General features: G+C 68.6%; 44 protein-coding genes, 1 tRNA gene and 1 pseudogene. 15 read left to right on the top strand and 31 right to left on the bottom strand.

Going from position 1 to position 46,447, the window contains the following annotated elements; translation table 11 throughout:
* The 3 genes from E4P40_RS07650 to E4P40_RS07660 all read right to left on the bottom strand — a co-directional run.
* Positions 1 to 243 (bottom strand): alcohol dehydrogenase catalytic domain-containing protein (locus E4P40_RS07650; protein ID WP_167762143.1); only part of this gene is annotated, 243 nt, incomplete at its 3' end.
* Positions 244 to 373: 130 nt separating this feature from the next.
* Positions 374 to 1,177 (bottom strand): SDR family oxidoreductase, encoded by an 804-nt coding sequence (locus E4P40_RS07655; RefSeq protein ID WP_135158184.1) that lies wholly within the window; start codon positions 1,175 to 1,177, stop codon positions 374 to 376.
* Positions 1,178 to 1,184: 7 nt separating this feature from the next.
* Positions 1,185 to 2,513, bottom strand: coding sequence for a M20/M25/M40 family metallo-hydrolase (locus E4P40_RS07660; RefSeq protein ID WP_135158185.1), 1,329 nt, complete (start codon positions 2,511 to 2,513; stop codon positions 1,185 to 1,187).
* Between the two features lie 85 nt (positions 2,514 to 2,598).
* Between E4P40_RS07660 and E4P40_RS07665 the strand changes: the two genes are divergently transcribed.
* On the top strand, positions 2,599 to 3,636 hold the full coding sequence (locus E4P40_RS07665) for a GGDEF domain-containing protein (protein ID WP_245160193.1): 1,038 nt from the start codon (positions 2,599 to 2,601) through the stop codon (positions 3,634 to 3,636).
* Positions 3,637 to 3,690: 54 nt separating this feature from the next.
* A tRNA-Leu gene (locus tag E4P40_RS07670) sits at positions 3,691 to 3,775 on the top strand.
* 101 nt (positions 3,776 to 3,876) lie between these two features.
* On the opposite strand, the gene E4P40_RS07675 is transcribed toward E4P40_RS07670, so the two are convergent.
* Positions 3,877 to 5,082 carry a tyrosine-type recombinase/integrase gene (locus E4P40_RS07675; RefSeq protein WP_135158187.1) on the bottom strand — a complete coding sequence of 402 codons (1,206 nt, stop codon included), beginning with the start codon at positions 5,080 to 5,082 and terminating at the stop codon, positions 3,877 to 3,879.
* Positions 5,083 to 5,490: 408 nt separating this feature from the next.
* A complete protein-coding gene (locus tag E4P40_RS07680; protein WP_135158188.1) occupies positions 5,491 to 5,799 on the bottom strand; it encodes a hypothetical protein in 309 nt (102 codons plus the stop codon).
* A 384-nt stretch (positions 5,800 to 6,183) separates the two neighbouring features.
* Here E4P40_RS07680 and E4P40_RS07685 point away from each other — a divergent pair, with 384 nt between their 5' ends.
* Positions 6,184 to 7,008, top strand: a complete 825-nt coding sequence (locus E4P40_RS07685) for a class I SAM-dependent methyltransferase (RefSeq protein WP_135158189.1) — start codon at positions 6,184 to 6,186, stop codon at positions 7,006 to 7,008.
* A gap of 447 nt (positions 7,009 to 7,455) precedes the next feature.
* Here the strand turns inward: E4P40_RS07685 and E4P40_RS27970 are convergent, their stop codons facing one another.
* From E4P40_RS27970 to E4P40_RS28840, 5 genes and pseudogenes are all read right to left on the bottom strand, one after another.
* Positions 7,456 to 7,596 (bottom strand): hypothetical protein, encoded by a 141-nt coding sequence (locus tag E4P40_RS27970; protein ID WP_167762144.1) that lies wholly within the window; start codon positions 7,594 to 7,596, stop codon positions 7,456 to 7,458.
* Between the two features lie 346 nt (positions 7,597 to 7,942).
* A complete protein-coding gene (gene istB / locus E4P40_RS07695; protein ID WP_135158191.1) occupies positions 7,943 to 8,719 on the bottom strand; it encodes an IS21-like element helper ATPase IstB in 777 nt (258 codons plus the stop codon).
* Positions 8,716 to 9,953: pseudogene (gene istA / locus E4P40_RS07700) on the bottom strand (IS21 family transposase). The gene istB and the pseudogene istA overlap by 4 nt, the downstream one beginning before the upstream one ends.
* A gap of 1,668 nt (positions 9,954 to 11,621) precedes the next feature.
* Entirely contained in the window at positions 11,622 to 12,266 is a 645-nt protein-coding gene (locus E4P40_RS07710; protein ID WP_167762145.1) for a TetR/AcrR family transcriptional regulator, read from the bottom strand.
* A gap of 206 nt (positions 12,267 to 12,472) precedes the next feature.
* Positions 12,473 to 12,976 (bottom strand): hypothetical protein, encoded by a 504-nt coding sequence (locus E4P40_RS28840; RefSeq protein WP_245160194.1) that lies wholly within the window; start codon positions 12,974 to 12,976, stop codon positions 12,473 to 12,475.
* A gap of 982 nt (positions 12,977 to 13,958) precedes the next feature.
* Here E4P40_RS28840 and fliG point away from each other — a divergent pair.
* Positions 13,959 to 15,101, top strand: a complete 1,143-nt coding sequence (gene fliG / locus E4P40_RS07720) for a flagellar motor switch protein FliG (RefSeq protein ID WP_245160195.1) — start codon at positions 13,959 to 13,961, stop codon at positions 15,099 to 15,101.
* Between the two features lie 194 nt (positions 15,102 to 15,295).
* Here the strand turns inward: fliG and E4P40_RS07725 are convergent, their stop codons facing one another.
* The 9 genes from E4P40_RS07725 to E4P40_RS07765 all read right to left on the bottom strand — a co-directional run bounded on the left by E4P40_RS07725 (position 15,296) and on the right by E4P40_RS07765 (position 24,675).
* Positions 15,296 to 15,928, bottom strand: coding sequence for a TetR/AcrR family transcriptional regulator (locus tag E4P40_RS07725; RefSeq protein ID WP_167762146.1), 633 nt, complete (start codon positions 15,926 to 15,928; stop codon positions 15,296 to 15,298).
* A gap of 1,490 nt (positions 15,929 to 17,418) precedes the next feature.
* Positions 17,419 to 17,640 (bottom strand): hypothetical protein, encoded by a 222-nt coding sequence (locus tag E4P40_RS07730; protein WP_135158195.1) that lies wholly within the window; start codon positions 17,638 to 17,640, stop codon positions 17,419 to 17,421.
* Between the two features lie 648 nt (positions 17,641 to 18,288).
* Positions 18,289 to 18,960, bottom strand: a complete 672-nt coding sequence (locus tag E4P40_RS07735) for a hypothetical protein (protein WP_135158196.1) — start codon at positions 18,958 to 18,960, stop codon at positions 18,289 to 18,291.
* A gap of 18 nt (positions 18,961 to 18,978) precedes the next feature.
* Positions 18,979 to 19,530 (bottom strand): hypothetical protein, encoded by a 552-nt coding sequence (locus tag E4P40_RS07740; RefSeq protein ID WP_135158197.1) that lies wholly within the window; start codon positions 19,528 to 19,530, stop codon positions 18,979 to 18,981.
* A 26-nt stretch (positions 19,531 to 19,556) separates the two neighbouring features.
* A complete protein-coding gene (locus tag E4P40_RS07745; RefSeq protein WP_135158198.1) occupies positions 19,557 to 22,022 on the bottom strand; it encodes a hypothetical protein in 2,466 nt (821 codons plus the stop codon).
* The gene (locus E4P40_RS07750) at positions 22,019 to 22,438 is read right to left on the bottom strand and encodes a hypothetical protein (protein ID WP_135158199.1); all 420 of its coding nucleotides are present in this window, start codon (positions 22,436 to 22,438) and stop codon (positions 22,019 to 22,021) included. The genes E4P40_RS07745 and E4P40_RS07750 overlap by 4 nt, the downstream gene beginning before the upstream one ends.
* Positions 22,439 to 22,547: 109 nt before the next feature.
* Entirely contained in the window at positions 22,548 to 24,053 is a 1,506-nt protein-coding gene (locus E4P40_RS07755; RefSeq protein ID WP_167762147.1) for a ThiF family adenylyltransferase, read from the bottom strand.
* 23 nt (positions 24,054 to 24,076) lie between these two features.
* Positions 24,077 to 24,427 (bottom strand): hypothetical protein, encoded by a 351-nt coding sequence (locus tag E4P40_RS07760; RefSeq protein WP_135158201.1) that lies wholly within the window; start codon positions 24,425 to 24,427, stop codon positions 24,077 to 24,079.
* Positions 24,424 to 24,675 (bottom strand): multiubiquitin domain-containing protein, encoded by a 252-nt coding sequence (locus E4P40_RS07765; RefSeq protein WP_135158202.1) that lies wholly within the window; start codon positions 24,673 to 24,675, stop codon positions 24,424 to 24,426. Before E4P40_RS07765 ends, E4P40_RS07760 begins: the two co-directional genes overlap by 4 nt.
* A gap of 136 nt (positions 24,676 to 24,811) precedes the next feature.
* Here E4P40_RS07765 and E4P40_RS07770 point away from each other — a divergent pair, with 136 nt between their 5' ends.
* Both E4P40_RS07770 and E4P40_RS07775 read left to right on the top strand, forming a co-directional pair.
* On the top strand, positions 24,812 to 25,474 hold the full coding sequence (locus E4P40_RS07770) for a sigma-70 family RNA polymerase sigma factor (RefSeq protein ID WP_135158203.1): 663 nt from the start codon (positions 24,812 to 24,814) through the stop codon (positions 25,472 to 25,474).
* Entirely contained in the window at positions 25,471 to 26,331 is an 861-nt protein-coding gene (locus E4P40_RS07775; RefSeq protein ID WP_135158204.1) for a hypothetical protein, read from the top strand. The genes E4P40_RS07770 and E4P40_RS07775 overlap by 4 nt, the downstream gene beginning before the upstream one ends.
* A gap of 29 nt (positions 26,332 to 26,360) precedes the next feature.
* Here the strand turns inward: E4P40_RS07775 and E4P40_RS28845 are convergent, their stop codons facing one another.
* Positions 26,361 to 27,050 (bottom strand): hypothetical protein, encoded by a 690-nt coding sequence (locus E4P40_RS28845; RefSeq protein ID WP_245160196.1) that lies wholly within the window; start codon positions 27,048 to 27,050, stop codon positions 26,361 to 26,363.
* A 66-nt stretch (positions 27,051 to 27,116) separates the two neighbouring features.
* On the opposite strand from E4P40_RS28845, the gene E4P40_RS28850 reads away from it, so the two are divergent.
* The gene (locus tag E4P40_RS28850; protein WP_245160197.1) at positions 27,117 to 28,145 is read left to right on the top strand and encodes a hypothetical protein; all 1,029 of its coding nucleotides are present in this window, start codon (positions 27,117 to 27,119) and stop codon (positions 28,143 to 28,145) included.
* Positions 28,146 to 28,233: 88 nt separating this feature from the next.
* Here the strand turns inward: E4P40_RS28850 and E4P40_RS07785 are convergent, their stop codons facing one another.
* Positions 28,234 to 29,133, bottom strand: a complete 900-nt coding sequence (locus E4P40_RS07785; protein WP_167762148.1) for a hypothetical protein — start codon at positions 29,131 to 29,133, stop codon at positions 28,234 to 28,236.
* Positions 29,134 to 31,143: 2,010 nt separating this feature from the next.
* Positions 31,144 to 32,373 (bottom strand): IS110 family transposase, encoded by a 1,230-nt coding sequence (locus tag E4P40_RS07795; RefSeq protein ID WP_135158208.1) that lies wholly within the window; start codon positions 32,371 to 32,373, stop codon positions 31,144 to 31,146.
* Between the two features lie 606 nt (positions 32,374 to 32,979).
* Between E4P40_RS07795 and E4P40_RS07800 the strand changes: the two genes are divergently transcribed.
* Both E4P40_RS07800 and E4P40_RS07805 read left to right on the top strand, forming a co-directional pair.
* Entirely contained in the window at positions 32,980 to 33,186 is a 207-nt protein-coding gene (locus E4P40_RS07800; RefSeq protein ID WP_245160198.1) for a hypothetical protein, read from the top strand.
* A gap of 508 nt (positions 33,187 to 33,694) precedes the next feature.
* The gene (locus E4P40_RS07805; protein WP_135158209.1) at positions 33,695 to 33,931 is read left to right on the top strand and encodes a helix-turn-helix domain-containing protein; all 237 of its coding nucleotides are present in this window, start codon (positions 33,695 to 33,697) and stop codon (positions 33,929 to 33,931) included.
* A 450-nt stretch (positions 33,932 to 34,381) separates the two neighbouring features.
* Here E4P40_RS07805 and E4P40_RS29310 read toward each other — a convergent pair whose 3' ends face one another.
* Positions 34,382 to 34,633, bottom strand: coding sequence for a tyrosine-type recombinase/integrase (locus tag E4P40_RS29310; protein WP_135158210.1), 252 nt, complete (start codon positions 34,631 to 34,633; stop codon positions 34,382 to 34,384).
* Positions 34,634 to 35,006: 373 nt separating this feature from the next.
* On the bottom strand, positions 35,007 to 35,588 hold the full coding sequence (locus E4P40_RS07820) for a TetR/AcrR family transcriptional regulator (RefSeq protein WP_135158211.1): 582 nt from the start codon (positions 35,586 to 35,588) through the stop codon (positions 35,007 to 35,009).
* 461 nt (positions 35,589 to 36,049) lie between these two features.
* Here E4P40_RS07820 and E4P40_RS07825 point away from each other — a divergent pair, with 461 nt between their 5' ends.
* Positions 36,050 to 38,206 (top strand): molybdopterin-dependent oxidoreductase, encoded by a 2,157-nt coding sequence (locus tag E4P40_RS07825; RefSeq protein WP_135158212.1) that lies wholly within the window; start codon positions 36,050 to 36,052, stop codon positions 38,204 to 38,206.
* A 284-nt stretch (positions 38,207 to 38,490) separates the two neighbouring features.
* Here the strand turns inward: E4P40_RS07825 and E4P40_RS07830 are convergent, their stop codons facing one another.
* Together E4P40_RS07830 and E4P40_RS07835 are read right to left on the bottom strand one after the other, a co-directional pair.
* The gene (locus E4P40_RS07830) at positions 38,491 to 39,459 is read right to left on the bottom strand and encodes an MsnO8 family LLM class oxidoreductase (RefSeq protein ID WP_135158213.1); all 969 of its coding nucleotides are present in this window, start codon (positions 39,457 to 39,459) and stop codon (positions 38,491 to 38,493) included.
* Positions 39,460 to 39,546: 87 nt separating this feature from the next.
* On the bottom strand, positions 39,547 to 39,810 hold the full coding sequence (locus E4P40_RS07835) for a hypothetical protein (RefSeq protein WP_135158214.1): 264 nt from the start codon (positions 39,808 to 39,810) through the stop codon (positions 39,547 to 39,549).
* A 591-nt stretch (positions 39,811 to 40,401) separates the two neighbouring features.
* Here E4P40_RS07835 and E4P40_RS07840 point away from each other — a divergent pair.
* Both E4P40_RS07840 and E4P40_RS07845 read left to right on the top strand, forming a co-directional pair.
* Positions 40,402 to 40,575, top strand: coding sequence for a zinc transporter permease (locus E4P40_RS07840; RefSeq protein WP_135158215.1), 174 nt, complete (start codon positions 40,402 to 40,404; stop codon positions 40,573 to 40,575).
* Positions 40,576 to 40,652: 77 nt separating this feature from the next.
* A complete protein-coding gene (locus tag E4P40_RS07845; RefSeq protein WP_135158216.1) occupies positions 40,653 to 40,880 on the top strand; it encodes a hypothetical protein in 228 nt (75 codons plus the stop codon).
* A gap of 16 nt (positions 40,881 to 40,896) precedes the next feature.
* Here the strand turns inward: E4P40_RS07845 and E4P40_RS07850 are convergent, their stop codons facing one another.
* A complete protein-coding gene (locus E4P40_RS07850) occupies positions 40,897 to 41,520 on the bottom strand; it encodes a superoxide dismutase family protein (protein WP_135158217.1) in 624 nt (207 codons plus the stop codon).
* 129 nt (positions 41,521 to 41,649) lie between these two features.
* A complete protein-coding gene (locus tag E4P40_RS07855; protein ID WP_135158218.1) occupies positions 41,650 to 42,093 on the bottom strand; it encodes a DUF1931 family protein in 444 nt (147 codons plus the stop codon).
* A 362-nt stretch (positions 42,094 to 42,455) separates the two neighbouring features.
* Here E4P40_RS07855 and E4P40_RS07860 point away from each other — a divergent pair, with 362 nt between their 5' ends.
* On the top strand, positions 42,456 to 42,701 hold the full coding sequence (locus tag E4P40_RS07860; RefSeq protein ID WP_135158219.1) for a hypothetical protein: 246 nt from the start codon (positions 42,456 to 42,458) through the stop codon (positions 42,699 to 42,701).
* The gene (locus E4P40_RS27975; protein ID WP_167762150.1) at positions 42,698 to 42,838 is read left to right on the top strand and encodes a hypothetical protein; all 141 of its coding nucleotides are present in this window, start codon (positions 42,698 to 42,700) and stop codon (positions 42,836 to 42,838) included. Before E4P40_RS07860 ends, E4P40_RS27975 begins: the two co-directional genes overlap by 4 nt.
* Positions 42,839 to 42,988: 150 nt before the next feature.
* Here E4P40_RS27975 and E4P40_RS07865 read toward each other — a convergent pair whose 3' ends face one another.
* The gene (locus tag E4P40_RS07865; RefSeq protein ID WP_135158220.1) at positions 42,989 to 43,837 is read right to left on the bottom strand and encodes an aldo/keto reductase; all 849 of its coding nucleotides are present in this window, start codon (positions 43,835 to 43,837) and stop codon (positions 42,989 to 42,991) included.
* 83 nt (positions 43,838 to 43,920) lie between these two features.
* Here E4P40_RS07865 and E4P40_RS07870 point away from each other — a divergent pair, with 83 nt between their 5' ends.
* Positions 43,921 to 44,799, top strand: coding sequence for a Gfo/Idh/MocA family oxidoreductase (locus tag E4P40_RS07870; RefSeq protein ID WP_135158221.1), 879 nt, complete (start codon positions 43,921 to 43,923; stop codon positions 44,797 to 44,799).
* An 11-nt stretch (positions 44,800 to 44,810) separates the two neighbouring features.
* Here the strand turns inward: E4P40_RS07870 and E4P40_RS07875 are convergent, their stop codons facing one another.
* Positions 44,811 to 45,089, bottom strand: a complete 279-nt coding sequence (locus tag E4P40_RS07875) for a hypothetical protein (RefSeq protein WP_135158222.1) — start codon at positions 45,087 to 45,089, stop codon at positions 44,811 to 44,813.
* 291 nt (positions 45,090 to 45,380) lie between these two features.
* On the bottom strand, positions 45,381 to 46,447 hold a 1,067-nt coding region (locus E4P40_RS28860; RefSeq protein WP_245160200.1), incomplete at its 5' end, for an NAD-binding protein.

Genomic DNA, 46,447 nt, shown 5'->3' on the forward strand with positions numbered 1-46,447 from the left:
CGTCGAACCGAGCACGCGCTGGCCGGTCCCGACGATCTCGCCGCACAGCTCGCTGCCCGGCGTGAAGGGCAGCGGCGGCTTCTCCTGGTAGACGCCCTGGATCATCAGGTTGTCGAAGAAGTTCAGCGCGGCGGCCCGCACCTTGACCAGCACCTGGCCGGGGCCGGGGGTGGGCTGCTCGACGTCCTCCAGCTTGAGGACGTCGTCGGGATTGCCGAGCTCGTGGACCCGCCATGCACGCATGCGCCCGACCCTGCCAGACCGCTGGGTACCGCCGTCACTGGGTCCCGATGATGATCAGGTCACCTGATCAACAGGGGTCCTGGCTCAGCGTCGACGGTGAGCCAGGACCCCATGCGGTGAGCCAGGAGGGTCAGCGCATGGACGGCGGGCGCAGCGCCTCCGGGACGACGGCCGTCTCGCCGGACTCGGTCTTCGCCGACGGCACGCCCTTGAACTTGTACGGGACGGCGCCGAGGCCCGGCTGGATGACGTAGGCGGCGCCCGGCTCGGCCGACGTCCACGCCGCGATCATCGCGTCGGCGACCTCGTCGGCGGTGAGCACCGGGAAGCCGGCCTTCTCGAACTCCTCGCGGATCGGGTCGATGATCGCGGTGTCGGCGAAGCCGGGGCAGATCGCCGAGATGGTGATGCCGTCGCGGTCCAGTCGCGGCGCCATCGACCGGACGAAGGCGACCGCCCCGCCCTTGGCCACGCTGTAGGCCGGGTCGCCGGCCATCGGCGACAGCCCCGCCAGCGACGCGGTGACGACGATCGCTCCCCCACCGGCCCGCGTGATCGCCGGCCGGGCGGCCTGGACGCCGTTCACGACGCCGAACAGGTCGATCTCCACGACCTTCATGAACTCGTCGAGGTCGAGGGCCTCGTCGCTCTTGGCCGCGGAGATGCCGGCGTTGAGGTACGCGGCGTCCAGCCGGCCGTGCTCGGCCTCGACCTGGGCCACCACTGCCTCGTTGGCGGCGAGGTCGGTGACGTCGAGGGGAAGGAACGGGCAGCCGAGGTCGGCCGCGACCTGCCGGTTGCGCTCGCTGTCGAGGTCGGTGAGGACGACGTTGACGTCGAGCGCCCGGAGCTTCCTCGCCAGCGCCCGGCCGAAGCCACCGGACCCCCCGGTGATCAGAGCAACGGATCCGGGCGCGGGAGTGGGCTGAGTCACTCCCCCATCATGCAGAGCGCAGAAAGCGGTCGAGCACGCGGATGCCGAACTGCAGCGACTCGATCGGCACCCGCTCGTCGATGCCGTGGAAGAGCGAGGCGAAGTCCAGGTCCGGCGGCAGGCGCAGCGGCGAGAACCCGAAGCAGCGCATGCCCAGGCGCTCGAAGCTCTTGGCGTCGGTGCCGCCGCTCATCGTGAACGGCACCGGCCGCGCGCCGTCGTCCTCGGCCTTGAGGGCGGCCACCATCTGGTCGACGAGAGGCCCGTCGAAGGTCGTCTCGACGGCGTTGTCGTGCACCAGCCACTCGCGCTGGATCCCCTCGCCGATCAGGCCGGCCAGCTGGCGCTCGAACTCCTCGTGCTGCCCGTACAGGAAGCGCCCGTCGACGGTGGCGCTCGCCGTCCCGGGGATGACGTTGGCCTTGTAACCGGCCTCGACCATGGTCGGGTTGGCCGTGTTCCGCAGCGCCGCGCCGATCATCCGGCTGATGCTGCCGAGCCGGGCCAGTGCCTGCTCCGGTTCGTCGGGGTCGATCTCGATGCCGTAGGCGTCCTCGACGGCAGCGAGGAACTGGCGCATCGGCGGGGTGAGCACCGTCGGCAGGCGGGCCGAGCCGAGCCGGGCGACCGCCTCGCAGAGCCGGGTGACGGCGTTGTCGTCGTGCACGAACGAGCCGTGGCCCGGCTTGCCCGTCGCGGTGAGCCGCATCCAGGCCAGGCCCTTCTCGGCGGTCTGCACGAGGTAGAGCCGCAGGTCGTCGCGGACGGTGATGCTGAAGCCGCCGACCTCGCTGATCGCCTCGGTGCAGCCCTCGAAGAGGTCGGGGTGCTCGTCGACGAGCCAGCGGGCGCCGAGCGTGCCGCCGGCCTCCTCGTCGGCCACGTAGGCCAGGACGATGTCGCGCGGGGGTGTGGTGCCCGTGACCGCCCAGTCGCGCACCAGCGCCAGGACCATCGCGTCCATGTCCTTCATGTCGACGGCGCCGCGGCCCCAGATGTAGCCGTCGCGCTCCTCGCCGGAGAAGGGGTGCACGCTCCACTCGGTGGGGTCGGCAGGCACGACGTCCAGGTGGCCGTGGACGAGCAGCGCCGGGCGGCCCGGGTCGGCGCCCTCGATGCGGGCGACGAGGCTGGCCCGTCCCGGCTCGGACTCGCAGATCTGCGACTCGATGCCGACGTCGGCGAGCTTGCAGGCGACCCATTCGGCGGCGGCCCGCTCCCCGGCGCCCGTGCGGGTGTCACCGGTGTTGGTGGTGTCGATCCGGATGAGGTCGGAGAGCAGCTCGGCGACCTCGCCCTGGGCTCGGGCGAGGGGTGCATCGGGGGCGTCGGCCATGCGGCGATCGTGCCACCGGCAGCCCCTCCCCCGGAGGGGTGATCCGTACCTGGATCGTTCCGCCTCCGGCGCCGATGCTTCGGGGGTGAGGACGACCGGCGCACTGCGGGCGCGCGATCCGGAGGCAGCCGCGCACAGCGCGCGGCTGATCCTGCTCGTCTGCGCCGCCGTCGTCGCCGGGCTGACGGTGTTCCAGCAGTCCGGTGCGGACGCCGTCACGCTGGCTGTCCACTGGATCGGCGTCGTCGCTCTGCTGGGTGCCGCTCTCGCCTGCACCGTCGTGCCGGCGCTGATCCTCGACCGTGTCGGGGTGGGCCCTGCAGTGGCCATCGCCGGTGTCGCGCTGATCTGCACGCTGAACGTCATCACCCGCGACACCTCGGCCGCGGCTCAGGCGTTCTTCGCCTTCCCCGTCTTCTTCGCGGCCTCCCACCTGCGGCCGGCCGGTGTGGCCCTGGTGACCGCGGTGGCGCTCGTGGGCGACGGGCTGAGCCTGCTCGTCCTGCTGCCGACGGTCGCGGCGCTCACCGACTTCGTGTTCTTCGGCGCCGTCCTGGCGGTCATGGCGGTGCTACTTGTCCGGGCCAACGGGACGCAGGAGCGCCTGGTGACCGCACTCCAGGAGCAGGCGACGGTCGACTCGCTGACCGGCCTGGCGACCCGCCGGGCGTTCGACAGCGCACTCGAGGCCGCGCTGGCCCGATCGGTGCCGGGCGGCACGGCACTGGTGCTCATCGACGTCGACGCGTTCAAGGCGATCAACGACTCCCACGGGCACCCGGTGGGCGACGACGTCCTCGTCCACCTGTCCACGGTCCTGCGCGGACAGGTCCGCGCAGAGGACGCCGTCCTCTCCCGGCTGGGAGGCGACGAGCTCGCCGTCCTGCTGCCCGGCTGCAGCCGGGAGGTCGCGGTGCGGCGAGCCGAGGACCTGCACGAGGCCGTCCGGTCCACTCCCCTGACCCTTGCCGACGGCGGTCTGCTGGCGCTGTCGATCAGCGTCGGCGTCGCCCACGTGCCGCAGCACTCCAACGACCGGCGCGGTCTCTATACCGCGGCCGACGGCGCCCTCTACGACGCCAAGCGCGCCGGTCGGGACCGTGTGGCGGTCGCCGGCGGCTGACGCCGGGGGGTGCTTCGGACGGCTCGGCGGTTCCGGTAGTCTTGCCCCGCACTCGTCCGGGTGGCGGAATGGCAGACGCGCTAGCTTGAGGTGCTAGTGCCCTTTATCGGGCGTGGGGGTTCAAGTCCCCCCTCGGACACTCGATCGCCCCGGTGTTCCTGCAGGTCGGGACCCCGGGGCGGTGTCATGTCCGGCCCCGAAACGGCCCTGTGATACCGCCGTGATACTTCGCAAGGCGCTTCAGCCCCTGAGCAGAGCCGCGAACCGGTCGGCAGCCTGCCTGCCCATGCCGGGATGCACGTGCTGGTAGACGGTCAGCGTGATCATCGCGTTGGCGTGACCCAGGCGCTCCGACACCACCTTCACCGGTTCGCCGGCCGCTAAGAGCAGCGTCGCGTGGGTGTGGCGCAGGTCGTGCAGCCGGATCCTCGGGAGCTGGTCCTCCCCTAGTGCTCGACGGGCCTGGGCGACCTGGTCGACGAAGCGGCGGGAGTACCGCTCGGGGTGCCGGGGCGTGCCGTCCAGGTTGCCGAGCACGGGTGCGGTGTCCCGCACGAGATCGAGCGTCAGCGAGCCACGTACCGCTCGGTAGGCGCGCAGAGCGGCGATCGTGTCGGCGTCGATGTCGACGACCCGCGCCTGGCCGGTCTTCGTCGGCCCCTCGACGAGTTGCTCGCCAGCGCCCTTCGTCTTCACCGTGCTGAGACTGCGCCGGACCTGCAGTCGGCCGGCGTCGAGATCCACATCTCGCCATCGGAGCGCCAGCGCCTCGCCTCGGCGCATCCCAGTCGCCGCGAGCAGTCGCCAGCCCATCGCCAGGTCCGGATCACGAGCCTCGGCCCAGTGCAGGAAGCGACTGAGTTCAGGGGCTGTCCACGCTTGCATCTCGGGCGGTCGGGCCTCCGACGGGCTCGGCGGTGTTGAGCGATCGGTCGGGTTCAGGGTCAGCCGACCGTGCTTGACAGCGTCGCTCAGCGCGGACCGGAGGATCGTGTAGATGTACCGCACCGTCCGTGCGGACAGCCCTCCTCTGTCGTCCGCGCGGCCCGACGCCTCCAACGTGCGCATCCAGGCGTCCACCGCTGCACCCGTGAGCCGGGTCAGACTGGTCTCGCCGAGGTAAGGGTTGATGTGCAGCCGGATGTTCTTCCGGTAGGAGGAGAGCGTCGAGGCGCTGAGCCGTTGCCCAGCGATCCACTGAGCCAGGTAATCGTCGAGCCGCTGCTTCGTCGGCTCGACCCACGCTCCGGTCTCCGCTTTGCCGATCTCCAGCCGTAGCTGCGCAGCCGCGTCGCGACGACTCTTGAACCCCCGCTTGAGGACGACGCGCTTCGCACCGTCCTGGAGCATGACCGGGTACTTGATGAGGAAGCGCGGACCGGCCTTCGTCGCGTACTCGCTGATACCGCCCTCGCCAGCCTGACGTCGTCGCGGCTTGGTCGCCATCAGATCTCCCGGCGTAGAGGTGGGCCCTGCCCAACGCAGGCACTCGTCGTCTAGTAGCGACGATCCGAGCCGTGAACCGGCCAGAGTGGATCTGTGGAATCCGGACGACCTGTGGACGAACGGCTAACTAGCCAGGACGCGCCTACTCATCAGCCTGTCCGGACGGCTCCGGAAATTCTCCAGTTCCCTTCCGTCCCGCCCGGCTACGTAGGCGGCGAGGCTTGATACTCCGACCCCGCCGACGCTGCCCCGCACTGCCAGAGCGGCTTGAGGTGGTTCCGGGGCGTTCGCCGAGGTGCATCTCCGCAAGTCAGATGTGCATTCGGTCACCGACGAACCCCGTGGAGCGCGCCTGAACGACGCAGTCTGGCCACCACGGCTGCACCATTCTGCGACCCTGAGAGGTGGTCAGTCGGTGAAGTCGATGCTGCGGCTGCCGTCCTCCCAGGCGTCGAGAGCCGCCCGCAGTGCGTCGATCAACGCGGCCGCTGCCGGCGCCGGGTATCCGGGCTGCATGCCGTGACCGGCGCGGTGCTCCTTGCGGCGCTTGCCAGCGGTCTCGACGTAGTCGGCGATCGGCGTCTCCGGCTGGACGAGCGACCGGCCGGCGAGGTCGGTGCGGAAGCCACCGGCCGCGACCGTCATGGCGGTGATGCCGAACGGGGTGACCTCCCTGCGCAGTGACAGAGTTGGCCCCTCGATCGCCGCCTTGACCACGGAGTATGTAGCCCGACCCTTCGGATGTGCGAGGCGTACCTGGCCAACCCGGCGGGATGCACCCCTCACCTCCCGGCGGAGGGCCGAGCAGGCGCCTCACTCGCCGAGCACTTCGATGCCTCCCCGCGCTTCGCGACAGACGTCGCCTTGGCGGGCATAGAAAGGTCTGTACGTGAGGCACCAGCGGGCGACACCATCGACCGTAGAGGAGTACAAGGCTCAAGAGGTCCAGGCCCCTATTGAGCCAAATAGTTGAGCTGGGGCGGGGAAAGCTGGCGCCGTCCGCCGACTATTTCTTCTCTGCAGTGAACCACTCCGGCTGAGGAGCGAGGAGGAGATGGCCATGTTTCTCGAGTCCTTCATCCGAGATGCCGGGAGTCCTCGATGACTACCGCGGTCGCCGAGCACTGGGCCAGCGGGGATGTCTACGGTCGGATCGTCACCGCGCTCCACGCGGCGGGGAAGTCACTCGACGCGCTGACCATCGAGGACCTCGCCCCGGTCGACCACTTTCACGCTCGCGGGTTGCCGGCCACGATCCAGCTTGGCGACTCCCTTCCAGCGAGGGCCGGGGACCACTTGCTCGACGTGGGTTGCGGGCTCGGGGGGCCGGCGCGCTACTTCGCCCGGCGCTTCGGTTGCCGGGTCAGCGGCATCGACGTGACTGGGCCGTTCATCGACGCCGGCCGGCGGCTGACGGAGTTGCTCGGGATGGGGGCAGTGGTCGACCTGCGACAGGGGGACGGTCAGGCCCTGCCTTACGGCGACGGAACGTTTGACGGCGGCTACGCCCAGCACGTCACGATGAACGTGCCGGACCGGCCCTCCTTCTTCGGTGAGGCCTGGCGGGTGATCCGACCTGGTGGATTCTTCGCGATCACGGAACACGGCCGAGGAAACGCGGGTCCGACATACCACCCGGTGCCCTGGTCGGAGGACGGCCGGGGGGAGTTCCTCGTGACGCCCGAGGAGACCGTAGAACTCCTCGGCGCAGCGGGTTTCGTCGACATCGACGTCACCGACACCGGCCAGGACTACCTGCAGGGATACCGGGCGACCCTGGCAGTGGCGGAGCGTGGCGAACTGCCGGCCCTAGGCCTGCATGTGCTCATGGGGCCTGGGGCTGTTGAGAAGTGGCGCAACTCGGCCCGCAACATCGAGGAGGGCCGCACGCATCCGGTGACGGTGATCTGCCGTAAGTCAGGATGAGGTCTGCGTCTGGGGTTGCTCGCCGGCCTGACATCGCGTACCTGCGCGGCGACCCAACCGATCAACCGAGCGGGTCTCCGGGCCGACGGGCGGCGCTGATCGCGCAATGAAGGGCTGAGGACCAGATGGTCCTACCCCGAGGATCTCACCGCGGGTCGGCTGCTTGCTGCCGGACGAGGAGCACGAAAGGCCAACCTGGCCCGCCAGATGTTGCGCGTTCGAGCTCGATGTCCGCGTGAGGCAGGAGGCACCTTTCGGATCAAGAAGCGTGCGGGCTGTATCCGACTCGGTCGTTGACGGGTCGACCACACGGTCCTCGTCGCCGGGGCCGGCGGTGTTGGGCGCCCTGCTCAGATGGGTGGAGCTGAGGGGACTCGAACCCCTGCCTCCCACACTGCCAGAGCGGCTGGTGGGCGTCCGTGGCGGCAGGCTGGCATACTTGGCCGCCTACGACGTCCACGCCGCCCGCGTGATCGGCCGCACCGCGCCGACCACCGGCATCGAGCCGTTCGGGCAGCTGATCGAGCAGGCGATGACCACCGAGCCCTGCGCCAGCGCGGCTCGGGTCTTGCGCACGACGATGGACAACTACAGCCACGGCATGCCTGCACTCGCTCGCGAGGCCGCCGACCGCATGGGAGCGCTGCTGCTAGGTACAGGCGCGCAAACTGCGACCACAGACGACTCAGGCCGCGGTCCCGTAAGCCGTCTGACCTGCGGGTTTTGGACAGCCACGAACGTGTATACACAACCGCGAACACACTAACTGCAATCGCAATTGCAACCAGCAACCGGAGTTCTTAGCGAGGCTCATGACCTCCGCGAGGGATCCCACAGCAGCAACCCCGGGCCACGCCGACGACGACGTCGCTCTCTGTCAACGACGGTCGAAAGTTGACCCTCTAGCGACGGCCGAAAATTGACCCCCTCGTGGTCATGCGTCTTCGGTGGCGGTCGCGGAGCGGCCGAGGTCTCGGTCTTTGAGTCGGTAGCTATCGCCCTTGAGGGAGATGACCTCGGCGTGGTGGACCAGGCGGTCGATCATGGCGGCGGCGACGACCTCGTCGCCGAAGACCTCGCCCCAGCGGCCGAAGGGCTTGTTGCTGGTCACGATCAGCGAGGCGCGCTCGTAGCGGGAGGAGACCAGCTGGAAGAACAGGTTGGCGGCCTCGGGTTCGAAGGGCACGTAGCCGACTTCGTCGACGACCAGCAGCGGGTAGCGGCCCAGCCGGCGGAGTTCGTCCTGCAGCCGGCCGGCGTGGTGGGCCTCGGCCAGCCGGGTGACCCACTCGGTGGCGGTGGCGAACAGCACCCGGTGACCGGCCTGGCAGGCCCGGATGGCCAGGCCGGTGGCCAGGTGGGTCTTGCCGGTGCCCGGCGGGCCGAGGAGCAGCACGTTCTCCTTCGCGGTGACGAAGTCCAGGGTGCCCAGGTGGGCGATCAGGTCCCGTTTCAGGCCGCGGGCATGGTCGAAGTCGAACTCCTCCAGGCTCTTGCGGGCCGGGAACCGGGCGGCCCGGATCCGTCCCTCGCCGCCGTGGGACTCGCGGGCGGAGACCTCCCGCTGCAGGCAGGCGATCAGGAACTCCTCGTGCGACCAGGACTGCTCGCGGGCCCGTTCGGCCAGCCGCGGCACCGCCTCCCGCAGGGTGGGTGCCTTCAGCGCGCGGGTCAGGAACGCCACCTCCGCGCCCAGGTCCCGGCCGCTCATGCCACGCCCCCGTCGGTGAGGCCGAGGGCTGTGTCGTAGTCGCTCAGCGGCCGGATCTCCACCTCGGCGGGCGGGGCCGGGCGCAGCAGCCCGACCCGGGCCGCGCGCAGCGCCTTCGCGGCGGTGACGTGCTCGTCGGCGGAGATGGTCTGGTGCTTGGCCCAGATCCGGTCGTGGTCGGCCACGACCCGGCCGTCGCAGAACACCCGCACCCGGTGCAGGTCGGCGAGCACCTCGACCCGCCGGCCGATCACGCTCGGATGGACGGAGTAGTCGTTGCCGTCCAGCCGCACGTAGTGGTCCCGGGCCAGCCGCGTCGAGCAGCGCCACCCCGTCGCCGGGGCGACCGGCGGCAGCGGCAAACATCCGCTCCAGGTCGGCGGCGATCCGGTCGGTCGGCGCGCACCCCAGCGCCCGGCGGGTGCGGGTGTTCACCAGCCCCAGCCAGGTCGAGATCTGGGCGTTGAAGTCGGCCGGGCCGGTGAACGACCGGCCGGGCAGGAACGAGCGCTCCAGGTAGTCGTGCAGCCGCTCGACCAGGCCTTTGGCCTCCGGGTCGGCCGGTCGGCAGATCAGCACCTTCGTGGCCAGGGTGCCGCGGAAGCCTGGCACTCGGCGGTGAGCTCCGAGCGGCCGCCGCGCCAGCGGCCGACCGCTCCCTCGCCGTCCCAGACCAGCACCCGCGGCACCGCGCCGAGCCCGGCGAGCAGCTGCCACCAGCCGGCGAACAGGTCCTCCGCGGTCCGGGAGGGGATCAGCACCGCGGCCGCCCAGCGGGAGTAGCCGCAGACCATGGTCAGCACCGGCAGCTGTTTGGCCGTCCGGCTCTGACCGGACCCGACCGGCAGCGTGATCGGCGGGAACCACAGGTCGAACTGGGCGATCTCGCCGGCCACATAGGCGGTCCGGGACGCCGGATCCGGCGGCAGATACACCGGCCGCAGCTCGGCCACCCGCTTCTTCAGCACGGTCATCGACCTGCTCCAGCCGATCCGCTCGGCGATCACCGTCACCGGCATCGTCGGGAACGCCTGCAGCAACTCCCGGATCCGCGGCTCCACCTCATCCACCGCCGACCCTCGACTGGTGCGCTCATACCTCGGCGGCTGGTCGCTGCGCAGGGCCGTCCGAACCGTGTTCCGCGAGACCCCCAGCACCCGCGCTACCTGCTTGATCGGATGCCCTCGGCCCGATGCAGCCGGCGGATCTCCGCCCAATCCTCCACGGACAACACCTCGTCCCTCCCCGGCTCGGCTCGAGCCAGGGTCTCGGGAGGGGGTCAAATTTCAACCGTCGCGAGGGGGTCAGTTTTCAGGCGCCGTCGACACTCTCCTAGGCCTGGGCTGCCGACGCCGACCAGTCCCGGCGAACCGACGACCCGGCACGTCTAGAGCCCGCCTGCCGCCGTCGCCAAGCAACGCGCTTCGTTCCCGCGTGTCTCGACCAGAGGATCAAGCGCAGCGCCCCCCTCGCGAGGGTCGAAGTTCTGTTGGACTCGACTGAGGTCGTCTTACGCGGCGACCGCCGACGACCTCCCCTCGGGCACCTGTCGTACCGATTGCGCTCAATAACGCCCGTGAGTGTCCGGAGGGGTCGACTCCCCGGAGGCAGTCCCATGTCATCGATCCGCGCCGTCTGCTGTCACCAACGTCCGTGGTCGGTACACCCAGCCTCGATCTTTCGTGATCGGGCGATGTCTGCGGGGTCGTCGGCGTAGGTGAGCGCGGCGCGCCGGGAGTCCTGGCGACGGTGCCTGCGACACGCCGTGCGAGCCGCAGCGTTCTGTCGGACCGCGCCCGTACCGTTTCTTCCTGATAGGGGCTCGTCCGGGCTCAGCCGCTTCGATCACGGAGGCAGTCAACGCGCGCGATCCGAGTTCATGAGCTTGCCCAGCATTTCGGCATCGACAGCAAGGTCCTGTTAGCCCTACTCAAGGAGCGGGGCGAGTTTGTGAAGAGCGCCGCCAGCACGCTCCCGCTCCCCGTCGTCCATGCCCTCTGCAGGGAGCACAACAAGCCCCTGCCCGGAGTACCCGGGTCCCCGCGCCAGTCCTCGCGTCGGCCGCCGGCCGGGACTTCCCCGCAGCCCGTGCCCCGACCGGCAGCGACCCACACTCCACCGCGCGGCCCCGCGGCGGGCCCCCGCGGGCAGGCAGCCCAGCCGGCACCGGTTGCGCCTTCGCACCGCACGTCCGACGACCACGAGGACCCATTGGACCTCGCCGCACTGTTGTTCGACATCGACCGCAGCTCACTGCGACCCGCTGCGCGGCCCCGTCCGCCACACGGTCGGACTTACGAGCCGCTGACGCGCTGGCGCCAGCATTTGTTCTCCGACGTAGAGGAGCGCGCCTGGACATCGCGCGGCATCAATGACCCGGATCAGGCCTTCCGGCTCCTGGACTTGGGCCTGACCCCCCGCGTCCTGGACATCTCCGTGGACGGCCAGACGGTGTCTGGATGGCTGAGAAGCGGCGAAAGCCCCGGGTCGGTGGTCGCCCGACTACGAACCAGGGGCCGCTGGGAACAGCAGGCCTGACTCTCACCAGCCAGAGGTCTGGCTCACGCCCGGGAACAGCTTGCCCCATCAGCTCGGCGCAATTGTCCTCGGCGTCGGAGAAGCCTGGCATAAGCCCCCAGCCCCATCTGGGAACTAGCGTGCCGCCCGCCTTGTCGGTCCCCCAGGAGCCTCAACGCCGCGAGACAACGCCGTTCGGGCCCACAAAGCCCAGCGGATCGCGCAAGCCGTCAGCCCTCCCGACGGAGATCATCGGGACTCGGGCCGCCAGTCACCGGCAGTCTCCGGCTGTCTCCAGGCAAGGCAAAAAGTCGCTGTGCTCGGATCAATCTGGTGTAGCGCCGCCTGGCGCCTCGATCCGTCGGGAACAAGCCAATGTCAACGCTCAGGGGCTCGGCGGCCTGGTGGCACCCCGAAGTAGTGGGATCATGACCTGCTCGACGACCGCCCTCACAAGTTCCTCATCGAGGGCGGCGCCCGTTATGAGCCAACGCTGGATGATGATCCCCGGGCCTGCTTCGGCTGCTACGGACGTAGCCGCATCGGGTGTGATGTCGCCGCGCTCCACGGCGCGACGAAACACTTCAGTGAAGGCCGCGCTCCATCGGTCGAGCGGCCCGTGCCGGTATGCATCGAACAGTGCTGGATTCTCATGGAGTATGCCGATGAGCGCGCGATTGGCACGCCCTACCGGGCCGGCGAGGAGGTCGGCGATCGAAGTCAGAAGGATGACGAGGTCGTCGCGAAGCCAGCCGGTGTCCGCGAGCACGAGCCCGGCAACGCTTTCCATGTCGATGTAGCTCACCAGCAAGTCGGCCTTGCTGGACCACCGTCGGTAGATCGCGGCCTTCCCTACACCTGCAGTCATGGCCACTTCGTCCATGGTCAGCCTGCTGTAGCCGACCTCGGCCAGGACTTGCACCACCGCGGCCCTAATCGCCTCGTCCTTCGCGGGGTCCAGCGGGTAGGCACTGCACCGGGTTCGTCGCGATGTCGGCACTGATGACTGAGCAGGTGCATCGTTCGTCACAAGATCGACTCTAATTTGTGACTCTCCGTAGCGTTCTGCCCGCTCATGCCTCCGCATACCGCGACACGCAGCGGGCCGCGGAACCGCTGCGTTCCGTGAGGTTAAGCTCACTCTCCGTGTTATCGCCTGGTCCTCCCGCAGATGCTTCAGCCATCTAGGACTGCGGTTACCCGGAGGCAAGCATGGGACTCCGCTTCACGTGGGAGTCACCGAGTTGTCGACTCGTACTCTGCGCAGTTCTCAGTGCGCTCGCGGAGCTTGGCCATGCCGGTCTGACGCTGGAAGAAATCCAGGCTCGTGCCGGGGCGGCCGGCCAGGGCCTGGAGCAGTCGGATCTCGACGAAGTCGTCGTCGTGGCCTTGCAGCATGTCCGCCTGTTTCCCGTCCCCGAGGCCACCGGATCGCTGAGAGGTGACCTTCTGCGGCTCCTCGAAACGTGGTTGGGAAATCGAGGACCCGACGAGCGCGTGATCGCCGCCGTGCTCAGCGCAGCGGAGTGGAACCCCGGACTCAGAGTCGCGGTGATCGAGGCGTTCGATCGGCCCCTTGCGCAGGCCGTCGGCGCACTCCTGGCCCGGGCAACCGGCGACGGGGCGGCACAGCCGGAGCGCATACAAACGCTGAACTGGATCCTTCGGGGGCTGGCGCTCAACCGCCTGAGGGCTGTCGACGCGCGGACGCTCGTGGACCTTCATCAGTTGGTTGATCACCTGCTCGATGGCCTTGCCCCAGGGGGCGGTGGATCCCCGTGCCGGACGTGAGCCGTCAAGCGTGGTCCGCCGCTCAACGGGGATTGCGCACCGCTCGCCTGGCACTGCGCTACTTCCAGTGCCGCAGGCGAGCCTGGCGTGGGCCGGTCGGCACGTGGCTGGGCAAGCTGGTCCCCTTCGCATTGGTCGGCGGCATGTTGGTGGTCCTCGGGGTAGGGAACTACAGGGCCCAGCGGCTCGATCAGGATGCGGTCTCGCCGTCCTCCCCGTCCGGGCCCATGACCGAGTCACCATCCGAGCAAAGTGGGCCCTTGGCTGGTGCGCCCCCATCGTGGGCTCGTGACGTACAGGCAATCCCCGAGGCCGCTGCCGCGCCGCGGCTGCCGGATCTCGGCTTCCGGGACCTTCCGGACCTCGCGGCGCCAGCCCCGAGGCAGGCTGTACCCGGGAACCGCGCCGTTCCGGATGGGGGCCCTTCCCTGTCGACGGACCTGAGGCCCGCGGCCTGCCTCCTCGCCGCGGCCTCGGTCGCGCTGGCAGCAACCGCCGTACGACGTCGACAGCGGGCAACCCGACCCCAGGCGACGACGGCCTTGGCCGAGGACATTGACACATCAGCACTCGAAGCCGAAAAGCAGCGCCGAAGGGGACAAGGCGAGGCGGACGCTCAGGCAATCGACGCGGGAGTGCCGAGCGCTGGGGGTTCATCACCCGCCGGCGACGTTTCCACCGACGCGGCCGGCCCGGAACGCACGGGCGAGAACGTGCCGCCGCCCGATGAACCAGCCCCTGAATCGTTCCCGGCCGAGGAACCCGACGCAGAGATCGCCTCCCGCCCCGCGGCCGGAGACCCAGTTCATGAAGCCGCGGCGCCGTCCCGTGAGTCGTCAGAAGGCAGGTCGCACGCGATGGGTAGTCGCAGTCGAGTCGTCCTCTTTGCGAAGGAAGACGATCCGTGGGGGCGGTGACAGCCGAGCCTCAGGTGAGCCGAGGGTCCGGCAGGGCCGGCGACGCCACGCCACGCCTGAAGCTCTTACAGCGCGCTCGGCAGACCAACGGTCTGGCGAGCGATTCGGCCTCACCCCTGAAAGTCGACACTCCCCCTCCATCCGCGCTGGCCCCGCGGCCGCAGTTGTCTGGTTTACGCAAGGCCGCGCTGTTCTTGGCGCAAATGGCCACCGATGAGGCCGCCCTGGTCCTGACGCACTTGCGACCCAGCGAGGTCGAAATGCTCGCCCGAGAGCTGCTGGCTTTGGGCGCGGTCGAGGTCGCTGACGTGGAAGACGTCATGACCGAACTTCATGCCCTTCTGCGCGGTGGGCAGTTGTACGGCCAGGGCGGCGAGGAGTTTGCCCGCGAGATACTCGCGGCAGGTTTCGGCGACGCGAAGGCCGAGGAGCTCGTCGCCCGAGTGAATGCCGTCTACACCGAGGTGCCGTTTGGGTCGCTGAGGAACGTCGACGTCCGTCAGCTCGTCACCTTCCTCAAGGACGAGCACGCGCAGATCATCGCCCTGGTCCTCGCGCACCTCACCGCCGCGCAGTCCGCCGAGGTCCTCTCCGGCTTCGCACCGGAGCAGCAGGCCGAGGTCGCCCACCGGATCGCCACGATGGACCGCACCTCCCCGGAGATGGTCCGACTGGTCGAGGAGGAGCTGGGCCGCCGGATGGGCTCACTGCTGCGAGAAGAGAGCGCCGAGGTCGGCGGCGTCGCAGCCCTGGTCGAGATCATCAACCGCTCGCCGCGGCCGACCGAGCGCTCCATCCTCGAGTGGCTGGACAACACCGACCCCGAGCTCGCCGAGCAGGTCCGTTCGCAGATGTTCGTCTTCGAGGACATCGTCACCATCGACGACCGCTCCCTGCAGCAGGTGCTGCGCGAGGTCGAGGCCAACGACCTGGCCACGGCGCTCAAGGGTGTCCGGCCCGACGTCCGCGACAAGGTCGTGCGGAACCTCTCCGAGCGCGCCGCCGAAAACCTCAACGAGGAGATCGAGCTGCTCGGCTCGGTGCGCACCCGCACCGTCGAGGAAGCCCAGGCCAAGGTCGTCGCCGCCATCCGCACGCTGGAGGCCTCGGGTGCGCTCACGATCAACCGCGGGGACGACGAAGAGCTGATTGCGTGACCGAAACACCGACGGCCGCAGCATGTCGCCGCAGCCGAGAACCCGGGCGGCTGGCTGAGCCTTCCGGCGGAGTCCGAAAATATCCACGGGAAGTTGGAAAGCGGCCGGCCGGCAGCCGAGCCTCCTCCGCAGCGATGATCCCGGATCACATCTAGCGGGTCGCGTCAGCAATCGGCGGTGCGCCGCGCAGGGATCTAACGCGCCATCAGCAGAGGCAGCATGACCTCGTCGACGACGGCTACTGCGAATTGCTCGTCGAGCCGTTCACCCCGGACAAACCAGCGTTCATAGAAGATTGCTGGACCCGCCTGCGCCGCCACGGAATTGCAGATTCCAGGGCTCAACTCCCCACGATCGGCCGCACGGCTAAGGACCTCCGCGTAGGTCTTATCCCAACAGGCTAAGGGCCCTCGCCGATAGGCCACCGCAATGGCCGGCTCATCGACGGAGGCGCCAATCAACGCTCGCGTGGCACGTCCGGCAGGGGACTCGAGAATATCGGCCATGGTTGTCATGAGGCCCAGAAGATCTTCCCGCAGCGTCCCAGTGTCTATTACCGTTATGGCATCATCGCTGGCGGCCTCTAGGAAGCTCACGAGCAGGTCAGCCTTGCTAGACCACCGTCGGTAAATCGCACCCTTGCCAACGCCGGCGGCCAAGGCCACCTCGTCCATCGTGAGGCCGCGGTAACCCAGTTCCGCTAGAACCTGGAAGACGGCTCCGGCGATTGCCTTGTCCCTGGACGGATCCAGAGCCTGTCGCCGCGCGTCCCGCGTCCGAGCGGGCCCAGCCGCACTCGGGCGCAGAAAGCCGTCACTAACAGTCACGATCGGACCGTAGCGGGCGACCGTGGAACCCTGCAGTTCCATGAACCCGCTGGTCAGGCGCCAGTTATCGATGACAACCCCGGGTAGCGGGGCACACTATTGCCCCCGATTGATGGTTGCTCAGGGCAACCGAAAGTGTCAGTGTGCCGCGGTGCACAGACGGGTTGACCCCAACCGGCTAGCCCACGAGCTTCGCAAGCTCAACGACCCTCACCGACCACCCGTGCCCGTAAAGGCCACGCTGCCCGACGCAAAATCGTCCTTGGGCCTGCTCCTTGGTTGGTGTCCCAACCGCACAGGCCACGACCGGGCGCTGCGGGGGCTGATTCTCGTCATCCGGGAGTACGCCCCGGGATTTACGGAGGATTGGCTTGGTTGGCTGACAGCCGACCGCATCGACTTGCTCTGAAGGGCCTGGCCGTGGGTGGCCGACCGGAAGAACAGCTACGAGCCGTTGCCGGCCGCATTCGTCCACGCTGAACCTCTTCCGCAACCAAGATCGCGTCCTCGACGAGGGTTCCCCGCGGCCTTTTGAGCTGTCACCGCGGAACGCCTCAGTTCCGTGAAACCACTGGTCAGATGCCCGCACCCAGCGATGTGACGTGTGGCACAGTCGTCCGCGACGTCATGCCTATCGGGCGGTACCGCATAGGTTCCGTTTGGGCGGCGCCGCCTGCAGGGACTGTGAAGGCGGCGCCGCCCCGCCAAGTTGAACGCAGTCGTAACCATCAGCGCTGACTCTCGTCGCGGGGCCACGAGAAGACAGTTGGCGGCGGCGGCCGCCCGTACGCAGCTGCAAAAGGGGAAGCGAGCTACCGGCCGCTCGCGGGCTTGCAACAATAGTGGAGATCGTCGACGCGGCCGAAGACGAGGCGGCAAGCAGGGTGCCTAAGGCTGCCCTGGGTATTCCCGATGCGGGAGCCCTCACTCGAGGGCAGAGTCGACTAGGGGATGGAAGGTGCGAACACGACGGCTGGAAACTGTATTCGCCTGGAGGCCCGGCCGCTCACGCCCTAATGCGCGTCCTAGTTGGCCCCACAAAACCGCCATTCTCTGCGCAGGGATCCTCCGGGTGAGGAGGAGGCAAGCCGGCATGCACGGCGTAGCGCTCAACCGTTTACCCGTGCCAGGGCCGCTAATTGCGGCCACAACTGCTCGGCCTGGCCCTCGACCAAGATCGGGGAGTAGTCATAGGCCAGTCAACGCGCAGGCTGGACAAGGGACGAGTCGGCCTGTACGCCGGGGACTATTGCGGCGCGGTTTGCAGAACTCGGCTTGGTGCGCCGTTCTACGTTGGCTTGCGCTTTTCTTGGTTGGACTTCATTGGACCGCGATGGCCGTTTGCGGAGGATCTGCGGATTCTGTATGGACTCGACAGCGGCTGCCACGGCGTTGAGCCCACCGGCGCACGCGTTGGCTTCCTGAAGGCGGCTTCGGCACCGCCACTGCGGCCCGGCCGCCGAATGAGCGAACGCAGCCGCAGGACATCGCTAGACCGCGTTCACCACCTCGTCCGACTTCCCCGGCTCGATCGTCGTGACCTTGTAGCGCCCCTCGCCCTCACGTGCGTAGAAGACGGTGACGGCTCCGGCACGAGTCAGCACGAGGGCATCAATTTTCCGCCGCAGGCTGGTGCCAGGGCTGATCTGAACGCTGCCGGCCCCGGGCATAGGAAGGTCGTAGATGTAGCTGTTGAAGATCCCTTGCTCCATGCCCTCCTCGGTCGGCTTCAAAGTGACGGAGTAGCCGGACCCGTGACCTTGAGCGAAGTGAGGAAACCCCTATGCTCGGCATCGAGCAGCCCAGTGCAGTTGCGAGGTACACCCGCTGGGTCGTGCTTGGGCACTGTGCGCTGTCTGAAGGCTCCGCCGATGAAGGGTCGTCGTTGCCGCTGCAGCCGACCAATGAGATCGCGAGGAGGGCCGAAAGGGTGAAAAGCTTCAGGTGCACGAGTTTGGACCGCAACTGAGGGAGTCGACTCCCCGCGCTACGCTGAAGGCCAAGCTGACGAGTGCACTGGAGGAGCCGGTGCCTGGACGACTCCGGCGCCTTCGCGCTGCGCCGGGTGAGGGAATTCGAACGCCTGATCCCCACCCTGCCAGGCCGTCATGATCGCGTTCGGGGCGGTTCACAATCGTTCCGTAAGGCGCCTGACGTGCCCATACGAATGACCTGGGACACTGGCGCACTTGAGCGAACACCGCCAACTGCAACCACAACCGCAACCAGGTGCAGAGGCGTGGGTCGGTGAATCTCTCAGGGCTCAAGCTGGTCGACCCGCATCCGAGGCACCAGTGGAGACGGTTGCGGAGGACACGGAGCTAGGCGAATAAGCGTGGCTCGTCCATAGGCTGACGGCATCAACCAGCCCTACGAACGTTCCATTCGACCGGTGTCGGATCTCCGCCTGGGAAGGGGCGGCACCGCCATGCCTGTGCGGAGACGCACTCGACCGAGCCTCCGCTCATCAGATACGAGGCACTGGCGCTCAGCCACCGGTAGTCATCCCCCGGGCGGCCGTAGTCGTGGTCATTCCGCTGCTTATTCAGGAGTGCCGTCCAGAACATGGAGTAGCCCGCCTCCGCGAGCCGATCGGCCAGATCTCGTCGCATTACCAGCGTCGACGCTTCATCCATGCCCGCGGTTGGGTCACTGACTGCGAGGCTGGCCGCGTCATCCCAGCGAAAGTCGTTACCGTGTCGCAGGTCTAGGAGGTCATAGAGCATCCGGCTTGGGACAAACCCAGTGGGTTCCTGGGTGCCGGCGCTCTCGCGGGAGGTGCCCGTGCCGCCGTACCAGGCGATCGGCTGGAAGAGGTCCGCCGGAACAGGCTGGTCATGAAGGCGCCGTGGTTCCGCGTTTCCGTCGGCCCAATCCCAGTCCGGAGAACTCGGATGCGCCGCAAGCAGACGCGAGTGGACGTCTGCGTGCTCCGACATCCAGCGCCCGTCCCAGTCCTTCCCGACGGCCCAGGCGCGCAGCGCGTCGGCCTTATCGGCGGGTACCAGGTACCCGCGGATCTGCATCCACACGTTCAGGTTGGGTGCCCTCTACGCCTCGATCTCCGGCGGGAGGACCTGGGTCCAGTTGGCGTGCCGCATCAACGACAGCCAGTCAGTGCCGTCGGGCGCAGTCAGGGTGATGAGGTCGAGCGGGTCAGGCACCCCCTCAAGATCTTCCGGATAGCCTTCCGCGACCTCGGAGGGGAAGGACGCGTGGACAGGCGCGAACCAGGCATGCTCCTGGGGATCAGGGTCCTCTATTCCACCGGGGGTTAGAACGGTTGGGTCGATGTCCCTGTAAACCAGCTGCTCTGCGGACTCGTACGCGAACGGCTCGACCTTGTCGTTCCACCGCTCCCGCAGCTGGCGGTTGTCGGCGATGCGGCCCAGCACCTCGTAGAAACCTATCCACTGGTTCTTCTTGCCATATCGCTCGACCGGTCCGTCGTGACGACCAGCCCGCCGTCCGCGCTCAAGGACCCCGAGCCGTTCGGGCGTCCAACCGAGGTCCACGACGCGAGTGAAGATGACCCGCTCGACTAGTGCGCGCAACTCCTTGTGGTCGGGATGGTCGAAGTACTCGAGAGCTGGTTCCACCACGTAGCGTCCGAAGTCGCCGAACCCGTTCAGTGACCCCAGATCGATGAGTATCTGTACTCCGGATCGGCGTCGAGGGCCTTGATGTCCTCCTGTGACATCGCCTGAACCGGCCAGTTCGTGCCGTATGGCGGCAGCCAGTCCGGTCCGGACCAGCCGTGTCTACGGGCGGCGTGAGAGGCACGCCGAAGGTAATCACGCGTCAGGAGGTGCTCCGGCCATCCGTCCGCGACCAGTTCCACGGCTGCGTCCGCAACTTGAGTCACAGTCGTCGGCACGGCCGACCGAAGTGCCACGGCGCAAATGGCTGAAGCGAGCCGCTCAACGACGTGGGGGTCATCACAGTCGCGAAATTGGCGGATGCCAGAGGCGAACCCGGCCGGCCCACGCTCTCCGACGCTCACCAACGCCTTAGTCGCCCGGTCGCGGACGCGCCGGTCGGGTGTGGTTAACATCCATCCCAGGGCCAGCGTCGCCAAGTGGGCGACGTCCTCGGCCAATGGTGAGATGTCACGAATCTTGCTGTGCGGATGCCAGCCCCAGTCGAGCAGCACGCTAACCGCGCTCTCGTCCCCGTAGTCAGTGGACCCGATGAGCCACTCAGACCAGGTCGCATCGCGTTCCGGCAGTGGCCTCGAAATCAACAGCTGGTGGGTCCAGTCTGCGTTGACCCGGTGACCGGGCACGCATGCAACCCGGACGAGCTGCTCCCATACCCGTTCTGTCCATTCTTCATAGTCGATGAGCTGCTCGATGATGCGCACGGTCCGGTCAGTCGTGTGTTGGGGGGCACGCAAGACGAGGCTCTCGACGAACGCATCGATAACGTCTCGCTCGACGCGATCGTCCTCCTTCTTGAAGATGTCGACGATCTCTTCTCCGATCGACTCCGGCGCGATGACCGCCAACGCGCCCATCGTGCCGCGCTCCTGCCAACGGGCCTGCGTAAGCGAGTCGTACCAGGCCGACAGCCCGTCGGCTGACTGCTCGGCGAGCCGCATAGCTCGCAAAACGTCACCCAAGCGCTGGTAGCTGAACGTGACGTTGTTGTTGTAGGTGTCCATTAGAACGCCCTCCCGCAGCAGTCCCAGCAGGAGGCTTCTCGACCATGGACGTCCGGGCAGAAGCGACTCGGTGATGCGTATTGCGTCGGCACGGTCGTACGGTCCGGGTCCCAATTCCGCGAACTCCCGGACTGCTACCTGCACAAGGTTGCCGGTCTCGTCGTAGTCGCAGCGGCTAGGTGTGGCCAGGCGCTTGTTGACGGCCTCCATGAACGCGTTGCAGACGGTTGCCAAGCCGGCGGTTCCCAATGTGAAGTGCGTCTGCCCCAGAGTCGTGAGGGCCTCGCAGGCGAGCTTGAGGAACAGTGGATTGCCGTACTCAGGGTTCAGGACCGGAAAGGTGAGTCGTTCCGAGTTGTATTCCTGTGTGTACCGAGCAATGGCGACACTGGTCGCCTCTGCGAAGCCCCGGTGGGCGACCCGTGGGAATCCATGGGCTTGGCCCACCACGGGCTCAACAAACTCGGTTCGACAGGAAACCGCGAGTACAACGTTCGCGTGGCGCTCGACTGCGCCGGCCAGAACGCGAAGTTCATCCGCCCACCGCTCGGCATTCGCGCCCTCGTTGACGGCATCAACCATCAGCATCGACAGGAACCCGGCCGCCTCACCGGCTGCATCGAGGACAGCAAGGACGCCGTCCAGCGTGCCGTCGATCTGAACCAACATGCCGATCTGGGGAAGGAGCCTCCCGGCGTCGAAGTCCTGTCCGAGAATCACGAGCGTCGGTAGGCCTGCGGAAATGCGGCGGGTGGCGACATCGCAGAAGAGGTGGGTCTTACCGACTCCAGCACGGCCGGTCATCAGGAGTCGCCCCACTCGCGCCGCCTCTGTTTCCGGCGAGCGCAGCAGTGCCAAGGCCTCCCACAAGGCCTCTTGAGCGTTCCGTACGCTGCGATAAAGCGCGCCAGCCTGGTCGACGTAGTACCGCCCGTCCGTAAGGTTCCGGTCCTGCAGTAAGCGGTGAATCGCATCGAGGTCTGCATCAACAGGCTGTAGGTCCTCGACGATGTCGGGAAGCGGACCCGGGGATCTGGCCGCGTCCAAAAAGCCCTGTAGGGCGACCTCGGCCTTAGCCAGTTGGGTTCGGCACGTTTCGATAGGATCCCTGAACGCGGCTTCATCCCCCTTCGGGGCGTACCAGCTCTCGTTCCGAGCTTTCCGTACACCAGCCAATGCCTTCTGGACCTTGTGGACGTAGGCGTGACTCCTCCCCAGGCCGTCAAGGGCCTCAACCGCCTCGACCTCAACGTGGACCTGGGGGCTATACCGACGACCTGCCTTCGCGACGACGTCCGCGAGTCGCTGCTTGAGGTCGTCCGGTGACAGAACGGAGGCGCTGAACCAGTAGCGCAGTCTCCCTGCGTGTTCGGGCTTCGTCAGCTCGCTCAGGAGTTCATGCGCGCCCACGTAAATGAACTCGACGGTCATGCCGCGGGCAGTTTCGCGAGGGCCTCCCACTCGGTCTTCTTCTCGAGCCACTTAGTGTGAGCCGACTTTTTGGCCTTGGGTCCGTCCGTGTCCCCGGCCGGCAAGTCGTATGGAAACGCCACGTAATACCGCTTCACTGTCGGCTCGGTGTCGAGAACGCGGACTACTGAGTGGTGGACTTGCTGCACCTCGGCATTGCCGAACCCAAACAGGTACTTGGCCTGCCACGCCCAAACGTCACCGTTGGGCAGGGCACCCTTACCTTCGCGCCCGCCGTCGGGATTGCCGAACCGGTAGAAGACAGTCCCGTCGGGCCAGTCGATCAATCCACCTCGGGCGAGAATGGACGCCAGTTCCTCGAACGCGTCCGCTCGGGACGCTGGGGCCCCATAGGGTCGGATCTGCCGGAAGTCCACGTCAGGAAGCGCACCCGTAGGCGTCATGAAGGACTGATCTCACTTTCCGGTCGTGAACGGAGTCGTGGCTCGGAATGTAGGCGGTAGTAAACGTGGTCCTCGCGAACGATCAGCTGGTCCCCAGCCGCTTCTCGGCGACTGTCCCAAGGCGGGTCGCGAGCCGGTGCAGCAGATCGTCGGCGGCGCGGCCCAGCCGGACCTCCCAACTTTGCCCTGCCTTATGGCGGTCGGCTCGGCAGTGCTCGGCGGCTGCGTGCGGACCTGCGAGCGTCAGCGCCGCGTCGCCGTCGCCGACCGTTGCCTCGACCGGGCAGGTCGGGCGTGTCTCGGCAGCGACGTGCTCAAGGGTGTGCGTGCTGAGGATGTAGCGCAGCGGGCCAGGCTCGCCCAGCCCGCCGGGGGCGACCGAGAGGCTGACGTACTGGGCCAGGAGACTCGCGGCAGCACTTACGGACAGCGCGGCGACGTTCTCGCCTCGATCACGGCTGCCGCCGCCGAGACCTGCGATGTACTGCGGGTCGTCGAGGTCGCCGGCCCGGTCAGCGGTTACAGCGGCGAGGTCGAGCTGCCCGTTGCACGCCAAGCAGGGGCGGCCAGGGCGGACGACGTGTGAACGCCAGGCCGCCCCGCGCATGCCGTTGCCGTCAGCGAAGGCGTCAACGCCCATGCCGCCGTCGACGACAGGAAGGAGGTGCGCGTACGCCACGCTGTTGAGGACCCCCCGCGCCCACGGCCGGTCGACACAGCTGAAGATGATGTCGAAGTCGAGCGCCACCGCGAGGCCCGCTGGCTCACAGACGCTGAGTTCTGAGGTCTCCAGCTGCAGCCCTGCCGCCGTTGCGTTGAGGACGACGAGGCGGCCGACCACGTCGACCTTCGACCGGCGCAGCCATGCGTCGACCTTCGTTGCGCCAACCAGCCGGTCGAGATTGCGCTCCTCGACGGTGTCGAAGTCCATCAGGCCAATGCGAGTCACACCCGTGGCCGCCAGCCGCACCGCGATGTCGAGGCCGACCGAGCCGGCGCCGACGACGAGGACCGCGCGCCGGGTGAGATCGCGATGCACGCGCGGACCCCACGAGGCAATGGCGCGCACCTGGCTGCGCCGGGCAGAGGGCGGCGGGACCAGAGCGTCGTTCCAGCTGACGACCAGACGGTCGCCAAGGACCCGGACGTTCTCGGCATGCGTGGCCTCGACGTCGCGACCGGTGCCGAGGTCCCAGTGACGGGCGGACCAGGCCTGGTCGCCGGCGAGGGTCATGCCCACGAGGGGAAGGCCGGTGATCTCTCGGACGAGATTGGCGTAGGCGGTCTCGGCGTCGCGGTCCGGGCCGCTCATGTTCTGCCAGCCGCGACCGCCCGGGTGGCTGTGAGCAAGGACGACCCCGCAGCCGTCCTCATGCGCTAGCGCCGCGGCGCGAAGCACGTAGGCGCCGGTCAGGGAGGCGTTCCCGTGCACGGCGCGCTCACCGGTCTCGGGCAAGACGACTCGGCGCACCAGGGCGGTGCGCCGAGTCGCCCCGGTTGACGGCCGGTAGGTAGCCATACAGATGTCCTCCTGCCGGTCGTCGCGGAGCAGGTGTCCGGCGAGGACGTCGTGGGTGACGGCGGTCATGGCGACCGACGTCCGGTGAGTCGTCATCGCGCGGCCCCCAGAACGCCGCGGACATGGGCCACCCACGCCCCCTCGGGGTCGATGTCGCCGCCCCAACCGCGGACCTGGCGCGAGTGACGCAACCAGCCTGAACGGGTCGACTGCTGACTGTTGGTCGCCGGCAGCGCAACCTCCGCTGGCAGGTGGATCCAGTGCGGCGGCGCCATGGGCCAGCTGACGAGCTCGGCGACCTCGACGGCGGTCTCGACCAGCTCGCCAGCATGCTGACCCTCGACGGGCTCGACCCAGTAGACGACGAGTCCGTCGCGTACCTCGGGCTTGGTCTGCAGCCGGCGCAGGCCGTTGACGAAGGTCGCGACGGGCTCGCCGGTCACGCGACGTCGGCGTTCTGGCGGATGGTGACGAACCGCGCGCCCGGGTGGATCTGCACGACGTCGTCGTCGGCGTAGCGGGCCGGCTCAGGGCGCTGGCCGCGCAGCTCGCCGAGGTCGTAGAGGGCCGGGTCAACGCCAGCGAGACGCAGCAAGTCGGCAGCTGGCTGCCGCCGCTCGCGGGTCTCGTAGTCCCGGCCGTCGATCGTGAACGCGACGCTCGGCCGCAGCTCGGTGGGCTTGTCCTTCATGATGCTCCTTCTCGCTCCCGGGGTGCCGACGGCTCCCGGCTGCACTGATGTCGGCTAAGCGGGTGTCGGTGAAAGTCCTGTACGACTTCTCCGTCGCGACTTTCACGGACGCCGGGGGGGAGACAGAGTGCGTGCAATGGCCGAGCACGCGTCTTCCTTCCGCAGCAGCCACCCGCTGCTGAAGGACCGTGCGCGCCTGGAGACGATCAAGAAGAACATGCACATCCAGATCCAAGTGGTGCTCCACGGCCGGCGGATCCGCGACGACGTCGAGCTCGCGCTACCGGGAGGCGCTTCGGTCGACGACGTTCTGCAGGACGCTCTGCTCGCGCTTCTGCGGACGGATTCCGCGAACGTGCGGACCTCCTGGGAGGCGCTCAGCTCCGAGATCGCCAGGAACAAGGCGAAGGACGCGTTGTCGCTGGCGACGCGCGGACGGCGCTCACCGAACGCCGCGCCTGGAACGCCAGACGACGTGACCCTCGTTCCACTTGAAGAACGCCTCGACGCAGCTGACCCCGATCCGGCGCACGACCCGGCGGAGGCGTTCGACCGGGCACAACAACAGTTGGTGATCCTCCGCCTAGCCCGCGAGACGTTGAGCGAGCGGGAGCGGTTGATCTTCAGCACCGGCTACTACAGAACGAATACCGACAAGGAACTCGGTGAGCAGCTCGGCATCACCGGGCAGGCGGTCGGACAACAGTTTCGCCGCATACTGCGGGATCTGTACGCCGCCGCTCTGCGCGATCCGACGTTCCCGCCGCTCAAGGAGAGCGACGGAGGGGAGGACACATGAACAGCCACAGCGACGCCGTCGATGCCGTTCTCGCGGCGTTCTCGGATCACCTTGAGCACGGGGCTTCCCGTCCCACGCTCGACCATCTCGACCGGCGCGACCGACAGCTCGTCGAAGACTTGATGAGGTTGATGGAGACGGGCCGGTGGATCGATCCGTCAGCGTCGGCGCCCTCGTTGGAGGCGCTGCTCGCCGGCACCGAGTTCGCCGAGTCCCTGCCTCCGGCGCCTTCCACGTCCAAGGTGCCGGTCCTCCACCGGATGCAGAAACTGCTCGCCGACGTCGACCCGCGGGTCGAGGTGAACGTCCACGACGACGGCTTTGTGTCCTTCGGCTACCTAGACCTGCTCGCGCGGTTTCATCCACTCGACACCGACGACCCCTGGCTGGCGGGGGACGCGCTCCGCGCGATGTTCGACGCGGACAGCTACGTCGACTTGGTGGCTCTCGTCGCAACACAGACCGACGAGCTGCTGGCCCGAGTGGTGTCGCGCTACGACGTCGACCCCACCATCTCGACCGCGTCGAACCGCCCGGCGCGTCCGCCACGGCCGGTCCTGCCCTTAGCGCTCGCCGCTCGGTCGATCCTTGAGGTCAGCGCGCCCGAGTGGGGCGAGTTCGGGCTCAACGGTGGCGCCCTCCCAGTCGGGGATGTCGCCGAGTTGGGAGCGCAAATCGCGACGCAGGTGGTGGCGGAAGAGGCGAAGCGCCGATACCAAGGCGACAAGGCCCTCGCCTATCGCGGGCTAGTCGGGCATGAACAACGGCTCGTCAAACTCATCTCGACCGCCACGGGCCGGGGAAGCTCCATCGACCTCGCCGCCGCGATTGACCGCTTCGCCAGGCAGGTCGCGTGATCCGCAAATTGCATCTCCGGGGCTGGCGCTCATTCGAGGAGCAATCCCTCGAGATTGGGCCCGGCGTTACCTTCGTGTTGGCCGAGAATGGCGTTGGCAAGACGTCGCTGATCGAAGCCGCTTCTTGGGGCCTCTACGGCCCGCTCTCCCGGGTGGATCCGGTCGCTGCTCGTCGCGTCGGCGCCGACGAAACGAGCATCGATGTCGAGGTCGAATTGCCCGACCACCGGGTTCTCACCGTTCGACGCGTGGTCGACGCCGTCGGACAAACGGATGTCCAGACAACACTCGGCGGCGACCCGCTCGACCCCGCATTGCTGAACGCCGTGCTCGCCGAGGCCTTCGGGGCGTCGGTTGAGTTTCTCGCGCGAACAACGACCCTGCCAAGCAGTGCCGTCGACGACCAGACGGTAAGCGCCTTCGCTCTGCGCGAGCACCTGCGCCGGGTTTTCGGGGTAGATGACCTGATCCGCGTCGCCGATCAGATGCAACAAATCCACGACGAGCACGAGGCTGCGGCTAGGGGGTACCGAACCGCGTCGCGGCGAGCTACGGCCGACCTCACTGCCCTGATGGCTCAGCTGTCTAGCGCTGATGAACACCTCGCGACGCTGCACGAACAGCGGAATGCGCTGCGCGACGAACTCGAGCTGGCCGAAGACCAGCTGCGGCAGTTGCGCCATCAGAGCGAGGCAGCCGACCAAGCGGCTGCGGCGCACGCCGCCTTCCAACAGGTCCTCGCTGCAGCACAGCCCGTCATCTTGCCCAGCCTCGGAATGCCCCAAGTGCAGACAATCAACGACCTTGTCCGAGTTCTCGAGGAGGCCGAGCGCTCCGCACTCGCGGCTGTCGACGACGTGCGCCAGGGGTTGGCCCTTGTCGCCGGACGCCTTGAGGCGATTACGAGCGCTGCAGCGGAACTCGACACGGCGTCCGGGGACTGCCCCGTCTGCCGACGTCCGATGAGCCGTGAGGACATCGAGCACGCTCGACGTAGTCATTCACGTGACCTGACAGCGCTGGACTCCGATCGCGCCGTCCGGCAGGCCGATTTGGTGGGGGCGAGTCAGCGGCTCGACGCCGTGCGAGCTGTGCTTCGGCAGGCGCTTACTGTCCCGTCGCCGCGTGACAACACGCCGGACGCGGGACCGCTGGACGTGGACGCCGTTCGGGCAGCCGTTGATGAGGTACGCGCCCGTTACGACGACATCTCCGAGGACGTGGCCGCCACCCGAGCGACGCAGGCCGCTCTCGCGGAACGGATCGCCGCCGAACGCACCGCCGCCAGTGAGCGAGAGGCCTCGCTCCTCGTCCACCGGAAGGCAGCAGTGTCGCGCGTGGCCGCAATCATTGCCCGACAAACGGCGGACCAGCTCATGGCAGAGCGCATCGACCCTTTGGCGGCTGAGATGCGCGCGCGCTGGAAGCGCGTCTTCGGTGACCGCGGCGCGCTCCAACTCGGTCCTGACGGCCGGCTGACGCTTCGGCGCGGAGTCGAGGAGATTCCCTTCGAGTACCTCTCCAGCGGCGAAAAGGTCGTCGCCCTGCTCGCCGTCCGACTGCTTGTTCTCGGGTCGTCCACGCGCGCGTCGTTCCTATGGCTTGACGAACCCTTGGAGCACCTCGACCCTCGGAATCGCCGGCTCGCCGCAACGCTCATGTCGGCATCGGGTGTTCAGGTGCGACAGGTCCTTGTGACGACTTACGAGGAAGACCTGGCGAGGCGCCTGGCCCAGCGCGGACAGGCGTCCCTGTTGCGGGTGCGCTCCGCGGACGCGGAGTGGCCCCTCTCCGGGTCGACCATGCCGGCCTAGTGGACCGCTTGCAGACGTCGCCCTCGGCCGTCTAGGCATCCCGTGTCCGAGAAGGAATTCGACAGCACTCTGGTCGACCAGACCCCCCTCAGCGAAGAAGCAACGAGAACTGGAGAAAGAGGTCAGCCCTGATCGTCGCTAGATCGGCGCAGACGATCTTGAGTTCGTAGCCAGAGTGCTCGTTTGCTCTGTTCATCGCTCTGACCACTAAGTCCTGCAACTTTTCCTGTCCTGCGGCTAGGTCAGCCGTCTTAACCTCCCCGGACTCCTTGTCGGTCAACCCTGCGGCCTGAAGCCGTGGCCCAGTGAGCGCTCCCAGGATGTTCACGCGATGGCCATCGGCGTGCGCAAACCAGCGATCGACGGCTGCAACTACCCGCGCTTCAACCTTTGCATTCTCGGGACTGGGGGCGCGGTCGAAGGCGCTGCTAAGCCGCTTCCGAACCTCATAGCACGGGTCGAGAACCAGTCGAACGACGTCGTCCGGAAACGGGGCCCGCCCGGTCCGGTTCGCGACCCACTCTCCGAAGGATCTCTTTGCCGGGCCGGTAAGTGGGCGTACGGCCTGTACGTTAGTGACGACTAGGGCGCCCTTAAGGATGCTCGTCGTCCAGGCCAGGTCGACGGCGAGGCCCATACCCGCCGGTACGTCAGAGAACTTCTCACGAGGGTACGCGTACCAACGCGGCGAGTAAGCATTCCGACGCAGGTCAAGCCAACGGTCCTCTTTCACCAGTCTTATCGGCGCAATCAGCACCGTCGGCTCCTGGTCGGCCTCGCGAACTACGTCGCAGTCCTGGGTGAGAAGGACGTACCAGCCGGTGTCAGACCCCAGAGCACTCGCCCACGCGTCCGTGGGGCCGACTTCCGGGCGAGCGACGCCCGAAGGAAGCGTCTCGACACCCGCAGGTCCCACGCCCGCGATGGCAAGCGTCAGCCCCGAAAGTGCATCTCCCTGCTGAAGAGGCGACAGCGCAGTGAACGACACCGGCGCCCCCGCCGCAGCCAGCACGGTCGGAGGCGTCGGTCCGGCGGAAGTCCCATCGCTGTCGGCTGACTCAGCCACGGATCAGCCGCGTCGCAGGACCGCGACTGCCGCAGCGTTGCCCGAGCGCTTGACTAGATCGGCCAACTGCTTCCCCCCCGCTTCTTGGCGCACTTCGCGGCTTTCCGCTGGTCCAGCCTCGGCTCGGTGAGCACGTAGTGCAAGCCGATGCATCGCGCTTTCGCTGAATGGACTAGGGCGGAAGCCGGACAGAGCGTCAACCAGAGGGGTAGTCGCTGTGAAGGGGTCCTGGAGACTGTCAGTAGGGGTCACCGCGACGGGTGCGAGAATCTCTCGAACCTCGTCGATATTGAACCGGTACTGACGGCCAGGCGTCCTGCGGTAGGGAATCTTCCCGTTGCGGGCGTACGCCTGAATGCTGGCTGCCGACAGGCCGACTGACGTGGCAACCTCGCTGCTTCGGGCGTTGCGCTCTACCACGAAGGGCACCTCTCAGGATCGCGGCTCAAGGCTCTCGTTAGCTGATCGGACTGAAGCCGCATCCGATCAAGGTCAACTCCCTGGAATCTAGTCCTCTGGGATCTCCGTTGGATCGGCGGATGGGTGTGTGGGGAGCCGCTATGCGACGTCCTGCCTTGCGGCGACGTCCTGCCTTGCGCGGGTAGACGCCACGCTTTGCCTTGATCTAACGGACGGGTGCGTCGGCCGGGGCCACAGGGGACTGGCTTCACGGTGACTATGCGATGCCGGCCCAGACTGTCCGGAGACGTCAGCCGGAGGGGCTTGGCCCCTCCGTCGCCCAGCCGCCCCGATCGGAGACTTCCGAATGAGCCGCGTCGGCTACATCCGTCTTGGGCGGCCGAAAACTCGGCTGCGGCCGCGTCCGCATGGGACCTAAGCAGACGAGTCGCACGCAGGTCTGCCAGGGCGGCGCGTCGGCTACCTGGCCTGCGGGAAACCGCAAACGCGTCTTCGTGTGGGAAGGACATGGGCAGATGGCTCATTCGTCGGTGTTCACGAAGAAGCCGGCACGAGTGGCAAACGGCGAAGAGACTGGCCCACAGCGCGAAACGCAGCAAGCTCCGCAACCCTCTCCTTGCGGCTGATGAATGCCCGATCGCATCGCTCGCTGCCAGCGTCGTTGCGGTCGCAGCCTGAATCCTTGTAGCGCCATCAACAGTCTGCATCACTGGACCTTGACGCAAGATCATCGAAGGTGAGCCGTCAAGACAGACGACCGCAACCACCCGAGGCCGCTCGAAAGTCCACCTCTGAGGGCTGCTCTGGAGCGAGCGACTGGGCGCAGGGCGCGTAGCCAGACCCAGAAGTGCACTATCGCGCGGCATCAACTGCATCACGCCAACCACTCCACTCATCCTCACGGTTCTCACGAGAATGGTCCTCCCCCTAGAGCCTGGAGTCAAGTGCCTTGCTCTCACGGTTCTCACGGAACCTTCCCCTCCCGAGAGGGCCAGCGGGTAGGTGTTCGGCCTCACGGTTTTCACGCCTCGGAGTGGCCGTACGCGCTGTAGATCCGCAGTAACTGTGGGTAACCAAAAGCGGGCGTCGCCGCAAAGAGCACCCGAACTGCACTCGCTCGAGGTCGACCAGGGCTACGGAGCGCAAGCCGCCATACTTCGATCCTGCGACGTCACACGCATCGCTCCGGTGGCGGATACGCTAGGCGCTCCACCTGTCGCTGCTGCCACCGGTCGAGCGAGACCGACGCGGAAATCTGCAACGCACCGACGTCGAAGGCGGTACGCGCGCCCAGGGCCGTCTGCAGGGACACCGACAAGCCGCGAGGGCTCAGTTGGCTTCTGCAGCAAAGGCATCGCTGGGGACTGGCTTCGCCGGGCGACCGGCACGGGCCTAGCAGCACCGGAGACTCCAAGATCACGAGGCATCACAGACCCGTGAATAACGGTGTTGCAGGCGCGCGTCAGCGCGGGGCGGGCGAAGCCCGTCCTCCAGTTCTTCTGCAGTTGAGGGTCAGGCGGCCGGGTCGAGGACCACGGTGTGGCCGAGCTTCTCCAGTTGGGCGACCAGCCGACGGGCGTGCGCCTCGTCGTTGCGGCGGGCCAGCCACTCCGGCCCCAGGTCCTGGTAGGGCTGGTCCCGGGTGAGCATCCAGTAGGCCGAGACCAGGATTGAGTGGCCGACCGCCATCTGGGCCCGGGCCCTGCCGCGGCGGCTGCTCAGCCTCGTGTGCTGGGCGGCCAGGTAGTTGGCGCCCTTCATCCGCCCGACCGAGCCGGCCGCCTCGACCAGCATGGCGGTCAACCACTTGTTGCCGTGCGGCGGCCGCACCGGATACCGCTTGCCCGCGGACTCCCGGGTGCCGGGCGAGACCCCGGCCCAGGACGCCAGATGCTCAGGAGTCGGGAACCGGGTCATGTCCGCGCCGGTCTCGGCGATGATCACCTGCGCAACCTTCTCCCCCACCCCGGGAATGGTCTGCAGCAGTTCGAGCTGGTGCGCCCAGGGCTGGAACGCCGCGGCGATGACGCTGTTGAGCTCGGCCAGCGCCGCCTCGACCGCTGTGATGCGGGCCAGCATGCTGCGCGCCAGCTGGGCGTGGCCGGCGTCGAAGTGCCCGGTCAGCGCCTCGGTCAGCGCCGGGATCTTGCGGCGCATTTTTCCCTTGGCCAGCTCCGCCAGCACCCGCGGATCGTCCTCGCCGCTGATCAGCGCACCGAGCATGGCGCGAGCGGAGACGCTGGTCAGGCTGGCCGCCACCGAGGACAGCTTCACGCTGGCGTCCTCCAGCATCAGCTCCAGCCGGGTGATCTCCCTCGTGCGGTCGCCCATCAACTGGACCCGGTAGCGGGTCAGCATCCGCAGCCGGCGGATGTCCGGCGGCGGCACGAACGACGGGCGCAGCAGCCCGCACTCCAGCAGCTGGACGATCCACTCGGCGTCCTTGACGTCGGTCTTGCGCCGCGAGATCGCCTTGATGTGCGCGGCGTTGACCAACCAGACCTCCATCACCTCCTCCAGGCAGTAGAACGCGCCCTTCCAGTAGGTCGAGGTCGACTCCATCGCCGCGATCGTCACCCCGCGCTCGAGCAGCCAGTCCCGCATCACCTGCAGCGAACGGGTCATCGTCGAGAACGTCCGCGTCTCCGCCCGCCGGCCCCGCGGCCCGGGCGTGCGAACGCACACCGTCAGCGTCGCCTTGCCGATGTCCAGCCCGGCGACCCGCTCGTACCGCACTTCCACTTGAGATCCCTCCTCCGGTCGACAACCTGCAGGGCGTCGTCCGGAGGGTCCTCAACTCATGGACACAGACCCGCGCGCTCACGGCAGCAATCAAGGGCACCCGAGGACCCCGCGCCAAACACCTCAGCGGGCTCTCCCGCACCAGTGACGGACGACGTCGCCGGACGACAAGAGCATTCTCATCGCCAAGGGCTGCGATCAAGATCGCAAAGGATTACACCTCATGCACCCAGGAGTTCCGCAATTCGTGGTGACGAGTTTCTGGAGGTCCGTCTGCAAGGTCGAGGCATGGGAAGCAGCGGAACTTCCGACTACCGGGCTCGGCGCCAGGAGCGCGAGCAGCAGAGGCGCCGTCGAGCCGAATGTGACCGGGTCAAGGAGGGTCGAGCAACGACGCCGGACGCCCAGACCACCGATCGCGGGCGACGGGCCGCGGCAACGACCTGTGGATGGTGCGGTGGGCCTATCACTCCGGGCAGCCGAGGACCGATCCCACAGTGGTGCTCGGCCACATGCCGGCACCGCGCCTGGGAACAGGCACGGGCCGCAGCCTCCGGCCGGGCGGCCGTCCAGATCGTGGAGCGGCGAGTCGAGGTTCCCACACGGTTGCCGCTGACCCGCCGGGACTGGCTCCATGCGCTGCAGAAGCTGACTCAACAGCTCGACGACGGCCGCGTCTACGACCGCGACCTCCCCCGTCTGGCCACTGCCCTCGACGCGGTCCTGGAGGCCTACAACCGCCGGCCCTACGCCCGACTGCGAGCCGCCGACGACCACCGCGCAACCGGGATCCAGCGTTATCCACGTCGATGACCCGCTGCCTGATCAGGGGTGCCATAGCGAACGTCTACTGGAAGGCGCCAGCGCACGGCGCCTTTCCCTCTACACGGCTGGATTGACGTCCTGCAGCACTTCTCCAGTACCGCCATCGCGACCTGGAGGGCCGAAGGAAGCCGCGCCTCCCGGCCGATCCAGACGACCCCACGGCGGAGGGAGCGTGGAGAAGAGCCCGCTACCGCTCCCCCACCGTCCAAGCCTGGGAGCCGCCGGCCGCCGACCTGCAGGACGATGCCGCTGGAGGAGACGCCACGGCAGTTTGGGTGATCGGCGCCGCGCACGCCGACCTCCACCTTCGGACCCTTCTCCAGTAGCCCTGGTCGTAGCGCCGGAGGCCTGTGGATGCAGGTTCGTTACAGCCCGGCGGGCGCAGGCGCCGTCGACCGGACCCAACTGGAGAAACCCTGGAGGCCTGCGCCCCACCCTCACAGCTACCACCTCGCCGCCTCTCAGGCGAGGCAGCGCAACAGCCAAAGGAGCCTCGGTGGATCTGCAGGAGCTGCGCGTCAGCCGGACCGCCGTGGTGACGGTGGCCCAAGCCGCCGAGGTATTGGGCATCGACGTCCGCACCGTTTCTCGGGCGATCGAGAACGGCGAGCTCCCGGCTCTTCGGCTCGGTCGACGAGTACTGGTCCCCCGCCTGCCCCTGCTGGCTGCTCTGGGCGTCAGGGTCGAAGCCGCGCTCACCGAGGTCGACGGCGTCAGCTCAGGCGATCGATGAGCATGCGAGACCACGGGCGCTGGTGGCCGTCGGCAGCAAGTATCACGCCGCGCTCCGCCCGTTCTTCGAGGTCAGCGACGTGCCGGCCGGCATTCAGGTATCGCCCGCCGAAGTCCCCCTTCACGACCGCTGACCATTCCGCGTCATCTTGTTATCGCCGAGGTCCCACCTCACCCGCTGAGGCTCGTGATACTCCGTTTGATACCGCCGAGGGCGGATTCTGGTGTATCTGGGTGCATTCTGGTGTCTAAGCACAATCGCTGCGGGACTCATAAGTGCAGGTCGAAGCGTTGCAACGCATCTGGATGCTTAGCCTGAATCAGGAGTTCAAGTCCCCCCTCGGACACAGCATCGCCCCGGTGTTCCTGCTCGTCAGGACGTCGGGGGGTTTCCGTGTCCAGGCCTCTGATGCCCTCGTGGTACCACGTCGATACTTCCCCGCCGCTCTGGTCAGCCGTCAAGCAACGCGGCGAACCGCTCGGCCGCCTCGCGGCCCATGCCGGGGCGCACGCGCTGGTAGACGGTGAGCGTGATCGTCGCGCTGGCGTGACCGAGGCGCTCGGAGACGACCTTCACCGGCACGCCGTCGGCGAGCAGCAGCGTGGCGTGGGTGTGGCGCCGGCAGCCACTCCTCCCCCAGCGCCTTGCGCGCTCGGGCCAGCTGGGCGGCGAAGTGGCGGGAGAACCGCTCCGGATGCCGATGGCTGCCGTCGAGCTCGCTCAGCACGAGCGCGGAGTCCGGACCAGCTCGAGGGTCTGCAGACCGCGGGCCGCCCGGACGTCGGAGCCCTTCGGCCGCGCCCGTCCTGGGAGCCCGGCTGTCTTCCCGATGTCGGCGGTCAGTCAGTTGCCGGCGGCGCGGTAGGCCTGGATCACCTCGTCCTTGATGCGGCCCCGCAGCGGGACGGTCAGGCCGTTGGCTGCTGCCACGGGCGCACAGCGGCTGTGTCGATGCCGTTGGTACCCGATTTACCGGCCCCCGCAGAGGCGCTGCGACGACCGCTGCGCATCCCTGGGGGCCACCTCGGCCTCGGATTCGCGTGCCGTTGCATGCGGCCATGCGTGCAGCCGACGATCACCTCCGCTCGATCGCAGCGAGAACCAACTCGGCCATGCGCCGCCAGGTCACTGCGTCCATGACTCCGGTGTCGCTCAGCCGTCCGGCGGTGCCGAGGACCAACACAGCCATCTCGTCGTAACCGACGTCGGCGCGGAGCCCACCGTGTTCGCGCGAACGGTCCATCACGGCAGCGACACTTTTCTGCACATCTGACCTCGCTAGCTCTACCTCGTCGTTGATCGGTGCCGCGCGAAGGAGGTCTATGGCGAGCCGGTCACGGCGCAATTGCTCGAATAGATCGAACGTCAAGCAACGGAACGCTTCGACCGGATCGGAAGCGTCGAGTCGACCTGTCGCGAGGTCGCTCCAATCGCGAAGCCATTGGATCGCGACGTCCGCGAGCAGGCCGTCCTTGGTTGGATAGCTTCTGTAGATGGTCGCGAGACCGACATCGGCACGCTCGGCGATGTCGGCGATCGTCGCAGTCATGCCCAGCTCCGCCAACACCTCCCGCGCAGCCGCATCGATCCGAGCGCGATTCCGCAGTGCGTCGGACCTCTTGGCACGACGCTCGAGCGGCTTGCTGGAATCGGCCACGCCTCGACCTTAGAGGTCGCCCGAAGCGCCGCTGTTGCACTGATCATTCCCGGTGTGCAGCGGCGGCAATTCCGAGTGACTGTTCGAAGTGTGCGGATGCGGCCGATCGTGGAGGGGGCCGGCCGGGGAGGCTGAAGCCTCGACGCCGCCGGCGTGCCCGGTGCAACTCACGCCCCTCCAGTAGCTGTATCCCACGTCTCCAGCGGCGGTCGCGCGCTGAGCTTCTGAGGTGAAGTCCACGCACGATCCGCTGAGCCCCCGGCACGATCAGGCTCTCAGGCTGGCTCGTCCCGACCGTGCGCGTGTACGGCGGTGTTCCGGTCCGTCGGGATGCATCTCGACGTCCTCGGCCGGCCCCTATGCGGAATCCGGGATTCCGGATAGGGTTTGGTCCTCGAAACTGAAGACTTCAACTCCATCGGCCGAGCGATGGCCGTCCGACGCCTTCGGGGGGCATCGAGGTGCGGCAACGCGAAGACGCGGGAAATGCGACGAAGCACGTCTCGTTCTGCCGGCTCTGTCAGGCGTCGTGCGGTGTCGTCGTCGACGTCGTGGAGAACCGGGTGGTCAAGGTCGCAGGCGACCGGGACAACCCGCTGTCGGGCGGTTTCACCTGCCCCAAGGGGCGTCACGGAGCTGACTTCCACAACGACGAGCGGCGATTGAGGACGGCGCAACGCCGTCGCCCGGACGGCGGGTTCGACGCCGTCGACGTCGATGACGCGATTGACGAGATCGCCGGCCGACTCCGCAGCATCATCGCCGAGCACGGCGTGGAAGCAGTCGGCGTCTTCCAAGGCACCCAGTCCGCGTTCGCCGCCATAACGCGGCCGTTCCTGCAGGCCTGGACCCGTGCCCTCGGCACGCACAAGCTCTTCTCCACCATGACGATCGACCAATCAGCGAAGTGGATCGTCCCGCTGCGGATGGGCGAATATCTCGGGGGACGTCAACGGTTCGACGACTCTGATGTGTGGATGCTGTCGGGCACGAATCCCCTGGTGTCGCTCAACGCGGGTTATCTCGACGGAGCGCTCGTTCACGATCCCGCTGCTCGACTGCGGTCCGCGCAGAATCGCGGACTCAAGCTCATCGTCATCGATCCACGACGCACCGAAACAGCGGCCAGAGCAGACCTCCACATCCAGCCGGCACCCGGTCACGACGCCCTGGTGTTCGCGGGGCTGCTGAACGTCTTGTTCGGGGAAGACCTCTACGACGCAGAATTCTGCGCCGCCTTCGTCGAAGACCTCGATGAGCTGCGGGCCTTGGTCGCGACCGCGACTCCTGACAATGTGGAACTCCGCGCCGGGATCCCCGCAGAAGAATTGCGCGCCGCAGCAAGAATCTTCGGCCAGGCCGAACGCGGAATGCTCAGTACCGGCACCGGCGTTTGCATGGGCCCGAACTCGAATGTCGCCGAACATCTCGCGACCTGTATCAATGTCGTGTGCGGACGGTACCTACGAGCTGGTGAACCGACCGGGATGCCCTCGATGCTCCAGACCATCGGCATCGCTCGCGCCGAGGTCGCGCCACCCCATCGCACCTGGGAACACGGATTCCGCAGCCGCATCGGAGACGTCGGACTCCTGCACGACGAGTTGCCGTGCGGCATCTTCGCCGAAGAAGTGCTCGAACCCGGCTCCGACCGAGTCCGAGCGCTCATCGTCGTCGGCGCAAACCCTGCTGCCGCGATCCCAGACCGGAAACTCACGGGCCGAGCCCTTGACTCACTGGATCTGTTGGTGACCGTGGACCCTCGAATCTCCGAGACCGGCACGCGTGCGCATTACATCATCGCGCCGACGCTCTGGTTCGAACGGGCAGACCACACCGCTGTGCTCGAGTCGCTCTTTCCGGTCCCCTATGCGCAGTACACGCCGGCCGTCGTCGAGCCGGGCCCTGGAGTGATCGAGGACTGGCAGTTCCTGTACCGCCTGGCCCGTGCATTGGGACTGACACTCGACTTCGCCGGCCGCACCCTGGACATGGTTCACGAACCGACGTCCGACGAGCTGCTCGACATGCTCGCCGCAGCGGGCCGCATCCCCCTCGACGTGGTGCAGCAACACGAACACGGCATGAAGGCCCCACGTTCCGGTGCCACCGTCGCACCCGGTCGCACCGAAGCGACGGCGAAGCTCCAACTCGTGCCCGACGACGTGTCCGACGAATATGCCGCCGCACTCCAGAGGAGCGCACTGGCCGCGCCGACGAAGGACTACCCCCTCGTGCTCGTGGTCCGGCGAATGCGTGAGGTCATGAACTCCTACGGTCGCGACATCACGGGTTTACCGAACCACACCTACAACCCGGCCCACATCAACCCGGACGACATGGCCGCCCTAGGACTCAGCGACCTGCAGATCATCACTGTGCGCTCGCCGCACGGCGCGATCCAAGCGGTGGCGCACGGCGATGCGAAGGTACGTTCGGGAGTTCTGTCCATGACGCACTGTTGGGGCGGCCCCGCTGAAGCCGACTCCGATCCGACAGACGGTGGCAGCAACGTCAACCATCTGCTGACAACATCCACCGATTTCGAAGCGATCAACCGGATGCCCACGATGTCCGCAGTCCGCGTGTCGGTATCCGCCACGGCCTCGGAACCGTGAACGTCGTCGCTTCGGACTCCGCGCGGTTCGGGGCGCATCGGGGCGGTCCCGTGCTTCACATGTTGCGTGACTCGTCGCAGGCGAGGACCGCAACCATGGCCGAAGGTCTGCTCCGTCCGCGCCACTGTCCTCGACGTGCACACCTTCTTCGATGATGCGCACGTGCATGCGGCGCTCATCATCGACTCGTAGGTCTCGGACACAGAACGGAAGCCCCACGGTGGTCGGTCGTGGGGCTTCGTCGTCCCCCGGCCGGCGCCAGTGAGTGCAGCCTGCTCGCCCGATCAGGTCAGGAGTGCCGCGAGCGAGGCATCCGAAGCGTTGAGTGCCGCGCGGTCGTAGGTGGCGCCGCTGGCGAGCAGTTCGTCCGCCCCGGTGCGATCGGCAAGCTGCTCGAGCCGGCGACCCACCGAAGCCGGCCCACCGGCCGTGACCGCCTCGAGGCCCCGCGCCACCCGATCGGCGTCCCGATCGTCCCAGCGCTGGTCGCGGATCGACGCGACCGGCTCGAGGGGGCCGAAGACGCCGGTGCGCCTCGAGCGGACCATCGCCCACACATCCGACAGGGCCAGCTCGCGAGCCTCCGCATCAGTGTCGGCCACCAGCACGTCGAGCGAGACGGTGACGTAGGGACGGCTGTCACGGTGCGACCGGAAGTCGCGGCGGTAGGTGGCAAGCAGCTCACCGAGCTCCGGCCGCGAGAGGACCGGACCACCGAGCACGACCGGCAGCCCCAGCCGGGCAGCGACCTCGATCCCGCGTCCGGTGGCGAGCACGAAGATCGGGAGAGGGTCCTCCACCACCGGGCGCGCGGTGACCGGCGAGGTGCGCTCGAGGTAGCTCCGAACCTCGACGATGTCGTCGACGAACGAATCGTGCTCGTCGTCAGGACGGCGCAGCGCGCGGCGCACGGGTGCGGTGAAGCCGCCGGAACGGCCCAGTCCGATGTCGACCCGGCCCGGATGGAGAGCCGCCAGCATCAGGAACTGCTCTGCCACGACGAGTGGCTGGTGATTGGGCAGCATCACGCCCCCCGATCCGAGCCGGATCGACGCCGTGCGCGCCCCGATCGCCGCAAGCAGTACCGCCGGCGCCCCGGACGCGATGCCCGGGACGCCGTGGTGCTCCGCGACCCAGAACCGGGAGTAACCCAGCCGCTCTGCCGCGACCGCCCGCTCCACGGTGTGCGTCAGAGCGGCCCCCTCTCGGTGGCCGGCGCGGGTGCGGGATCGGTCGAGCAGCGAGAACCGCACACCGCCAGCCAACCGGCAACGCCCCGGCGGGCTTCCGATCCCGGGCAGGCACCATCCTCGGGCGCCACCCTGGCCGGCCTATGAGCTTCAGCCCGTGAGGCGCCGCACCGCCGTGACCGGCTTCTGCGCGCACCAGCGGGCGACCCGCAGGCCCAGGCGCCAGAGGTCGGCCCACTCGGGGGGCGGGGCGCCCCCGGGACGAGCCGCCCGGGGTACGGGCTGGGCGGTCTCGGGCAGCCGCGACACCAGCAGGTCAGCCGGGGACTTCCGTCCTCCGCGCCGGAGCGAGTCGAACGATGGGATGGACGGCGCGAGCGGCGACTCCTCGTCGTCGGGAACGCCGTCGTCCATGTCATCTGACGCTAGTCGCTGGCACCCGGCAGGGCTCACCCGCCTGCCGAGCCGAGGCGAAGGGACTGGCGTCGGCAGCATCGGTGCCCAGGTTCTGGCTCCTACCGCGATCCTCCCCACCAGAACGGTGGTGCACGAACGGCCGGCTCCAGGCCACACCGCACAGGCGTGTGCGTATGCAGCGTCTCGCCCCCCGGGCACTCTCACGTGGGCGATAGGCCCCGCAAGGGACCTCCAGGATCCCGGCGTCTCCACCGGTCCATCCACGGGTGACCACGCCGGGCCTGGTCAGGTGGTTCGCCGGCGCACCTCCGCCGCGGCAGACGGTGCCAGGCGGCGTATCGAAGCCCTGTGCACATGTGGTCAACGGCATCGAATCCCCGTAACCGGCGCGGATCGCGGGGCGTCGGGATCCACACGTGGGCGTAGCGGTCCGCGTGGCCGGTCTCGGACCGGCCGTGGCGCCTGGCTGGGCGGCGGCGTAGCGTCGGGAACGGCTGATCCGGGTGATGCCCCGCCCGCTCCTCGACCTCGTCGCTGCGCCTCTCCGGCCGGCCACCGCCGCAGCGCTTCCAGAGGAGGCGACACCGCGTGACCACTGCGGCCGCCTGCAACCAACACCAGTCCGCCGACCACCAGCACACCCACGGCGAGGGCTGCGGCCACGAGACCGTGCAGCACGGAGACCACGTCGACTACGTCCACGACGGGCACCGGCACGCCGGCCACGAGGGCCACTACGACGAGCACGGCGACACGGACTGACACAGGTCCGGCGGACGGACCGATCCGGGCTTCGTCCGGTGCCTGTCGTCGAACGTCGACGTACCTGGGCCGACTACGTGACCCAGCGCTCGCTCGCTGGCGCTTGGCCTCAGCGGTACCCCACCACCCTGGTCGCCGGGGCGCCGGTGCCGGCCAACGCGGAGATCGGCGACCGCAGCTACGAACCCACCGATCCTGCGGCGCGATCTCTGCTGACCACCGAGGCGGAGGGGCAGGGGGCGCTCATCGCAGTGCTCGAACGACGGCGAGAGGAGCCGGTCCAGCGACTGCGCGAGCCGTGGTGACCACCCCAGCGGGGTGTCAGGGCCCGATCGCGCCGCAGACGATCCGGGCGCCGGCGTCTCCGCCGCTCCGGGTCTCCTCGTCCGGTCCCCCGGGGGCGTAGCGCGAGGGGATGTGCCCCATGTTGTCCGGCGCCTCGCCGATGATCAGCGACGTCCCGTCGCCGTCGAGCAGATCCTCGACCTTCGGCACGGCCACCAGTGAGCTTCCCGCGCCGACGCCGTGCTCCGTCATCAGCAGGGGCGGCAGGTCGCCGGCATGCTGGCCGTGAGAGGCGTCGGCGCTGCCGAGATGGGGTCCTGCGGAGAGGAAGTCGCCGCTCCGGGAGGGCTCGTCCGGGTCAGGGCTGTCTGCCTCGCAGAGACCGATCTCGTGCAGATGCACGCCGTGGAACCCCGGGGGCAGGCCGTTCACCTCGACGCGCACCTCGATCCCGCTGCGCGTATCGGTGAACGTCGCGTGTCCCACGACGCTGCCCGCGGGATCGGCCATCTCCGTGGACACCTCGCCCACGCTGATCGGCTGCGACTCCTCGACCTCCGGGCTGGGGGCGCTTCCCCCCTGGTCTGCATCACCACCGCCCGCGCAGGCCGTGAGGGCCAGCATCAGTGCCACGGGCCCTGGGGCGAGCTTCCGGCGCATCTGGGATCTCCTCGGTCGGGCGAGGTCATGCCGGGCGGAGCCGCCCGCGCCCTCGGCGACCAGGTGCCCTCGGCGACCAGGTGCCCTGGCCGCCGCAGTACCCCGGCGCGTCGGCGTCAGTGACGGCGCTCAGATCAGCAGCCGGAACAGGGCGAACGAGCGCTCCCAGTGCCCGGTGTTCGGGCTGCCCACCTCCGGGTCGACGATCCGGAAGGACCTGGCCAGCCCGATACCGAGACCGCCGAACACCTCGGTGAGGACGTCCTCGGTCTCCTCGCCGAACGTCACGTCGTCCGGGGGACGGCGCAGCGTCTGACCGATCCAGTCGCGCATGTCGCCGGCCGACTCGAGCTTGCCGAACTCGCGCATGCGCTCCTGCAGGCCCTTCGTGATCGGCAGGTCCTGCGGGGCGATGACGTCCCGATCGTTCCAGCGGGCGCTGTCGCGCCCGGCGGTCGCGAGGTCGTCGATCTTCTCGTCCACGAACGCCCGGAAGCGGTCGATGTCCGACTTGTCGACGTCGACGTCCCCGGCCTCGCGGAAGAACCGCTTCACCTCGGGTACACCGGCCATGAGCCCCCCTCCGGCTCGTTCCTGTCCTGCTCATCGGTTTCTGCGTGGGCGCGTCACCGCGTCCGGGCCGGTACTCGTGCACCAAGCGAACCCCCCACGGAGCGCCCGCCCGACCGGTTGTGCCTGCGTCGCCTTCCCGACGCCGGCCGGCATGTGTCTGTTGTCGTGGTTCTCCCGTCCTACGGACAAGACCGTCCACCACCCGGCTTGCTCGGCGGTCCGGGGACCTGTGTCAATCACAGCCAGTGAGCGCCTTCGGGAACATCGGCAGACCTACCCATCCCTGGTCGCGCCGGCTGCGCGGTCGACGGGCCTGCTGCGGGCCCGGCGCAGAACCTGGTCGCCTGCCTACCGTGGGATGCGTGGAGAGCGCTGGACTGGGTGACGACGTCGTGCCGGCCCAGATGCTGATCGTCCCCGGCCTGGGGCCGCTGTTGGTCCTGGCCGTCGTCGGCTGGCCGGACTCCATCACCATGCTGACGGTCGAGCCCGGTCTGGGCGCCGCGGCCAAGCACTCCCACGTCGGCTCGGCCTGCGGGACGACCTCGGCGGCGTCCATCCCTTCCGGCAGGGCGGCGGCAGCGGCGGCGGACCCTTCGGGCGGATGATCTTCAGCACCACGTTCGGGGAGCCGGTGCCGGACGGGGCTCGGGCCCTGCATCTCTACGGCCTGCCTGGGCGGAGCGTGTTCACGCACACAGGTGCGGACCCCCTGCCGCCGCACGCCACCATCGCGCTCGATTGAGCCACCCGCCTCATGCAGCCCCCGCCGGCCGAGGGGGGTGTTCAGGTCGATGGAGCTCGGCCTGTTCGTCGGTCCGGGTCAGCGCGTCGGGCAGGGCACGCGAACCAGTTCGAGCTGCGGCGGGCCCTCGTCGTCGGCTCGCGGCCGGTCCTAGAGGACGTCCAGCGGGACCTTGCCGAACGGCGGGGGGAAGATCCGGTCGAGCTGGTCCAGCTCACCCTGGCTAAAGCCGATCTCCAGCGCCGCGCGGTTCTCGATGACGTGCGCGCGGGTCGAGGCCTTGGCGACGGCGAACACGTCGGGCAGCCGCAGCACCCAGGCGATCGCCAGCTGGGCCGGGGTGACCACCTTCTCCGCTGCCAGGTCGCGGACGGCCCGGTGCTCAAGGAGCCGGCCGTGGTCGACGGGCGAGTAGGCCATCAGGGGCATGCGCCTAGCGCGGCACCAGGGGATCAGGTCGTACTCGGGACCGCGACGGGCGAGGTTGTAGAGCACCTGGTCGGTCTGCACCCGGTCGCCGCCGGGAAGCCCGACCAGCTGGTCGAGGTCGGGGACGTCGAAGTTGCTCACGCCCCAGGAGCGGATGAGCCCGCGGAAGACCAGCTCCTCGAAGGCCTCGGCGGTCTCCTCGACCGGCACCCGGCCGCGCCAGTGCAGCAGGTACAGGTCCAGGCGGTCGGTGCCCAGTCGGCGCAAGCTCCTCTGGCAGGCGTCCACCGTGCCCTGGCGCGTGGCGTGGTGCGGCAGCACCTTGCTGACCAGGAAGACGTCATCGCGCCGGCCGGCGATCGCCCGGCCGACGAGCTCCTCGGCGGCGCCGTCGCCGTACATCTCGGCGGTGTCGATCAGCGTCATGCCGATGTCGATGCCCGTGCGAAGAGCGTCCAGCTGGATGTCGTGCCCGTCGGGGTCCTCACCCAGGTACCAGGTGCCCATGCCGAGGGCCGGGGCAGTGGGGCCGTCGGGCAGGGTGACGGCGCGCATCGTGGGTGCGGTCATGCGGGGGCTCCTCCCACTGGCAGTCCTGCCGATTTCGGCCGGCAGGCGGCGCCGCCGCGACCGCCGGGCTCTACCGTCGGGACGTGATTCCCGTCGGCCTGGTCGGCGCGGGCACCCGAGCGGCCGAGGTGTACGCCCCGGCGCTCGAGACCTGCCCCGAGGTGGATTTCGTGGCGGTGTGGGCGCGCTCGGCCGAACCCGTCCGGCGGCTCGCCGAGCGGCACGGTGCAGTGCCGTGCCCGCGGTTCGAGGACCTGCTCGAGCGATGCAGCGCGGTGGTCTTCGCGGTGCCGCCGCCCGTCCAGGTGGACTACGCCACGAGTGCCATGCGGCATGGCTGCGCGGTGTTGCTGGAGAAGCCCATCGGCGGCGACGTCTCCGGCGCCGAGCAGCTGACCTCGGTCGCCCTCCGCGAGAAGGTTCCGACGACGGTCGCGCTGGCCTGGCGTCACACGGAGGACGTCCGCCGCTTCCTGGCGACCGACGCCCCCGACGTCGATCCGGTCGGCGGCGTCGGGCGTGTGCTGTCCGGCACGCCCGACGGCGGGGCTTCGGCGCCGCCGTGGCGCAGGGCCCGTGGGGTGCTGCGCACCTACGCCGCCGACCTGTTGGACCTCCTGGAGGCGGCGCTGGGGCCGGTCGTGGGCATGCACGCCCACGGGGATCCGCGCACCTGGGTCGGCATGTCCCTCGATCACTCGGTGGGGCGGTTCTCCGAGGCGTCGCTCTACGGCGGGCGCCCACCGGGCACCGATGTCGCCGTCGTCGAGATCAGCGGCCCGCGGGGGACGGCGGGTGTCGAGGCGCTGGCCGGTCTGGGCCCCAGCGCCTACCAGCGGATGGTGGCCGAGTTCGCGGGTGTCGTGGCCGACGGCCGACCGCACGGCCTCGGCATCGAGCACGGTCTGCACCTGCAGCGGTTGGTCGAGTCGGCGGAGACCGACCTGGTCCTGCACGGCTGACGCGGCGGTGCTCAAGACCCCTGACCGCCGTCGCGCGGTCGGAGCAGGCTGACCAGCGTCGCCGTCCCGGACTCGTCGGTGACCTTGAGCGCGGCGCCCTGAGGGTTCTGGTCGACCACCAGCTCGCGCGGGTGGTCGACCAGGTGGCGCAGTACGACCCGGGTCGCGCTGGTCCGTCCCGCCGACGGCGACCAGCACGTCGTCCTCGTGGTCGTAGGTGACGTGGTCGAACGGCAGCCGCTCCACCATCGAGTTTCGCCGACCTCGGGCCCGAGCACCTCGGTGGTCACGTCGTAGCCTGCGCACTCGGCGCTCGGCCGATCCGTCAGCCTGGTCCACTCGGCGCGCTGTTCGGGCGAGGTCACGACCACGAAAGCCCCTGTGACGTCGGGTCGGGCCGCATGGGCTGAGCGGATCCCCGCGCTGTTCCCCGGAGCCAGGATCACCAACCACCGACGTCCGGTTTTCGGTCGAGCCTCCATCCGCCCCGGCGGAGTGGGCCGCGTGACTCGACCGCCGGGCCATCGGACCAGCCGGGGAGGCCGCACCTCCGGGACGTCCGCGGTGCGGGCGGACCCGCGTCACCCCGGCCGAGGCGTGGCGTCGGCGGGTGCGGGCACGGTGACGTCGTCGACGAAGCAGTACCCCCAGGTCTCCTCCGGCTCGGCGGAGGCGACGAGCGGGTGGTCCTCGATGTGGGCGTGCTCGCGGGCATGCCGGTTCGGGGAGTCGTCGCAGCACCCGACGTGTCCGCAGCTCAGGCAGATCCGCAGGTGCACCCAGTCCGCGCCGGCCCGCAGACAGGCGACGCAGCCGGTTGCCCTGGCGAGCACCGGCCGTGACGCGTCCTCGTGCTCGCACCGGCCGGTGTCGGGCCAGGGATAGCGGACCACCCGGGCGGTGTCCACGACCGACCGGTGCCGGGCGGGAGCCGGCTCGCTGTGGCCGAGCACGGCCAGCACCGCCTGCGTCAGGACCTGTGCCGAGACGTGCCGGGGGTCCACGACGTGGTCGGCTCCGGCCTCGGCCAACCGGGCGACGTCCGCCTCGCCCAGAGGCCGGGTGACGATCGGTACCGACGTGAGCGCGCGGGCGGCGCCGATCACCCGGAACGCCTGCTCGTGGCCGTCCTCGGCCACCACGACCAGCCGCGCCGTCGGCACTCCCGCCGCCCGGAGGATCGCCGCCTTCGTCGGGTCGCCGCGGACCACCTCGAGCCCGGCGGTCTCGGCCTCGGCCGCGCCGTCCGGGTTCAGCGTGATCATGACCACCGGGACGCCACGCTGCCGCAGCGTCTCGGCGAGGTCGAGTGCCGTGGGCCCCCAGCCGATGATCACCACCTGGTTGCGGAACGGTGCGTCATGGTCGACCACCTCCCCCTCGGCGGCCGGACCCGCAGGGGCCGTGCCGCTGCCCGGACGGTCCACCCGCGCCGCCGCCGCGGCCAGCGCCGGGCTGCCGAGCATGAGCAGCACGGTCGTGGCGACCACCAGCTGCGATCCGTCCTCGGGGCGGCCCAGCGGGGCGAGCCCCGCGGCGGTGCCCACCGTGAGCAGGACGAAGGAGAACTCGCCGATCTGCGCCAGCAGCAGGCCTGTGGCCGCCGCCGTCCGGGCGGGCACGCGGGCCGCCGCGGCGGCCGCCCCAG

This window comes from Blastococcus sp. CT_GayMR20 (assembly GCF_004570345.1).

Excerpts from the sequence above, each read along its gene's own strand:
- E4P40_RS07660 (WP_135158185.1), bottom strand. The coding sequence starts at position 2,513 with ATGGCCGACGCCCCCGATGCACCCCTCGCCCGAGCCCAGGGCGAGGTC.
- E4P40_RS07675 (WP_135158187.1), bottom strand. The coding sequence starts at position 5,082 with ATGGCGACCAAGCCGCGACGACGTCAGGCTGGCGAGGGCGGTATCAGC.
- E4P40_RS07685 (WP_135158189.1), top strand. The coding sequence starts at position 6,184 with ATGACTACCGCGGTCGCCGAGCACTGGGCCAGCGGGGATGTCTACGGT.
- istB (WP_135158191.1), bottom strand. The coding sequence starts at position 8,719 with ATGAGCGGCCGGGACCTGGGCGCGGAGGTGGCGTTCCTGACCCGCGCG.
- E4P40_RS07730 (WP_135158195.1), bottom strand. The coding sequence starts at position 17,640 with ATGGAGCAAGGGATCTTCAACAGCTACATCTACGACCTTCCTATGCCC.
- E4P40_RS07745 (WP_135158198.1), bottom strand. The coding sequence starts at position 22,022 with ATGACCGTCGAGTTCATTTACGTGGGCGCGCATGAACTCCTGAGCGAG.
- E4P40_RS07755 (WP_167762147.1), bottom strand. The coding sequence starts at position 24,053 with ATGACCGCCGTCACCCACGACGTCCTCGCCGGACACCTGCTCCGCGAC.
- E4P40_RS07765 (WP_135158202.1), bottom strand. The coding sequence starts at position 24,675 with ATGAAGGACAAGCCCACCGAGCTGCGGCCGAGCGTCGCGTTCACGATC.
- E4P40_RS07770 (WP_135158203.1), top strand. The coding sequence starts at position 24,812 with ATGGCCGAGCACGCGTCTTCCTTCCGCAGCAGCCACCCGCTGCTGAAG.
- E4P40_RS07775 (WP_135158204.1), top strand. The coding sequence starts at position 25,471 with ATGAACAGCCACAGCGACGCCGTCGATGCCGTTCTCGCGGCGTTCTCG.
- E4P40_RS07835 (WP_135158214.1), bottom strand. The coding sequence starts at position 39,810 with ATGGACGACGGCGTTCCCGACGACGAGGAGTCGCCGCTCGCGCCGTCC.
- E4P40_RS07850 (WP_135158217.1), bottom strand. The coding sequence starts at position 41,520 with ATGCGCCGGAAGCTCGCCCCAGGGCCCGTGGCACTGATGCTGGCCCTC.
- E4P40_RS07855 (WP_135158218.1), bottom strand. The coding sequence starts at position 42,093 with ATGGCCGGTGTACCCGAGGTGAAGCGGTTCTTCCGCGAGGCCGGGGAC.
- E4P40_RS27975 (WP_167762150.1), top strand. The coding sequence starts at position 42,698 with ATGATCTTCAGCACCACGTTCGGGGAGCCGGTGCCGGACGGGGCTCGG.
- E4P40_RS07865 (WP_135158220.1), bottom strand. The coding sequence starts at position 43,837 with ATGACCGCACCCACGATGCGCGCCGTCACCCTGCCCGACGGCCCCACT.